The sequence below is a fragment of the Pseudomonas sp. R1-7 genome, assembly GCF_051132105.1.
GTDB lineage: Bacteria > Pseudomonadota > Gammaproteobacteria > Pseudomonadales > Pseudomonadaceae > Aquipseudomonas.
In genome coordinates, this window is sequence record NZ_CP071661.1 from 5,578,853 (window position 1) to 5,633,451 (window position 54,599).

A 54,599-nucleotide genomic window follows, 5' to 3' on the forward strand; every position below is an offset into this window, starting at 1 on the left:
TTCGCCGTTGCGCGCCCGAGGGAAACGGTTGTCGGGATCAGCCACCACGGCGAGCAGGCGCGCGGTCTGGTCGCCCAGTTGGACGTCAGCGACTTTCAGCGAAGCAGGCAGACCGGCCAAAGGTTCGGCGCCGCCACTCAAGGCCTCGAACCAACGCAGGCCTCTCAATGAATACGAAGTCATGGGCGTTCTCCCTGATACAGCTGGCGAACTGCTGCCGGTTCGATTTGCACCTCAGTGTCCAAGCGAGCCAGGCGTTGCAGGAACAGTTCGGCCTGGCCGCTGCGGTGTTCGGCGGGCACGCCTAGATGCAACAATTCGCCGATTTGTCGGCGGATCTGCTCGACGTCATCGGCGACGTAGCGGTCCACCAGCCCGGTCGCGTAGCGCTGCTCGCCACCGGTCAGGCTCCAGATGAATGGCCGGTCGCGGGAGTCGTATTCGTCGAGGCCGGCTTCCTGCTCGATCACTTGCGGACCGTTCAGGCCCAGCCGCGCTTCCTGGGTCACCAGCAGGTAACTGCACAACCCGGCGGCGATGGACATGCCACCAAAACAGCCGACGCTACCCGCAACTACGCCAACCACCGGCTGGTACTGACGCAAATCGACAATCGCCGAATGGATCTCGGCAATCGCCGCGAGGCCGAGGTTGGCCTCCTGCAACCGCACGCCGCCGGTTTCCAGCAGCAACACGGCGCGGGTTGGAATGCCTTTGCGGTTGTCTTCGGCGGCCAGTTCCAACGCGCCGGCGATTTTTGCCCCGCCGACTTCACCGAGGCTGCCACCCTGGAACGCACCTTCGATGGCAGCCACGACAACCGGCAAACCGTCGAGGTTGCCCTTGGCGATCACCACGCCGTCGTCGCTCTGCGGCACCACGCCCTGGCGCAACAGCCACGGCGACATGACTCGCTGGAACGGGTCGAGCAGTTCACGGAACGTTCCGTCGTCGAGCAAGGCCTTGGCCCGTTGCCGGGCGCCGAGTTCGACGAAGCTGTGCTTGTTGAGCAGCGCTGCGCTGTCAGTCATGGCCGATCTCCTCGAAGCCTTGTTCCAGGCGCAGGCGCACCACGCCGGGGGTGGCGCCGAAATCATGGATGTCGATGCTCATCGCGGGAGGCGTCTGGCCGTCGAACATGCGGGTGAACAAGTGCTGCCAGCGCTGTTCGCTGCCGTTGACCGAGGTCTGCACCTGGATGGTCAGCTTGCCCGCCAGGCCGGGTTCGATCAGCACTTCCAGGTCTCCCGAGCCGACGCAGCCCACCAGCGCCCGCCCCCGTGGCGGCTGCCCGGCGGGAAATTCAAAGGATAAGGTTTCCATCAGCAAGCTCCTGGGAAGAGGCCATCGCCGCGTTCGATGCGATCAAGGAACAGGCAGGCGGCGAGCAAGTCGGCGGCGCCGCCGGGCGAGGCGTTCAAGGCAATCAGTTGTTGGTCCAGCGCGTGCAGTTGGCGACGCCCGCCCAGGCTCGTACTGCCACCGGCGTCGAGCACCGCTTTGGCGCCGTGCTGCATGGCCTGCAAACCGGCTTCGCCAGCGCGGTAGAGCACGCAGGTGTCGGCCAGGGTGGTCATGATCGCCAGCAAGGCATCGAGTCGGGCGTTCTGTTCGCCCGCCCCCGCCGCGCGGCTGCGCTTGAGTTGCGGCAGGCCCAGGTCGGTCACGGCCGGGAACGCCAGCTGCGCTTCTTCCCGGGCTCCGCGCACGCCGTAGCGTTGGGCGACCTGGGCGCCATGGCTCAGGGGTTGTGGCGCATAACGGTCGTTGAGCAAGGCCAGGCGGGCGGCACGTAAAGTGACGGCGCCCGCGGCGTTGGCTTCAGGTTCCAGCGCCGCCGCCGCGACGAGCAAGCCCAGGGCCCAGATCGCGCCACGGTGGGTGTTCACGCCACCCGTGGTCACCAGCATGGCGGCTTCACCTTCACGACCGATGCGGCCGAGGGCTTCTCGCAGCGGCAGGCCGATCTCGCCACAGTCGAGTGCGGCTTCGGCCATCTCCTTGAAGGCTGGCCACAACGACAACGCCGAAGCGTGCATCAGGCCCAGATGCAAATCGGTATGGGCACCGCTGCCGCGCCGGTCCACCAGCGCCGGTTTGGGCGAAAGATCGGCCTCGTCGATCAACGCGTCCACCGCGAGGTCGGCCAGGCGTTCAGCGAGAGGTATTGGCTTGGGTTGCAGATTTAGGGCGCGCATTTACCAGCTCCTGAACTTGGCGGGCGGGTTGTAGAGGCCACCGGACCACTCCACCAGATCGGCCACGCTCTTGGCCGCGAGCAACTCGCGGGTGGCGTCGGTGCGGCGGATGCCGAGGTCTTCGGGCAAGGCGATCAGCCCTTCGCGGCGCATGCGCGCGGTGTCTTTCGGGTCATGGCGCAAGCCGATGGCTGTCACCCCGGCCACGGCGGCGATCATCGCCTGGCGCTCTTCGAGGGAGCGGGCCTTGTACAGGTAGGCGATGCCTTCTTCGGTAAGCAAATGGGTGACGTCGTCGCCGTAGATCATGATCGGCGCCAGGGGCATGCCGGCTTTCTTCGCCACATCTACCGCGTCGAGGGTATCAACGAAGGTCGGTTTGCCGCCTTCCTGGAACGTCTCGACCATCTGCACCACCAGCTTCTTGCCGCGCTCCAGCAACGGCGCCTCGCCATCGCCATGGCGCATGTCGAGCCAGGCCGGCGTGCCGTGACGGCGACCGCGCGGATCGTGGCCCATGTTCGGCGCACCACCGAAGCCGGCCAGGCGACCACGGGTCACGGTGGAGGAATGACCGTCGCCGTCCACTTGCAGGGTGGCGCCGATGAACAGGTCCACCGCGTACTGCCCGGCCAGTTGGCAGACCATGCGATTGGAGCGCAGCGAGCCGTCGTGGCCGGTAAAGAACACATCCGGCCGGGCGGCGATGTAGTTCTCCATGCCCAGCTCGGTGCCAAAGCAATGCACGCTTTCGACCCAGCCGCTTTCAATGGCCGGAATCAAGGTTGGGTGCGGATTGAGCGTCCAGTTGCGGCAGATCTTGCCCTTCAGGCCGAGGGATTCGCCGTAGGTCGGCAGGATCAACTCGATGGCGGCGGTGTTGAAACCGATGCCGTGATTGAGGGATTGGACGTTGTGCTTTTGGTAGATCCCGCGGATAGCCATCATCGCCATCAGCACATGCACAGGCTTGATGTGGCGCGGGTCGCGGGTGAACAGCGGCTCGATGTAGAACGGCTTGTCGGCCACCACCACGAAATCCACCCAGGACGCTGGGATATCGACTCGCGGCAAGTCGCTGACGTCATCCACCAACTGGTTGACCTGGACGATGACGATGCCGTCACTGAAGGCCGCCGGCTCGATCAGCGCTGGCGTGTCTTCGGTGCTGGGGCCGGTGTAGATATTGCCGGCACGGTCGGCCATGAAACCGGCCGAGAGCACGACGTTGGGGATCAGGTCCACCACCAGCCGGGCATAGAGCTCGATGTAAGTGTGGATCGCGCCGATTTCCAGCAGGCCGTCTTCGAGCAACTGGCTGATGCGCAAGCTCTGGGTGCCGGCGAAGGAAAAATCGAGCTTGCGGGCGATGCCGCGTTCGAACAGGTCCAGGTGCTCGGAACGACCGACGCTGGGCATGATCATGTGCAGGTCATGCAGCTTGCCCGGGTCGGCCTTGGCCAGGGAGCGCGAAAGGAAATCCGCCTGTTTCTGGTTATTGCCCTCCAGCACCACACGGTCGCCGGGCAGGATCAACGCCTCCAGCGCCGCGACGATCTTGTCGGTGGGCAGCACCACACCATCGGCCAGCCCCTTCACCAGCCCGAGACGCCGCTGCTTCTCGCTGCGCCGCCGCGTCCAGCGCGAGTCGGGGGATATTGTTGTTGTCATGACCACTCCACGGGTTCGCTGTCGTGGGGGTTACCTTAGGCGTGTTGCGGCGAGGGCATCAATCAAGCTCGATGGCGGATCGTTACGGTGGGAGTAATTGTTTGTGCTGCGCTTTGGCTCCACCCGTCCGATAGAAACATCGACCTGTCAACCTTGACAGTAGTCGAACGGTTTTTTTTAGCGCTCAATCTCGATTCCGGCAATTCGATATTGTTCCGATCCCTGCTCAGAAACGCCGCTTAGGAGAACAGCATGCCCTTCTATGAAGACTTCACCGATTTCAAAAATGGACAGCGGAACGGGTGGGAGAACGGCCCTCATCTACCCTATGGAGAAATACGATTGGAGAATGGGAGCTACTTCTGGAGCGGTGACCTAAAAGTCCCTTCCAAGCCGTCGATACCCATTCAACCTTCGCTAATAAAAACATTCCCTTTGTCAGAAGAGGAACAACTGGATCGTTACATCATTAGTTTTTTTTACCGCGTCCACAGGCTCCAAGCAGGTGAAGCGACCGAGCTACCAGTAGCTGTCTGCACGGACGGGTATGAACATCTGGGCGTCCTTGCTTGGCTAACCGAGAAAACTCCGATCGATCAATGGATACCCGTAAAAGACAAAAGTAGTTGGTTCAGATCTTCAACGGTTCTGTATATCGGGACTGGCCGCGGGCTGGTCAACAATCTACACAGAAAAATTGATATTACGAACATTTTGGTGACCCGGATCACTCCTGCACTTGAAATAGCAAGGCGATAGAGTTACGCGATTGCGCATACTGTTGTCACTCTACAAGTAATAGCACCAATCCAACTCCGAAAAGGGAACGACAGTCCCCTTTTAGCGTGTCATATAGAGCGCGCGCCAAGAGTGTTTCCAGCGCGAGTCGGGGGATATTGTTGTGGTCATGACCACTCCACGGGTTCGCTGTCGCGGGGGTTACCTTAGGCGTGTTGCGGCGAGGGCATCAATCACGCCCGATGGCGGATCGTTACGGTGGGAGTAATGGTTGAATGCCGAAGCGGCAAACTCAATATTCATGCGAATGACTAACGGCACGTAGCCGCTGATCAGATTGCGGCCGCAACCTGTCAACTCTGACAGTAGTCAAACAACCCTCCCCTGCGTTTACTAAAAACTAATCGCTGTTGCCCCTGTACGGCGTCACGCACCGGCAAGATCAAAAGCCCTATAAGCGGAGAAATAAAAGATGAAGAATCTGGATGAACTAACGACTTTCAAAGATGAAGAATCTGGATGAACTAACGACTTTCGAAGATGGAGAGAGGAACGGCTGGGAAAACGATGTGGGATCCCTAGATGGGATACTCGTTACTGAAGGGCAGAACACTTTCTGGTCCGGCAAATTGGAATGCCCACCCACGCATAGGTTTATGCCTTCTATCGCCAAGATGTTTACCCTTCCAGGCGGGGATCAGGACAGAGGAACTCTTCGCATAGAATTCAGGTACCGCGTGCACCCGCCAGAGCCAGGGGAAGCAACATCCCTTGCTATCGTAGTCACATCGAACATATCGCTGGCCTCCAGTAGCATTGCAATAGATTCGAACACTAAAGTCGACAAATGGCTCGCAGCTGGTGCGGGAGTTTCATACATAAGTAACAGGACCCATATCGTGTTCGGTACGGATCGCGGGGTGGGCAGCGGTGTATCCCGTAAAATAGACATTGATGACATCAGAGTTCTGCAGATTCCCAATTCATAGGACACCACGAACTGCCGCCCGACCTACGGATGTTTTTACCCTGTAGCGTCAACTCCCTCGCGATGGGGTTCAGGCGGCCGGTTCTAATCAGGTTGACCTAGTGAGCGGCCCCGGCAGCAGTTATGCCAGAGTTCAGGTTGCTATACCGATACCAGCCCCTCTAACGCCTACAAATGCGGCAATTTCGCCACATGCTACCCGACCTGCACTGCCCCCTGCTCCAGCCCGCACGCCGGCATGTCGGCGTAGTTCAATTGGCTGTCGAGCTTGCAGGTGCATGGAAGATGCACCACCAGCCGGACATCCAGTTCCAATCATACAAATCAAAAAATGTGGGAGCGAGCGTGCTCGCATAGGAGAACGGGTTGGATTGAAAGTTTGCGGCGAGCACCACGGGTCAACTCATGTCCATCAATTGCCGAACCCGATCAAGCAGTTCTGCAGCACTTTCAATCAGTTGGGTAAGCAGCGCATCATCTTCATCCATGTACCCCTCGTACTCGGCAAGGTTGCGCCGCTCATGACACAACGCGAATAGCCGGACCTGCATTTTACTGATGTCCGCCGTGTGAATCAGGCATTGGAAGACCAGATAGCGCTTGTCCGACCGACAACCGCTCAAGCGTAGCGCCGTGAGCGCCAAGGCATGGGCGGCGTTGTATGCCAGGTCGAACCGGCTGGCGAAAGAAAGGGAAGTTGTTTTGGCATCCTTCAAGCGATCCGTTGCCGAACACATCAGGCCTTCGCATTCCTGACAATCCGGTGGTTCGGCTTTCAGGCCGTCGCTACGTAACAGATTCTCCAGGTTTTCCTGCTTGCCCATCCTTGGTTTCCAAAGGGTCTTCCCCCAGCAAATTGATCTTGTCCTGTTGCGCTACACGCACCACGAAACTGTTGCCAGCGGCACGTTTCGTAGCCCAGTCCTGGGGGGTGTAGAGCGTTGGGTTTAGCGGGCGGCCCAATTGCTCTTCCAGAGGTAGAAGCCGCTCCATCACTTCACTGTAGTGCAGGCCTTCGCCGATCAGCATGAGATCTATGTCACTGGATGCGTTTGCCTGGCCCTTGGCGATAGAGCCATAAACGAACGCCCAGCGCAGTTGTTCTGAAAAAGGCTCCAATGCCTGGCGCAACGGTTCGGCGATACCGATGGTTTTGCGCACGATGCCTAGCAGCTCAGCGTAAATCGGGCAGTGTGGGTTGGCTTGATAATGGGTTTGATTGCCCAGACGAGTCATGGTGAGCACACCTGAGCGTTGCAGGCGCTCCAACTCTCGCATGAGGCTGCCTTTACCTATTTGGGCCCAGCGGGCAATTTCGTTGGCATAGAAGCTTTGGTCCGGCTTACCGAACAACAAGCCCAAGACCCGCTGCTGAGTGGCCGTGAACAGCGCGTCGCTGAGAGAAAGGTGGTTCATAGAGCGACCTGAAGTCCCAAAAAGGGAACGATAGGTCCCTTATTGGGACTTTGCAAACGTTACCGCCTCACCCGGTCCCATAAAGGGACTTAACAGACCCTTTATGGGACCTAGTTATCGAGCGCGACAGAGAAGGTGTTACTTGTGATAGCAGCGGCATACTCAATATTGATATCGCCTGACCCAGCGCTATCGCGAGCAAGCTTTGCTCCCACACATTGGAACTTAGTATGTCTCAGGTGTTGTAGGGTTGAATCAGGCCAGCCGCCATCACCAACTCCTCCAACGCCAACAGATCCGGCACTTTCGCCACGTGCTCCCCCACCTGCACCGCCGCCTGCTCCAGCCCGCACAGCGGCACATCGACGTAGCTCAACTGGCTATCGAGCTTGCAGGAACGGGGGATGCCTTGCACCAGCAGGGCAATGAAGCGCAGCTCCGGCCGGCCGCCCAGGGCGTTGAGCACGACGATGCGTACGCGCTCGCCCATCACGGTTTTCTGGCCGCAGGCCGACTCGAAGCTCAACAGCGGAATCTGCCGCTCGCGCCAGCTCACCCAGCCCAGGAACCACGGCGGGGTGTCCAGATCGAAGGCGCTGCTTTGGTAGTCGATCAGTTCGGCCACCGCCACGTTGGGCATGATCAAATGCCGGTCGGCCAAGGGCAGCAATAGCCCCGTGAGATGACTGGTGCGAAATTCATCCATGTTTTTTGCTCCAGTACGCGATGCTGTCGAGCAGCACCGATTCCTGGTACGGCTTGCCCAGGTAGTCGTTGACACCGATGGCCATGGCGCGGTCGCGGTGTTTCCGGCCGGTGCGGGAGGTGATCATGATGATCGGCAGGTGCGCCAGGCGCGGGTCGTTGCGCACGTGTGTCGCCACTTCGAAGCCATCCATGCGTGGCATTTCGATGTCCAGCAGCATCAGGTCCGGCGTGTGTTCGGTCAACAAAGCGATGGCATCCACGCCGTCCTTGGCGGTAAGGACGTGCATGCCATGACGCTCCAGCAAACGACTGGTGACCTTGCGCACCGTTACCGAGTCGTCCACCACCAGCACCAGCAACGGCCGTTGCGGTTGGCCCTCGCCTTCAGTCGACACCTGGCGGCGCGGGACCTGGTGGGGCAAGGCGCGGATCGGTGCGAGCAGGTCAAGAATCAACACCACCCGGCCGTCCCCCAGTATCGTCGCGCCGGACAGGCCTTGCACCGCCGAGAACTGCGGGCCAAGGCTCTTGACCACGATCTCGCGAGTACCGGTGGTGGCGTCGACTTGCACCGCGACATGCCGTTCGTTGCACTGCACCAGCAGCACCGGCAAAGGCTGGCTCTGCCCCAGCAACTTCGGGCGGGCGCCGGGTTTCCAAGGTACCGTCTATCGAAAAGGAGGGTACACCTGTCAAACCTGACAGTAGCCAAACAATTCTCTCGGACGCCAACTAAGCCGAGCTGCGGCACGTAATGTTCCGATTCCCGGACTGGGTCCACAGCATTAGTGACTGGAGGATTTAATATGAGCTTTCCTGATATGACCAACTTCAATTCCGGCAACTGGAACGGATGGACAAACAGCGATGGAACCACTGAAGGTCTTGCTAACGAAGGGGACAATTATTACTGGACCGGTAAATTTGAGATCCCAGAATCCGCTCCTTATATCGGAACGGTTCTTAAGAAGCGATTTACAATTCAGGACGACGAAAGAGATGATTTTTACGTGATAGAGTTCGGCTATCGAGTCCGAGACCTATTACCTAATGAAGCGCAACTGGTTGTATTTGTACTTGCTCGCGAAAGTGACTACGACCGTATAACCTTAGACTTTGATTTGGACAAAACAACTGCAGTAGATAGATGGTGGGGTGCGAGTACCCGAGCTAAGAAGTGGTTCTCTGGTTCTGATAGCCAGATTCGGCTTTGCGCGGCAAGTCACTCACTCGATGCGGGAAATTCTCGCTCAGTTGACATTGACAACATCAGTATTAAAAAAGTATCTGAGTCTATAATAATTTGAGAAAAATCTGGCTCGTAGTTTATCTACGAGCCAGATTTCACAAGTTATTAATAGGCCCACGGGCTAAATCCTGAGTTGCGTCTGCTTCAAAGTTTGAACAACCCTGCCGCCACCAGCTCTCAGTTGCCCTCAAGTGAGTCTCTTTCGCCACAGTTTCCCGACGGCCACTGCGGCCTTGGCGTAGAAATTTTGATTCGGCTTCCTGAACAACAAGCCCGGGACACGCTGCTGAGTGGTGGTGAACAAAAGCTTCCCAAAAAGCGAACGATAGGTGCCTTATTGGAACTTATCGTTCCCTTTATTGGACCTTTACATTGACCAACCCCGCCGCCATCACCAACTCCTCCAACGCCAACAGATCCGGCACTTTCGCCACGTGCTCCCCCACCTGCACCGCCGCCTGCTCCAGCCCGCACAGCGGCACATCGACGTAGCTCAACTGGCTATCGAGCTTGCAGGAACGGGGGATGCCTTGCACCAGCAGGGCAATGAAGCGCAGCTCCGGCCGGCCGCCCAGGGCGTTGAGCACGACGATGCGTACGCGCTCGCCCATCACGGTTTTCTGGCCGCAGGCCGACTCGAAGCTCAACAGCGGAATCTGCCGCTCGCGCCAGCTCACCCAGCCCAGGAACCACGGCGGGGTGTCCAGATCGAACGCGCTGCTTTGGTAGTCGATCAGTTCTGCCACCGCCACGTTGGGCAGAATCAAATGCCGGTCGGCCAAGGGCAGCAATAGCCCCGTGAGATGACTGGTGCGAAATTCATCCATGTTTTTTGCTCCAGTACGCGATGCTGTCGAGCAGTACCGATTCCTGGTACGGCTTGCCCAGGTAGTCGTTGACACCGATGGCCATGGCGCGGTCGCGGTGTTTCCGGCCGGTGCGGGAGGTGATCATGATGATCGGCAGGTGCGCCAGGCGCGGGTCGTTGCGCACGTGTGTCGCCACTTCGAAGCCATCCATGCGTGGCATTTCGATGTCCAGCAGCATCAGGTCCGGCGTGTGTTCGGTCAACAAAGCGATGGCATCCACGCCGTCCTTGGCGGTAAGGACGTGCATGCCATGACGCTCCAGCAAACGACTGGTGACCTTGCGCACCGTTACCGAGTCGTCCACCACCAGCACCAGCAACGGCCGTTGCGGTTGGCCCTCGCCTTCAGTCGACACCTGGCGGCGCGGGACCTGGTGGGGCAAGGCGCGGATCGGTGCGAGCAGGTCAAGAATCAACACCACCCGGCCGTCCCCCAGTATCGTCGCGCCGGACAGGCCTTGCACCGCCGAGAACTGCGGGCCAAGGCTCTTGACCACGATCTCGCGAGTACCGGTGGTGGCGTCGACTTGCACCGCGACATGCCGTTCGTTGCACTGCACCAGCAGCACCGGCAAAGGCTGGCTCTGCCCCAGCAACTTCGGGCGGGCGCCGGTTTTCAGCAGCTCGCCCAGGTAACACAGCTCGTAGCGTTGCCCGGCATACGTGTAGGTCGGCGGATCGAGCTGGTAATAGCCGTCCAGTTCGGCGGGCAATACCCGGACAATGCTCTCGATGGTGTTCAATGGAATCGCATACTGGTCTTCATGGCACTGGACCATCAACGCGCGGTTGACCGACACCGTGAACGGCAGGCGAATGCGGAAATGCACGCCCTGCCCCGGCGTCGAGTCGATGGACATGCTGCCCCCCAACTGCCGCACCTCTTCGTGGACCACGTCCATGCCGACGCCGCGCCCGGAAATCTGGGTGATCTTCTCAGCCGTGGAAAAGCCTGGCTGGAGAATGAATTGCAGTACGTCACGGTCGCTGATGTCGCTGTCGGGCGCCAGCAAGCCACGTTTGATCGCCTTGCTCCGCACGGCCCCAAGCGGCACGCCGGCACCGTCGTCACGGATGTCGAAAATGATGTCGCCTCCCTCGCGGGACAAGTCGAGGCTGATCCGCCCCTTGGCCGGTTTTCCGGCGGCGATACGCACGTCGGCAGCCTCCAGGCCGTGGTCCACGGCGTTGCGCAGCATGTGTTCCAAAGGCGCGGCCATGCGTTCGAGCACGTTGCGGTCCATCTCGCCCTCGGCATTGCCGACCACGAACTCGACGTCCTTGCCCAGCTCTTGGGCGACTTGCCGGACGATGCGCTTGAGCCGCGGCAGCATGCGTTCGAACGGCACCATGCGCGTGCGCATCAGGCCTTCCTGGAGTTCGGTATTGATGCGCCCCTGCTGCTGCAGCAGGTTTTCCGCGTCGTGGTTGCTGCGGTCGAGGGTTTCCTTGAGGTCGAGCAAGTCCGAAGCGGACTCGAACAGCGCCCGGGACAATTGCTGCAGTTGGGAGTGACGATCCATCTCCAGGGGATCGAACTCTTCGTAGCCCAGCCGCTCGGCCTCCACTTGCTGGCGGCTGAGAATCCGCCCCTGGGTTTCGGTGTCGAGGCGGCGCAGTTGGTCGCGCATGCGCTCGATGGTGGTTTCCATCTCGCCCAAGGCAATGCGCGCATCATTGACCTGTTGTTCGATACGGCCCCGGAAGATCGACGTTTCGCCGGCCAGGTTGACCAGGTCGTCGAGCAATTCGGCGGAGACCTTGACCGTGTCCGCGCCGTCGCCCGACACGGAGGGCTCGGGTCGCGTCGGCAGGGACGCCGGCGCCTGGACCGAAGCTGGCTCCAGCGCTGCAACAGGTTCAGGCGCGTCGCTCTCCTGTGGATGGCTCACCGCCTGGATCCGCGCGATCAACCGATCGCCCGGCGGGCACGGCTGACCGGCGCGGACTGCGTCGAGCATCTGCGCCAGTCGGTCGTGACTGCTTTGCAGCAGGACAAAGAGCTCGGGGCTCGGTTGCAGCAGCCCCGCCGACAGGCCTTCATAAAGATTCTCGAGCTCATGGGCGAGATCGCCGATGGGGGCAATTTCCACCATCCGCGCGCCGCCCTTGAGGGTATGCAGATCCCTCAGCAAGGTCTCCACGGCTTGGCGATTGGCCGGGTCTTCCTGCCAGCGCAGCAATGCGGCACCGGAGCTGTCGAGGATGTCGAAACCCTCCTCGAGAAAGATCTCCAGCAGCTCCGGGTCGTGCCCCGAGGCATCGCCCGTTGCAGTCGGTGTCTCGATGGCGCTCGGCCGGTCCTGGCGGAACCGGTGAATGGCGTCGATCAGCGCAACGGGATCACCCAATGGCTGGCCTTGCTGCAGTTGCCCGAGCAACAGATCCAGGCGCCCGTGGCAGCTTTCGAGCAGCTGCGCCAGTTCCTCGCTGTAGCTGTAGCGGCGGTCCACCAGCCCCTCGTAGAGGTTTTCCAGCTCTTGGGCCAAGTCACTGACCGCTCGGATGCCCGCCATGCGCGCGCCACCCTTGAGCGTATGCAAATCACGCTGCAGCGATGACAGCGGCGCGCCGTTGTCCGGATCGGCGAGCCAGCGCTGCAAGGCCTGGGCGGCGCTTTCCAGGATGTCCTGCGCCTCTTCGAGAAAAATCGAGGCGATGTCATCGTCGACCGAGGTATCGGTGGTCGCGCCGTGCTCCATTTCGGCGGTCGCATGGCTCAGCTCGCGGATACTCAGGGTGCGACTGCCATCGCTGCGAATCAGCCCCGTAGCGGCTGGGTCGAGGCTGTCCTCGAGCAGTTTGCGAAGGGCCTGCACCCGCTCGGGCCGCGAATGCACGTGCTGGCCGGCCGCCAACTCGTCGAGCATGTCGATCAACGCTTCGTGGGCGCGTTGAGCCTCCTGGAAAAAGGCGTCGCTGACTGCCAGGCTGCTTTCCTCGACCGCACCGTAAAGGTCCAGCAACGCTTCGCAGAGCTCGTCCACCGGGTGCAGATCAGCCAGGTGCGCACCTTCGCCCAGGGTGGTCAGTTCGTCGAGCAAGGCACTCAGTTCCTGGCCTTCGGCGGGGTGTCGCTGCCAACGTTGCAACAGGTTTTCCGCGTCCAGCAGGATGTCCATGCCTTGGGCGAGGAAGTTATTGATCAACTGCGGATCACGCTTGGTCCGCGCGCCTTGATCCGCCGCGCCAACCACAGCCTGCAAGCGCTCGACCAACAGCGTCCGGGCCCGCTGGACCAAGTCCTCGGCGCCGGCAATCGGCGCCAGCGGTTGGCTGTGTAACTGGCGCAGGCCGCGTCGCAGCAACCCCTCGCCCTCGAGCAGCAGCTCAATCTCATCCAGGTCCAATGCCAGCAGATGAGCCTTGTATTCCCGGGCCAGCTCGTCCAACGCCCCGGCGAGTTCGGCGATGGGCTGCACACCGGCCATCGATGCGCTGCCCTTGAGGGTGTGCAACGCCCGTTGCAGTTCGTCGCTGGCCTGTAACGGCAGCTGTTCGGCGGCGTGATCAAGGAAGCGATCGAGCGTGGCGAGATGCCCCTGGGCTTCGTTGTCGAAAATCTTCAACAGCAGCGGATCGAGAGCGGTCACGTCCTGCTCATCGTCATCCTCTTCATCGTGGCCCTTGGCAAGGGCATGGGCGCGAGCGGCCAGGCGATCGACGTCGTCGCGCTGGGATTGGCGATGATCGGCGAATTCGGTGATCAGCGCCGGCAGCAATTGCACGGTTTCTTCAATTAACCGAAGGACTGAAGCGCCCGGTTCGACACTGCGCTCCAGCACCCGATTGAGCAGGTTTTCCACCGCCCAGGCCAACTCCCCCAGGATCAACGCCCGCACCATCCGGCCGCTGCCCTTGAGGGTGTGGAAGGCCCGGCGCAGTTCCGTCAGGGCGCCGTGATCGTTGGGATGGGCAGCCCAGCGCGGCAGGTATTCATTCAGCACATCCAGTACTTCGGCGGTTTCCTCGAGGAACACTTCGCGCAGCTCATCGTCCACGGGGCTTTCATCCGCCGGGGGCGGTAGCAGGCTGGCCGGCATGGTCCTCGCCGGTGGGTTGACCGCCGAGACCGGGCTGGCCAGGACTTCGGCCAAGGATTGCACAGTCTGCGGATCGTCCAGCTCCTGCAAGTCCTGCATGACCTGCGCTTCATTGGGGCTGAGTACGTCGTCGAGCAATGGCACGCGGGCTTCGTCGGGGGAATACCCGAGGGCGCCCAGGCTTCGTTCGACCCCATCGAGCAGGCTCTCGGCAGGCTTGAGCGGGTCTTCGCTCAAGCGCTCCAGGTAATATTCCAGGCCGGTGATCACATCGGCCAGATGATCCAGTTCTTCCCAGCCCGGCCGGGCATGTTCGAGCAACAGATGCTCATGGATGAAACCGTGGCACGCCTCCACGAGGCTGGCGGCACGGGTCAACGGAATCATCGCCAGCGCACCGCGCACCTGGGTCAGCAGCGCCGGCAATGCCAGGAGTTGCTCGCTGTTCCAGTCCGCGTCGATGTAGTCGACGATCATGTCCTTGGCCTGTTGCAGGCAAGTATGGGCTTCCTTGATGACGATCTGGTGGATCTGGGTCAGGTCGGTGGTCGGCAGGCGGTTGTCTTCGCGGCTCTCGGGTTCGACGGTACCGACCATGCCGGCCAGGGTCGCCTCGACGTAGAGCAAGGCCCCGGCGACGTCCATCAGCGTTGCATCATCCGGCTCACGCTGGCCCTGGGCGATGCTCAGCACCACGGCCAGTTGGTCGATGATCACTTTGCGCGGCTGGCCGAAACCCAGCACCGCCAGGGTGTCGGCGATCTGTCGCAGGGGCGCCAGCAGACTGTCGAGCTCGGTGACGTGCTGTCGATCGCTGCGCACGAACAGGTCCAGGCGCTCCTTGACCCGCACCAGTTCCTCGCAGAGCGCGGCCAGCACCGAGCGCATGGCATCGCGGTCTGGCCCGGCCAGGCGGGCCCGTTCTTCGTCGACCATGGCGCTGTCGGGCAGCGCATCGTCCAGTGAGTAGCGTTCTTTCATGATCTGCATCTGCCCGCTGGGATGTTCGGCCTTGGCAATATAGAACAACAGGCTCTTGACCAAGTGTGACGGGGCCGGTTGATTGACGCCTGGCATGCCTTGCACCAGCAGGCGCTTGAGTTCCTTGTCGGCATCCTTGAACAGGCTGCGCAGCGCCGGGCTGTTGGCGATACGCCCCTCGCGCATGCCCTCGACCAACGCCGAAGCGACCTGCCACAACGCATTGAGCGGTGCCCCGGCGCACAGCGCCTCCAAACGGTGAAAGACCTTCGCCAGGTAGCCAAGGTGAGTGACGTCGTCCTGCTCACGAAGCAACCCTACCAAGGCGACTTGCAAAGTTTGGCGCAGCTTGCGCAGGGTGCCTGGCAAGTCGGCCGGTTCGAGCCGTTTCAAGGCGTCATCGCTGAGCGGCGCGCCATCCGGCAGTTGCGGACTGAACAGGCTGGTTTCCGACAACAGGCTTTCGCCCCGGGCACTGCGCAAGTCGTTGATCAACGGCAGCACCACCAACGGCAGGTCGCGGCGGGCGCCTTGCACACGCTCAAGATAGACCGGCAACTGGCCCAGGGCCTGACGCAACAGGCTGATGGCCTCGTCGCGATGGGCGATACGGTTGTCCTGCAGCGCGATGCACAGTTGCTCCATTTCTTCGGCGAGCAACGCCGCGCCATAGAACTCGACCATTTGCAGGCCACCATGGACCTGATGGATGCAGGCCAGGCATTGGGCAAGGGCATCCGACGCTTGCGGGTCGTCCTCCGGGCGATTGAGCGCCAGATGAGCCTGCTTCAGCGTTTCGGCAATCTCGCCCTTGACCCATTCCAGGGCCACGTAGTCGTGCCGATCACCCATAACCACTCCAAATCAACAGTCATATGCCGCAGAGCACATCAGCCCTTATCCCCATCCGCCACAGTTGCTGGCGGCAAGGTAAAACCCGACACCGAGCGGCGCAGCTGGCTGGCCATTTTCGCCAGGTTGCCGATGCTTTCGGCGGTGGCGGTAGAGCCGGAGGAAGTCTGCGAGGTGATCTGCTGGATCACGTTCATGGTCAGGGAAATCTGCCCTGCCGAGGTGGTCTGTTGCTGCGCAGCGTTGGAAATGCTCTGGATAAGCGCAGCCAGGGTCTTGGAAACACCTTCGATTTCTTCCAGGGCAACGCCGGCATCCTGGGCCAGCCGAGCACCGCGCACCACTTCGGTGGTGGTCTGCTCCATCGAGATCACCGCTTCGTTGGTATCGGCCTGGATCGCCCGCACCAGCGTCTCGATTTGCCGGGTCGCTGCCGAAGAACGCTCGGCCAACCGCTGCACTTCATCGGCCACCACCGCAAAGCCGCGCCCGGCATCGCCGGCCATCGACGCCTGGATCGCGGCGTTGAGGGCGAGGATGTTGGTCTGGTCGGCGATGTCGTCGATCAGGCTGACAATGTCGCCAATTTCCTGGGACGACTCGCCCAGGCGCTTGATGCGCTTGGCGGTGTCCTGGATCTGTTCGCGAATGTTGTCCATGCCATGAATGGTGTTGTGCACCACCTCGTTGCCCTTGTTGGCGATTTCCACGGAGCGCTCGGCCACCGCCGACGACTCGGCGGCATTGGCCGACACCTGGTCGATGGACTGGGCCATTTCATTGATTGAAGTCGATGCTTCGGAAATTTGCTGGGCCTGGTGTTCGGACGCCTGGGCCAGGTGCATCGCCGTGGCCTGGGTTTCCTGCACGGCGGCGGCGACCTGGCCGGCGGTGAGGTTGATCGTCGCCACCAGATCACGCAACTGATCCACCGAATAGTTGATGGAGTCGGCGATGGTCCCGGTGAAATCCTCGGTGACCGAGGCGGTGACGGTCAGGTCGCCATCGGCCAGGTCCTCGATTTCGTCCAGCAAGCGCATGATCGCGTTCTGGTTGCGCTCATTTTTTTCCGCCGTTTCTCTCAGTTGGCGGTTGGTTTCGCGAACCATGACCAGGCCGATGAGGATGATCGACATCAACGCCAGCAGGCCCAATACGTAGCCGCCGAAGGTGTTGACGGAACGCCCGCCCGCCAGGTTCTCGAACGCCGTGGCCAGGTGCGAGGCTTCATCGAGCAAGGTTTGCGACAGGTTGAAGATATTGCCCGCCGACTCACGGACCTTGAACAGCTCCGGCGAAGTTTCGAGAATTTCATCCACCGAGCCGGAGACAAACTCGAACAGCTCGCTGATGTCCGACAAGCGCGCCCGGGCGTCACGATCCTGGACCTGGGGAATCTTCAAGGTCGGGTCGCCTTGCAGCATGCCATTGAGCACCTGGCCAAAACGCGCAGCGTCACGGCCAAAGGTATCGGCGGCCTGGCTGGCATTCTCGTCGCCGGCCAATACGGTGTTCACCGCGCCGAGGATCCGCTCGGCCAGCAGCGACTGGCGCTGGGCCATGGCCACCTGAGCGGCCGGCGCGCCACGTTGCAGGAGGATCTCGACGACTTTTTCGTACTCGACCTGCAGCTGTGGCACGGTTTCGGCCAGGGTCGCCGCGACCTGATGCAACGACAGGACGGTTTGTTCGCTGGAGAGAATGGCATCGGTGTTCTTCAGCAGCCGCTCCCAGTCCAACTGCACGGCCCGCATCTGCGGGCGCAGGGTTGCAGGCGCCGGTGGCAGGCCGGTCACGGGGTCGCCCTGTTTAAGGTAGCCCCAGCGCTGGGCGAAGTCGTTGCGCGCATCACTCAGCAGCTTGAACGCAGCCGCCTTGCCGGCCGCCGCCTCGGTGGCGTTCTTGGCGATGCGCTGGGACAACACCCGCAGCTCGCCGGCATGGCCGATGTACTGCTTGTCATAGGTGGATTGGGTGTTGAGGTACGCAAAGTTGGCGAACAGCAGCATGATGAAGACAATCAGCGCGACGAACAGCACGATGATCTGCGAACGACTGCGCGACGCTTCCAGTGGCTTGCCTGTTTTTGCTTTGATCATCGGTACTCGCCTGTCCCCAAAACCCCAAAACACCGCCATTCAAATGTGGGAGCGAGCTTGCTCGCGATAGCGGCGGTACAGCTTGCATCAATGTTGACTGCACTGGCGCCATCGCGAGCAAGCTCGCTCCCACAAGGGCCACGCTGCGGCCTGTTAAACCGCCACGTCCATAAACCCCGGCGAGCGCGCCAGGGCAAACGGGCTGAACACCTGCCACTGCCGCTCACCGGAAAACCGGCCGTGGATGAACGCCGATTCTGGCCCCTCGAGGTGCGTCGAGGCCGATTCGAGGCTGTCCTGGGCGAAATGTTGCAGCCCGAGGACTTCATCCACCAGCAAACCGGCGAAGACTTCTTCAAGATCCACCACCAGCACCCGCCGCTGCTTGCGCACGCTGGACAGTTCGTGGCCGAAAAAACCGCACAGGTCCATCAGCGGCAACAAGCGCCCGCGCAGGTTAGCCACTCCGCGGACCCATGGCTTGACGCCGGGCAATGCCGTGTGGCGCGGCTCATGCAGCACTTCGCTGACTTCGCCCATCGGCGCCACGTACCAGTGTTCGCCCAGGCGAAAACCGATGCCGCTCCAACTGTCGCGATGGGCGGGCTGGGACGGCAGCTCCGCACCCAGCAGCCGACAGCGTCGATCGATCTGGAGCAATAGCTCGAATGCGGTCAGGGAGTGGCTCATGGCCGTGCGTTCAACCTGCCAGTACGTTATTCAAGGTCTTAATCAAGGTTTCTTCATCCACCGGCTTGGTCAGGTAGTCCTTCGCCCCCTGGCGCGTCCCCCAGACCTTGTCGGTTTCCTGATCCTTGGTGGTGATGATGATCACGGGAATGTGCCCGGTTTCAGGATCCTTGGTCAGCTGGCGCGTGGCCTGGAAACCGTTGAGGCCGGGCATGACGATGTCCATCAGTACCGCATCGGGTTTTTCCTGGCGGGCCAGTGCCACGCCATCGGCGCCATTCTCGGCCTTCAGGACCTGGTGGCCGTGCTTTTCCAGCATGCCCGTCAACTTGTACATTTCAGTCGGCGAATCATCGACGATCAGAACTCGTGCCATGGTGTTCCCCATTCTTCTGGACCTCGGGCCCGAGGCCGAGCGTCATTAATGTGCCTGGTGCGACTGGACAGCGGCAAAGCCCGGGACATGGGCCTGTATCGCGCCCAGCAGTTCTTCCTTGCTGAAAGGCTTGGTCAGGAATTGATCGGAGCCGACGATGCGCCCCTTGGCCTTGTCGAACAGCCCATCGCGGGACGACAGCATGATCACGGGCGTAGCCTTGAAGGCGCTGTTGTTCTTGATCAGGGCGCAGGTCTGGTAACCGTCCAGGCGCGGCATCATGATGTCGACAAAGATAATGCCTGGATGATAATCGACGATCTTGGCCAGGGCATCGAAGCCGTCGACCGCCGTTATCACCTCGCAACCGACGTTGCGCAGCAAGGTTTCGGCGGTGCGGCGAATGGTCTTCGAGTCATCGATGACCATGACCTTCAAGGCACTGGGTTGCTGCTGCGTAAGATGCTCTGCCATTGCCACTGCAAACCGGTTTTTAACGCATAAGTTTGATCGACGGCGCAAACCCTTGATGTTCAAGGCCCGCACGTCACATGGCAGCCTTTTTAGCACAGTCTCCAGCAACGATCTATCAGCCGCTCGGTACGGCGGTTTTTCCTTGACCGGCAATCTTCGGGGCGCCACTCTGACGCCACTTTTTCACGCCATTTTGTGCCCATCCAATTTTCGAGGAACCAAGCCATGAGCGTACGCGTCGGCATTGTCATGGACCCAATCGCCAGCATTTCCTATAAAAAGGATAGCTCGCTGGCCATGCTGCTGGCCGCTCAAAAGCGCGGCTGGGAGCTGTTCTACATGGAACAGCGCGACCTCTACCAGGCCGAAGGCCAGGCAAGGGCGCGGATGAAACCGCTGAAAGTCTTCGCCAACCCCGAGAAATGGTACGAACTGGGCCAGGAAAGCGATGCGCTGCTGAGCGACCTGGACGTGATCCTGATGCGCAAGGATCCGCCGTTCGACATGGAATTCGTGTACTCGACCTATCTGCTGGAGCAGGCGGAAAGCGCGGGCGTGCTGGTGGTCAACAAGCCGCAGAGCCTGCGCGACTGCAACGAAAAACTCTTCGCCACGCTGTTCCCGCAGTGCACGCCGCCGACCATCGTCAGCCGTCGCCCTGACGTGTTGCGCGAATTTGCCGACCATCATGGCGACGTCATCCTCAAGCCCCTGGACGGCATGGGCGGCTCGTCGATCTTCCGTCATACCGCCGGCCACCCGAACCTGTCGGTGATCCTGGAAACCCTGACCTTGCACGGCCAGCAGCAAATCATGATCCAGGGCTACCTGCCGGCCATCGTCGACGGCGACAAGCGCATCCTGATGATCGACGGCGAGCCCGTGGATTACTGCCTGGCGCGCATTCCGGCTGCTGGCGAAACCCGTGGCAACCTGGCGGCCGGTGGTCGCGGCGAAGCCCGTCCGCTGACCGACAAGGACCGCTGGATAGCCGCTCAGGTCGGCCCGACATTGCGGGAAAAAGGCCTGTTGTTTGTCGGCCTGGATGTAATTGGCGAGCACCTGACGGAAATCAACGTCACCAGCCCGACCTGCATCCGCGAGATCGACAATGCCTTCGGCACCGACATTGGCGGCATGCTCATGGATGCCATCGATCAGAAGCTCAAGGCACGTTGATCCAGATCCTGATGAAGGAAACCCACATTGCGTTATCATGCCCGGCCTGAAAAAACGTGATGTTGGTTTCCTTGTCATGACACTCCCGTCCGATCTGCCCCTAGAGCTCGCCCATCGTGGCGTGCGCCCGGCTGATCGTCTCGGCTTCACCCTGTTCCTGGCGGCGCTGATCCACCTGGCGGTGCTGCTGGGCGTCGGGTTTGCCACGGTCGAACCCAAGCAGATCAGCCGGACCCTGGAAATCACCCTGGCCACCTTCAAGAGCGAAACCAAGCCACAGAAGGCGGACTTCCTGGCCCAGGAAAACCAGCAGGGCAGCGGCACCCTGGAAAAGAAAGCGATTCCCAAGACCACCGAGATCGCGCCGTTCCAAGACAATAAAGTGCAAAAGGTAACCCCGCCGCCCGCCGCCAAGCCCGAGGTCCAGGAGACGGCGCCCAAGGCTGCTGTCACCACCGTGGCACCGAAACCGAAAAAGGCCCCGGTCAAGGAAGAGGTCAAGCCCGATCCGAAGCCCAAGGCGCCGGAACCGACGTTCGACAGCGCGCAGTTATCCAGCGACATCGCCAGCCTGGAGGCCGAACTGGCCCAGGAACAGCAGTTGTACGCCAAGCGTCCGCGCATCCACCGCCTGAGTGCCGCCTCGACCATGCGCGACAAGGGCGCTTGGTACAAGGACGAGTGGCGCAAGAAGGTCGAGCGCATCGGCAACCTGAACTACCCCGAAGAAGCCCGGCGCAAGCAGATCTACGGCAATCTGCGGCTAATGGTCTCGATCAACCGTGACGGCTCGCTGTATGAAGTGCTGGTGCTCGAATCCTCCGGCCAGCCGCTGCTGGACCAGGCGGCCCAGCGGATCGTGCGCCTGGCGGCACCGTTCGCACCGTTTACCGGGGACCTGTCGGACATCGACCGGCTGGAAATCATCCGCACCTGGAAGTTCGCCCGGGGTGATCGACTGTCCAGTAACTGAGCCCGATGAGCAAGGCATTGGGGCTGGCTCCCACAGGGAATTGGTGACAGCCTCAGGCATTTCCCAGCTTGTCAGTTCGGCCCTGCGCCGCCACACTAGCGCCTATGAAAAACGTCAGCCCCACTTACCTCAAGCATCACTTCCTGATCGCCATGCCGCACATGGCCGATCCGAACTTTGCCCATACCTTGACCTATATCGTCGAGCACACGGCCAATGGGGCCATGGGATTGGTGGTCAACCGCCCGCAGGAGCTGAACCTGGCGGACATCCTTGAGCAGTTGCGCCCCGACGTAGAACCGCCACTCCTGTGCCAGCACGTGCCGATTTTCATCGGCGGTCCGGTGCAGACCGATCGCGGTTTCGTACTCCATCCGTCGGGCCCCAAATACCAAGCCACTGTAGACCTGGACGGCTTGTCGCTGTCCACTTCCCAGGACGTGCTGTTCGCCATCGCCGACGGCGTCGGCCCGGCGAAAAGCCTGATCGCCCTCGGCTATGCCGGCTGGGAACCTGGGCAACTGGAAGCCGAACTGGCCGACAACGCCTGGCTGACCTGCCCGTTCGACGCCGACATCCTGTTCGACACCAGCAGCGAACTGCGACTTGAAGCGGCGGCCAGTCGATTGGGGGTCAATCTCAGCCTGCTCACCAGCCAGGCGGGACACGCCTGATGGCCCTGCGCCTGCTGCTGGGCTTCGATTACGGCACCAAACAGATCGGCGTAGCGGTCGGCCAGGTCATTACCGGCCAGGCCCGCGAGTTGTGCACCTTGAAGGCGCAGAATGGCGTCCCGGACTGGAACCAGGTCGAAGCGCTGATCAAGGAATGGAAACCCGACGCCGTGGTGGTCGGCCTGCCGCTGAATATGGACGGCACGCCCAGCGACATGTGCCTGCGCGCCGAAAAGTTCGCCCGCCGGCTCAATGGCCGCTACAACCTGCCCTTCTATACCCATGACGAGCGCCTGACCACCTTCGAGGCCAAGGGTGAGCGCCTGGTGCGCGGCGGGCAAAAAGGCAGTTACCGCGACAACCCGGTGGACGCCATCGCCGCCGCCCTGCTGCTGCAAGGCTGGCTCGACGCCAACGCCGCCCTGTTCGAAACCTGATTTTTTTGAAAGCGCCGCCAAGGCGCTTTCTTCTAGCGATAAACCGAGTCACGAGCACCGACCCGGAAACCTGAAGGAGCCAGCATGAGCCTGCCCAATCCTGCCGAACTGATCAGCCAGATGGCGATCCGTCTCACGGCGCACCTGGAACAACGCGGCATCAGCGAACCGCGCTACATCGGCATTCGCACCGGTGGCGTTTGGGTCGCCCAGGCCTTGCTCGATGAACTGGGCATCGATTCGCCGCTGGGCACCCTGGACGTGTCCTTCTACCGCGACGACTTCAGCCAGAACGGCCTGCATCCACAGGTGCGCCCTTCGGCCCTGCCGTTCGAGATCGAAGGCCAGCACCTGGTGCTGATCGACGACGTGCTGATGAGCGGCCGGACCATCCGCGCCGCCATGAACGAACTGTTCGACTACGGCCGCCCGGCCAGCGTGACGCTGGTGTGCCTGCTGGACCTGGACGCCGCCGAGCTGCCGATCCGCCCGAACGTGGTCGGCGCGACGCTGGCGCTGGCCGCCCACGAGCGAGTCAAGCTCTCCGGGCCTTCACCGCTGCAACTCGAACTGCAAGACCTTGCCCTTTAACTGCCCTTGTAAGAGTCCATCGCGATGACGCCTCTCGAAACCAAGCGCCCGCTGCAGCTCAACGATCAGGGCCAGCTGCGGCACTTCCTGTCCCTCGACGGCCTGCGCCGCGAGCTGCTGACAGAAATCCTCGACACCGCCGACTCGTTCCTCGAAGTCGGTGCCCGGGCGGTGAAGAAAGTCCCGTTGCTGCGCGGCAAGACCGTGTGCAACGTGTTCTTCGAAAACTCCACCCGTACCCGCACTACATTCGAACTGGCGGCCCAGCGGCTATCGGCGGACGTGATCACCCTCAACGTGTCCACGTCCTCGGCGAGCAAGGGTGAAACCCTGCTCGACACCCTGCGCAACCTCGAAGCCATGGCCGCCGACATGTTCGTCGTGCGCCACGGCGACTCCGGTGCGGCGCACTTCATTGCCGAACATGTCTGCCCCCAGGTGGCGATCATCAACGGCGGCGACGGCCGGCATGCGCACCCGACCCAGGGCATGCTCGACATGCTGACGATCCGTCGGCACAAGGGCAGCTTTGAAAACCTGTCGGTAGCGATCGTCGGTGACATCCTGCACTCGCGAGTGGCCCGCTCCAACATGCTGGCCCTCAAGACCCTCGGTTGCCCGGACATCCGCGTGATCGCGCCGAAGACCCTGCTGCCCATCGGCGTCGAGCAATACGGCGTGAAGGTCTACACCGACATGACCGAAGGCCTCAAGGATGTGGACGTGGTGATCATGCTGCGCCTGCAACGCGAGCGCATGACCGGCGGCCTGCTGCCCAGCGAAGGCGAGTTCTACCGCCTGTTCGGCCTGACCACGGCGCGACTCGCCGGGGCCAAGCCGGATGCCATCGTCATGCACCCGGGGCCGATCAACCGCGGCGTGGAGATCGAGTCGGCGGTGGCTGACGGGCCGCACTCGGTGATTCTCAACCAAGTGACCTACGGCATCGCCATCCGCATGGCCGTGTTGTCCATGGCCATGAGCGGGCAAACGGCCCAGCGCCAATTCGACCAGGAGAACGCCCAGTGAAGCTCAGCATTCTCGGCGCACGCGTGATCGATCCAGCCAGTGGCCTGGATCAAGTGACTGATATTCATATCGATGCCTGCAAGATCATCGCCCTTGGCGCCGCGCCGGCAGGTTTCGCGGCGGTCCAGACCCTCGACGCGAAAGGCCTGGTCGCCGCCCCCGGCCTGGTGGACCTGAACGTCGCCCTGCGCGAGCCGGGCTACAGCCGCAAAGGCAGTATCGTCAGCGAAACCCGCGCCGCCGCCGCCGGTGGCGTGACCAGCCTGTGCTGCCCGCCGCAGACCAAACCGGTGCTGGACACCTCGGCCGTGGCCGAACTGATCCTCGACCGCGCCCGCGAAGCCGGCAACACCAAGGTCTTCCCGATTGGCGCACTGAGCAAAGGCCTGGAAGGCGAACAACTGGCCGAGCTCATCGCCCTGCGTGACGCCGGCTGCGTGGCGTTCGGCAACGGCCTGAACAGTTTCCGCAACACCCGTACCCTGTGCCGCGCCCTGGAATATGCGGCGACCTTCGGCCTGACGGTGATCTTCAACTCCCAGGACCATGATCTGGCCGAAGGTGGCCTCGCTCATGAAGGCCCGACCGCCAGTTTCCTCGGCCTACCGGGCATTCCGGAAACCGCCGAGACCGTGGCCTTGGCCCGGGACCTGCTGTTGGTGGAACAAAGCGGCGTGCGCGCCCACTTCAGCCAACTGACCAGCGCTCGCGGCGCGGCGTTGATCGCCCAGGCCCAGGCCCGTGGCCTGCCGGTGACCGCCGATGTGGCGCTGTACCAGTTGATCCTGACCGATGAAGCGCTGATCGATTTCAACAGCGTCTATCACGTGCAGCCTCCGCTGCGCACCCGCGCCGACCGCGATGGTTTGCGCGAGGCGGTGAAATCCGGGGTGATCTCGGCCATCTCCAGCCATCACCAACCCCACGAGCGCGACGCCAAGCTCGCACCGTTCGGCGCCACCGAGCCGGGTATCAGCAGCGTCGAACTGCTGCTGCCGCTGGCCCTGACGCTGGTGGAAGACGGTTTGCTGGATTTGCCGACATTGCTGGCCCGCCTGAGCGCCGGCCCGGCCCAGGCATTGCAACTGCCGGCGGGGAAACTCGCGGTGGGCGCAGCGGCGGACCTGGTGCTGTTCGACCCAGCCGCGTCAACCGTGGCCGGCGAGGCCTGGCGTTCCAAGGGCGATAACTGCCCGTTCCTGGGACACAGTTTGCCGGGGGTGGTGCGCTATACCCTGATGGATGGGCGGATTACCCACCAGGCCTAAAAAATCGAGTCGCGTCTATCGCGAGCAAGCTCGCTCCCACAGGGATCTTCGGTGAACACAGGGTATGTGAACACCTCCGATCCAATGTCGGAGCGAGCTTGCTCGCGATGCAGGCGACTCGGTCTTAGTGAAAAGCCCCACGCTTCTGCGCATTACGAATCGACACCTGATCATTCAGCGTCCAGAAGTCATACAGCACGCCCAGGAAAAATACCCCGCCGGTCAGCAGGTACAGGATCCCGCTGAGCCATTTGCCCTGATACATCCGATGTACGCCAAGCACCCCGAGGAACGTGAGCAGGATCCACGCCACGCTGTACTCGATCGGCCCAGGGGTGAATCGCAGGTCCGCTTCGCGGTCCATGGCCGGGATCAGGAACAGGTCGATCAACCAACCGATGCCCAGCAGGCCGAAGGTGAAAAACCAGATCGTGCCGGTGACCGGCTTGCCGTAGTAGAAACGGTGAGCGCCGGTAAACCCGAAAATCCACAGCAGATACCCGATGACCTTGCTGTGGGTATCGCGAATTGCTTCCTGCTGATAGCTGTTCATGAGTGGTCTCTTTTGCCTTGATAGAAAAATTTGTTCGGACTTTTTGTGACTTTTTTGTGTCTCGCCGACAAGCGGTCCTGGGCGACCCGAGCCGGGGAAACGCCCGTAGTACGGGGCTTGTGTCTGACAATCGGGCCAAATTGTCGCAATTATGCGCAGGACACGCTGGGTTTCGGATCGACAAACGGCCTCGGAATGCGAAAAAAAGCTGTTATAAAGTTGCGCGCTAACCTTTATGAGCCCTGCCTAATGCGTCCATTTTTCAAGACATGGCTGACCCTTTGCCTATTATTGCCACTGGCCGCCCACGCCACCAATCGTGAGCAACGTCTTCCCAACATCAATGGCTACACCCCGAAATCCCATGTTTCTGCTCCGTCGAGCAAGAACAAGCAAGGCGTCCAGCGCGTGAGCACGGCTCACAGCCGGTTGGTGCCTCCCATGGCGACCAAGACCACCAGCAACGTGTTGAGCCGCGCCGTGAATGTCCTCGGTACACCTTACCGTTGGGGCGGCAGCAGCCCAAGTAAAGGTTTCGATTGCAGCGGCCTGGTGAAATACGCCTTCAACGACTCCACGTTCGACCTGCCGCGCACGTCCAATGCGATGGCGGCCGGCCACGGCGAGAAAGTCGAGCGCAAGGACTTGAAGCCCGGCGACCTGATTTTCTTCAAGCTCAAGAGCCGCCGGGTCAACCATGTGGCCATCTATCTGGGCAACGACCGCTTCATCCACGCACCGCGCCGTGGCAAATCGGTGACCATCGACACGCTGAACAAGCCGTATTGGAACACCCATTACGTGGTTGCCAAGCGGGTGCTGCCGAAAGAACCGGGTGCGATGCGAGTGGTTCAGCGCTGATCACTGGCTTCTGTGGCGAGGGGATTCATCCCCGCTGGGCTGCGGAGCAGCCCCAAAAATGGCTGGTCCAGATAAGGTGCAGGCCTGTGCATTTTGGGGGCGCTTCGCGCCCAGCGGGGATAAATCCCCTCGCCACAAAAAGCCCACAACCCTTTTCCTAGAAATTATCCGGCGTACGCGCCCGCTCCCGTGCGTGCTCGCGGCTGATCACTCCCTTGTTGACCAGTTCCTTCAGGCACATATCCAGCGTCTGCATCCCCAGCGAGCCACCGGTCTGGATCGACGAATACATCTGCGCGATCTTGTCTTCCCGGATGAGATTGCGGATGGCCGAGGTGCCGAGCATGATTTCGTGCGCCGCGACCCGGCCGCCGCCGATCTTCTTGACCAGCGTCTGGGAAATCACCGCCTGCAACGACTCCGACAACATCGAGCGAACCATGGACTTCTCGTCACCGGGGAACACGTCCACCACCCGGTCGATGGTCTTGGCTGCCGATGTGGTGTGCAGGGTCCCGAACACCAAGTGTCCGGTTTCAGCGGCGGTCAACGCCAAGCGAATGGTTTCCAGGTCGCGCATCTCGCCCACCAGGATCACGTCCGGATCTTCCCGCAGGGCCGAGCGCAGGGCCGTTGAGAAGCCCTGGGTGTCACGGTGCACCTCGCGTTGGTTGATCAGGCATTTACGCGGTTCATGGACGAACTCGATCGGGTCCTCGATGGTAAGGATGTGATGGTGCTTGTGGCTGTTCAGGTAATCGATCATCGCGGCCAGGGTGGTGGACTTGCCTGAACCGGTCGGCCCGGTCACCAGCACGAGTCCGCGTGGGGCCTCGGTGATCTTGCGAAACACCTCGCCCATCCCCAGGTCTTCCATGGTCAGGACTTTCGAAGGGATGGTCCGGAACACCGCTCCCGCGCCACGATTCTGGTTGAAGGCATTGACCCGAAACCGTGCCACGCCCGGCACGTCGAAGGAAAAGTCGGTTTCCAGAAACTTTTCGTAATCCACTCGCTGCCGGTCATTCATGATGTCGTAAATCAATTCATGGACCTGCTTGTGGTCCAACGCCGGCAGGTTGATCCGCCGCACATCGCCATCGACACGGATCATCGGCGGCAGTCCGGCAGACAAGTGCAAGTCCGACGCCCCTTGTTTGGCGCTGAACGCCAGCAGTTCAGTGATATCCATAGCGCTCCTCAATTCCAGTAGAATGCCGCGAACCTCAGACCCGCTGGCCTTTCTTTATGACCACGATAGCAGACAACATTGCTCAGGTTAGATCGCGCATCCATGCGGCGGAACAGGCCGCGCAGCGCACCGGACACAGCGTTCAACTGCTGGCCGTGAGCAAGACCAAGCCCGCCCAGGCCCTGCGCGAAGCCTATGCCGCCGGCCTGCGTGACTTCGGCGAGAACTACCTGCAGGAAGCCCTGGGCAAACAGGCTGAACTGACCGACCTGCCCTTGATCTGGCACTTCATCGGCCCCATTCAATCGAACAAGACGCGCGCTATCGCCGAACATTTCGACTGGGTGCATTCCGTGGATCGCTTGAAAATTGCACAGCGTTTGTCCGAGCAGCGGCCAGCCGAGCTGCCACCGTTGAACATCTGCATCCAGGTCAACGTCAGCGGCGAAGCCAGCAAATCCGGCTGCACGCCCGCAGACCTGCCCGCCCTGGCCAACGCCATCAGTGCCTTGCCGCGCCTCAAGTTGCGCGGGCTGATGGCCATTCCCGAACCGACCGACGATCGCGCCGAACAGGATGCTTCCTTTGCCGCCGTCCAGCGCCTGCAAGCCAGCCTGGACCTGCCCCTGGATACGTTATCGATGGGCATGAGCCATGACCTCGAATCCGCCATTGCCCAAGGCGCCACCTGGGTGCGCATCGGTACTGCGTTATTCGGGGCTCGGGACTATGGCCAATCGCCCAGCTGACTCACTCACTTTTTATAAGGACCCGTCATGAGCAACATGCGTATTGCCTTTATCGGCGCCGGCAACATGGCCGCCAGCCTGATCGGCGGCCTGCGGGCCAAGGGCCTGGACGCTGCGCAGATCCGCGCCAGCGATCCGGGTGAAGAGACCCGCAACCGGGTGAGCGCCGAGCACGGCATCGAGACTTTTGCCGACAATGCCAAGGCCATCGACGGCGTGGATGTCGTGGTGCTGGCGGTCAAGCCGCAAGCGATGAAAAGCGTGTGCGAAGCCCTTCGCCCGAATCTTCAGCCACATCAACTGATCGTGTCGATTGCCGCCGGGATTACCTGCGCGAGCATGGACAACTGGCTCGGTGCCCAGCCGATCGTACGCTGCATGCCCAATACCCCGGCGCTGCTGCGCCAGGGCGTCAGCGGCCTGTTCGCCACCGAACAAGTGACCGCCGCGCAACGCCAGCAGGCCGAACAATTGCTCTCGGCCGTAGGCCTGGCACTGTGGCTGGACACCGAGCAGCAACTGGACGCCGTCACCGCCGTCTCCGGCTCGGGCCCGGCGTATTTCTTCCTGCTGATCGAAGCCATGACCGCCGCCGGCGAAAAACTCGGCCTGTCACGGGAAACCGCTGCGCAACTGACCTTGCAAACCGCCCTCGGCGCCGCGCACATGGCGGTGTCCAGTGATGTCGATGCGGCGGAGCTGCGGCGCCGCGTGACCTCGCCGGCCGGCACCACGGAAGCGGCCATCAAATCATTCCAGGCTGGCGGCTTCGAAGCCCTCGTGGAAAAAGCACTCGGCGCCGCCGCGCACCGCTCGGCCGAAATGGCCGAACAACTGGGCCAATAAGGAGCCATTCATGATTGGATTGAACACTGCAGCGGTCTATGTCCTGCAAACCCTCGGCAGCCTGTACCTGCTGATCGTGCTGATGCGCTTCGTGCTGCAACTGGTGCGCGCCAACTTCTACAACCCGCTGTGCCAGTTCGTCGTCAAGGCTACCCAGCCATTGCTCAAGCCGTTGCGCCGGATCATTCCTAGCCTGTTCGGCCTGGACATGTCTTCACTGGTGCTGGCGATCCTGGTGCAGCTTGCGCTGATGGCCCTCACCCTGCTGCTGACCTACGGCACCACCGGCAATCCGCTGCAACTGCTGATCTGGTCGCTCATTGGCGTGACTGCGCTGTTCCTGAACATCTTTTTCTTCGCGATGATCATCAGCGTGATCCTGTCCTGGGTCGCACCGGGCAGCCACAACCCGGGCGCCGAGCTGGTGAACCAGATCTGCGAGCCGGCCCTCGCGCCGTTCCGCCGCATCGTGCCGAACCTGGGTGGCCTGGACATCTCGCCGATCCTGGCGTTCATGGTGCTCAAGCTGATCGACATGCTGGTGATCAACAACCTGGCGGCGATGACCATGATGCCGGAGATCCTGCGGGTGCTGATCTGATCCAGGCAACCTGATCCCCGTGGCAAAGGACCTGTCTGTGGCGAGGGGATTTATCCCCGCTGGGCCGCGAAGCGGCCCCAAAGCAGACAACTCGGTCAGCCTGATACTCCGCATACTCAGGTTTCAGGGCTGCTTCGCAGCCCAACGGGGATAAATCCCCTCGCCACGAATAAATGCTGTCGCATCGTTGGAATTCCCGGCTGCGCCTTTGCTTGCCGCTAACCCCAGCGGTCTTTAGACTTACGCCTCATTTCAACGAGAGCAGGGTCGATGCCAGCTGCCTTTCCCCCCGATTCCGTTGGTCTGGTGACGCCGCAAATGGCGCATTTCAGCGAGCCACTGGCCCTGGCCTGCGGCCGTTCGTTGCCAGCCTATGACCTGATCTACGAAACCTACGGCACCCTCAACGCCAAGGCGAGCAACGCCGTGCTGATTTGCCACGCCTTGTCGGGGCATCACCACGCCGCCGGCTACCACAGCGCCGACGACCGCAAGCCCGGCTGGTGGGACAGTTGCATCGGCCCGGGCAAGCCCATCGACACCAACCGTTTCTTCGTAGTCAGCCTGAACAACCTCGGCGGTTGCAACGGTTCCACTGGCCCGAGCAGTATCAACCCGGAGACCGGCAAGCCCTTCGGCGCCGATTTCCCGGTGTTGACCGTGGAAGACTGGGTCCACAGCCAGGCGCGCCTGGCCGACCGCCTTGGCATTGGCCAATGGGCGGCGGTGATCGGCGGCAGCCTAGGCGGCATGCAGGCCCTGCAATGGACAATCACCTACCCGGACCGCGTGCGCCATTGCCTGGCAATTGCCTCGGCGCCCAAGTTGTCGGCGCAGAACATCGCCTTCAACGAAGTGGCGCGCCAGGCGATCCTCACCGACCCCGAATTCCACGGCGGTTCGTTCCAGGAACACGGCGTGATCCCCAAGCGCGGGCTGATGCTGGCGCGGATGGTTGGGCATATCACCTATCTGTCCGACGACTCCATGGGTGAGAAATTCGGCCGTGGCCTCAAGAGCGAGAAGCTCAACTACGACTTCCACAGCGTGGAATTCCAGGTCGAAAGCTACCTGCGTTATCAGGGCGAGGAGTTCTCGGGACGTTTCGACGCCAACACCTACCTGCTGATGACCAAGGCGCTGGACTACTTCGACCCGGCGGCGAACTTCGACGATGACCTGGCGAAGACCTTCGCCAATGCCACCGCCAAGTTCTGCGTGATGTCGTTCACCACCGACTGGCGCTTCTCCCCGGCCCGTTCGCGGGAGCTGGTGGACGCGTTGATGGCCGCGCGCAAGGACGTCTGCTATCTGGAAATCGACGCCCCCCAGGGCCACGACGCCTTTTTGATTCCGATCCCGCGCTACCTGCAGGCGTTCGGCAACTACATGAACCGTATTACGCTGTGAGGACGCCATGAGAGCCGATCTGGACATCATCCAGGAATGGATCCCCGCCGGCAGCCGCGTGCTCGACCTGGGCTGCGGCAACGGCGAACTGCTGACCTGGCTGCGCGACAACAAGCAAGTGACGGGCTACGGGCTGGAAAACGACCCGGAAAACATCGCCGAATGCGTAGCCAAGGGCATCAACGTCATCGAGCAGGACCTGGACAAGGGCCTGGGCAATTTTGCCAGCAACAGCTTCGACATCGTGGTCATGACCCAGGCCCTGCAAGCCGTGCATTACCCGGACAAGATCCTCGACGAAATGCTGCGCGTCGGTCGCCAGTGCATCATCACCTTCCCCAACTTCGGCCACTGGCGCTGCCGCTGGTACCTGGCGAGCAAGGGGCGGATGCCGGTGTCGGAGTTCTTGCCCTACACCTGGTACAACACACCGAATATTCATTTCTGTACGTTCGAGGATTTCGAGGAGTTGTGCCGCGAACGCGAAGCCAAGGTCATTGATCGCCTGGCGGTGGACCAGCAGCACCGCCACGGGTGGGCCAGCAAGCTATGGCCTAATCTGTTAGGTGAAATAGGCATCTATCGGGTCAGCAGCCCGGGCCTCGCCGACCACCGGGTCGCCGTGTGAGCACCAGCCTTTTCAGGAGCACGACATGAAACGTCTAGCGTTGTTGTTAATCACCACTTGCCTGAGCGTCGGCGCCATGGCCGCCGATGTCATCAAGGCCGAGCGCAAGGAAGTGTTCGGTGACGTCACCGTGCACTACAACACCTTCAACTCCACCTTCCTGACACCGGAGATCGCCAAGGGCGCCGAACTGATCCGCAGCAAGAACCAGGGCGTGATCAATGTTTCGGTCATAAAGGCTGGCAAGCCTTTGATGGCCCAGGTCAGCGGCACGGTGAAGGACCTCACCAGCCACAGCGTCCCGCTGAAATTCAAGCAAGTCACCGAACAAGGCGCGATCTACTACATCGCCCAATACCCGGTGCCCCAGCAGGAAACCCGCACCTTCGAGATCAAGGTGCAGATTGGCGACAAGATCAACACCCTCAACTTCAACCAGGAACTGTTCCCCGGCGAATGATGAACTTCACCCAACTCGTACTGGCCAGCCACAACGCCGGCAAACTCAAGGAACTGCAGGCGATGCTCGGCGGATCGGTGCAACTGCGCTCGATCGGTGAATTCAGCCAGGTCGAGCCGGAAGAAACCGGTTTGTCGTTCGTCGAGAACGCTATCCTCAAGGCCCGCAATGCCGCACGCATCTCGGGCTTGCCGGCGCTGGCCGACGATTCCGGCCTGGCGGTGGATTTCCTAGGCGGCGCGCCAGGCATCTATTCGGCCCGTTACGCTGACGGCAAAGGTGACGCGGCGAACAACGCCAAGCTGCTCGATGCCCTCAAGGACGTGCCTGAAGCCGAGCGCGGCGCACAGTTCGTTTGCGTGCTGGCCCTGGTGCGTCATGCCGACGATCCGTTGCCGATCCTCTGCGAAGGCCTGTGGCACGGGCGCATTCTCACCGAGGCCAGCGGCGAGCACGGTTTTGGCTACGACCCGCTGTTCTGGGTGCCGGAGCGCAATTGCTCGAGCGCCGAGCTGGGGCCGGTGGAAAAGAACCAACTGAGCCACCGCGCCCGCGCCATGGCCTTGCTGCGTCAACGCCTGGGCCTGCAATGACCACCGACTCCCCCGCACCGCTGATCCACGGCGGTGTACAAATACCTCGGGCGCCGCTGCCGGTGCTGCCGCCCTTGGCGTTGTACGTTCACATTCCATGGTGCGTGCGCAAATGCCCGTATTGCGATTTCAACTCCCACACCGCCAGCCCGCAGTTGCCGGAAGAAGAGTATGTCGACGCCTTGCTGGCCGATCTCGACCAGGATCTGCACGCGGTTCATGGTCGTGAACTGAGTTCGATATTTTTCGGCGGCGGTACGCCAAGCCTGTTCAGCGCCCAGGCCTTGGGGCGGTTGCTTCAAGGTGTCGAGGCACGCATCCCCTTCGCGCCGGACATTGAAATCACTTTGGAAGCCAACCCCGGCACGTTCGAGCAAGAAAAGTTCGTCGCTTACCGGGCGCTGGGCATCAATCGCCTGTCCATTGGCATCCAGAGCTTTCAACAGGCCAAGCTTGAAGCGCTGGGCCGGATCCATAACGGTGACGAGGCGGTGCGCGCCGCCGGCATGGCCCGTCAGGCCGGGTTCGATAACTTCAATCTCGACTTGATGCATGGCCTGCCCGACCAGTCCCTCGAAGACGCGTTGGGTGATCTGCGCCAGGCTATCGCCCTCAAGCCCACCCATTTGTCCTGGTATCAGCTGACGCTGGAGCCGAACACAGTGTTCTGGAACCAGCCGCCGACCTTGCCGGAAGACGACACGCTGTGGGACATCCAGGAAGCCGGGCAAGCCCTGCTCGCCGAACACGGCTACGCCCAATACGAAGTCTCGGCCTACGCCCAGCCCGGTCGGGCGGCGCGGCACAACCTCAATTATTGGAGCTTTGGCGACTTCATCGGCATCGGCGCCGGGGCCCACGGCAAGCTCAGCCATCCAGACGGGCGCATCGTGCGCACCTGGAAGACCCGCTTGCCCAAGGATTATCTCAACCCCGCCAAGCGTTACCTGGCCGGCGAGAAAAACCTCGCCAATGAAGAACTGCCTTTCGAGTTCCTGATGAACGCGCTGCGACTCACCCAAGGTGTAGCGGCGCAGCTTTATCCGGAGCGCACTGGCCTGTCCTTGGAGAGCCTGGCCGAAGGCCGGCGCGAGGCCGAACAAAGTGGTTTGTTGCAGGTCGAACCGTCACGTCTGGCGGCGACCGAGCGCGGACGGCTGTTTCTCAACGACTTGCTGCAGACATTTCTGAGCTGATCAACACAAGGAAATCGAATGGATCTGGTACTCGACCTGCTCGCCACCGTGTCCCGCTGGAGCCGCAGCAACCTGTCGGAAATCTCCCTGGCATTGGTAGGCTGCTTGCTGGTGCTGTTTGGTGCCGATATCAAGGGCTGGGTCGAACAACGCCTGGGCAGCATCGCCGGCGCGTTGCGCGTCCCGCTGATTGCCCTGCTGTGCATGATCGGCAGCGGCGCCGCGCTGATCTACGCCACGCCGTGGATCGTCCGGGGCTTGAGCCAGTTCAACAACTACAGCCTGGCGCCGGTGTTGTTGGTGGTGCTGGTGTTGATAGGTGTAGTCGCGGATCGGCGCTGACCCGGTCACCTAAAACAACTGTGGGAGCGAGCTTGCTCGCGATGAGGCCATAACATCCAACATCAAGGTTGACTGTTATGCCGCTATCGCGAGCAAGCTCGCTCCCACAGGGGATCCCATTTCAGCAGGATCTTCGGGTGCTTACGCCAGCTTCTCGAACTTCAAATCCCAAACCCCATGCCCAAGCCGTTCGCCACGGCGTTCGAACTTGGTGATCGGCCGTTCGGCCGGGCGCGGTACGCAGCGACCATCTTCCGCCAGGTTGCGATAACCCGGGGCGACGTTCATCACTTCCAGCATGTATTCGGCATAGGGTTCCCAATCGGTGGCCATGTGCAGCACACCACCGACCTTCAACTTGCTACGCACCAGCTCGGCGAACGACGCCTGGACGATCCGGCGCTTGTGGTGGCGGCTTTTGTGCCAAGGATCCGGAAAGAACAGCATCAGCCGGTCGAGGCTGTTGTCAGCCACGCAGCGGTTGAGCACTTCGATGGCGTCGCAATCGTAGACCCGCAGGTTGGTCAGCCCTTGGGTCAGCACGCCATTGAGCAGCGCACCGACGCCGGGACGATGAACCTCCACGCCGATGAAATCCTGCTCCGGCGAAGCGGCGGCCATTTCCAGCAACGAGTGGCCCATGCCGAAGCCGATTTCCAGCGAGCGCGGCGCCGAGCGGCCGAAAACCTGGTCGAAGTCGACCGGTGCGTCCGCCAGGGGCAGGACATAAAGCGGGGCGCCCTGCTCCAGGCCGCGTTGCTGGCCTTCCGTCATGCGCCCGGCGCGCATCACGAAACTCTTGATGCGGCGGTGCTGGCGCTCTTCGCCTTCTTCCGGGAGGACAGGCGTGTCGTTCGATTCAGTCATCAATGGCTCTTACTTGATCAGACCATCCAGCGGCGAGGACGCGCTGGCGTAAAGTTTTTTCGGCATGCGACCGGCCAGGTACGCCAGGCGACCGGCGACGATGGCGTGTTTCATGGCTTCGGCCATCAGGATCGGCTGCTGGGCGTGGGCGATGGCCGAGTTCATCAGCACCGCTTCGCAACCCAGCTCCATGGCGATGGTGGCGTCGGAGGCGGTACCGACACCGGCATCCACCAATACCGGGATCTTGGCTTCTTCCAGGATGATCTGCAGGTTGTACGGGTTGCAGATCCCCAGGCCGGTGCCGATCAGGCCGGCCAGCGGCATGACCGCGATGCAGCCGATTTCCGCCAGTTGACGGGCGATGATCGGGTCATCGCTGGTGTAGACCATCACGTCGAAACCTTCCTTGACCAGGGTCTCGGCAGCCTTGAGGGTCTCGATCACGTTGGGGAACAGGGTTTTCTGGTCCGCCAGCACTTCCAGCTTCACCAGGTTGTGGCCGTCGAGCAGCTCACGGGCCAGGCGGCAGGTGCGCACGGCCTCGATGGCGTCAAAGCAACCGGCAGTGTTTGGCAGGATGGTGTAGCGATCCGGCGGCAGGATATCCAGCAGGTTAGGTTCGCCCGGGTTCTGGCCGATGTTGGTGCGGCGCACGGCGACGGTCACGATCTCGGCGCCCGAGGCCTCGATGGCCAGGCGGGTCTCTTCCATGTCGCGGTATTTGCCGGTGCCTACCAGCAAGCGCGACTGGTAGGTACGACCGGCCAGGACGAAGGGCTTGTCGCTACGAACGATGCTCATGGGAAATCCTCTGTAGGGGTGAGGTTCTTGCGAAAGGCTGCGAAACCGAGGCGCCTAGCCGCCGCCGATGGCGTGGACCACTTCGACGCTGTCGCCATCGTTCAACGTGGTGTCGGCATGCTGGCTGCGCGGGACGATATCCAGGTTGAGTTCCACTGCGACACGGCGTCCGGCGAGTTCCAGACGGGTCAGCAGGGTCGCAACGGTTTCGCCGTCGGGCAGTTCAAGGGGTTCGCCGTTCAATTGAATGCGCATGCCGGATGCCGCCATCATTTTTAGGGGCTGGCATTCTAGCCCGATCAGTCTGGGCGACCCAAGCCATTCGTCATGAAATGGACTCGCTGGTCAGCTCAGCCGCCAAGCGGCAAGGCCCAGGCACAACCAGCCAATCAGGAAGGCCACGCCGCCCAAGGGCGTGATCATGCCCAACTTGGTGATGCCTGTAAGGGTCAACAAATAAAGGCTGCCGGAGAACAGCAGGATGCCGACCACAAACGAAATACCGGCCCATGTGACGATACGGCCAGGGATGTGCGTAGCCAACAATGCGACGCCGAGCAGCGCCAGGGTGTGCACCAGCTGGTAGGTAACCCCGGTGTGGAAAATCGCCAGGTAATCGGCGCTCAGGCGGTTTTTCAGGCCATGGGCGGCAAATGCTCCCAGCGCGACGCCGGTGAAGCCAAAAAAAGCCGCCAGCATCAGAAAGCTACGCAACATGGGAACTCCAGTCAGACTCGGTGGGCAGGGTCTGTATAATGGCCCGCTCGACGGGTTCGGCCAAGCCATCTCTATGCTGCGTACATTGTTTCGACGATTCCTCAAAGCCCTGCTCTGGTTCGCCGTTGGCAGCGTTGTGCTGGTGCTGCTGTTTCGCGTGGTGCCGCCGCCGTTCACCGCGCTGATGATCGAGCGCAAGGTTGAGTCCTGGTTCGGCGGAGAGCCGATCGACCTGCAGCGTGACTGGCAGCCTTGGGACCAAATATCCAACAATCTCAAGATTGCGGTGATCGCCGGCGAAGACCAGAAATTCCCCGAGCACTGGGGCTTCGACATCGGCGCGATCCAGGCCGCATTCGCCCATAACGGGCGTGGCGGTTCGATTCGTGGCGCCAGCACCCTTAGCCAGCAAGTTTCAAAAAACCTTTTCCTGTGGTCGGGCCGCAGTTGGCTGCGCAAGGGGCTGGAAGCCTGGTTCACTGCACTGATCGAAGTGTTCTGGCCCAAGCAACGGATCCTCGAGGTGTACCTCAACAGTGTCGAGTGGGATGACGGGGTGTTCGGGGCCGAAGCGGCGGCGCGGCATCACTTTCGCGTCGGTGCCGACGGCTTGTCGCGGCAACAGGCCAGCCTGCTGGCGGCGGTATTGCCCAACCCGCGGAAATGGAGCGCCAGCCGGCCGAGCCCCTATGTGCTCAGGCGGGCAGGCTGGATTCGCCAGCAGATGAACCAATTGGGCGGCGACGGTTATCTGCTGGAGCTCGATCGGGCGCGACGGGCGCCTTGGGCGCAGTAACCCAGACACCGATACTCAACTGTGGGAGCGAGCTTGCTCGCGATGACAATCGAGCATTCAGCAGAGATATCGCCTGACCCACCGCTATCGCGAGCAAGCTCGCTCCCACAGGGCTGGAGTTGACCGCTTGCATCACACAAACAAAAACGCCCCGATCATCACTGATCGGGGCGTTTTTTTATCGCTGCAACCGCAGGTCAAGCCGCGATCGACACCTTGAGCTTGTTCATCGCGCTCTTCTCGAGCTGGCGAATCCGCTCTGCCGACACGTTGTACTTCTGCGCCAGGTCGTGCAGCGTGGCTTTCTCCTCGGCCAGCCAGCGCTGGTAGAGAATGTCACGGCTGCGCTCGTCCAGCACTTCCAGCGCTTCGTGCAGGTTGGTGTTGGAGTTGTCACTCCAATCAGCGTCCTCCAGTTGACGCGCCGGGTCATATCGGTGGTCTTCCAGGTAGTTGGCCGGCGATTGGAAAGCGCTGTCGTCGTCTGCTTCGGCGGCCGGATCGAAGGCCATGTCATGGCCCGTCAGGCGGCTTTCCATCTCGCGCACTTCCCGAGGCTCTACACCAAGGCTTTCAGCCACGCGATGGACTTCGTCGTTGCTCAGCCAGGCCAGGCGTTTCTTCTGGCTGCGCAAGTTGAAGAACAGCTTGCGCTGGGCCTTGGTGGTCGCGACTTTCACGATCCGCCAGTTGCGCAGGATGAATTCGTGGATTTCCGCCTTGATCCAGTGCACGGCAAACGACACCAGGCGCACACCCATTTCCGGGTTGAAACGCTTGACCGCCTTCATCAGGCCAACGTTGCCTTCCTGGATCAGGTCGGCCTGGGCCAGCCCGTAGCCTGAATAGCTGCGGGCAATGTGTACGACAAAACGCAGGTGGGCGAGCACCATCTGCCGAGCCGCCTCAAGATCCTGCTCATAATAGAGACTCTCGGCCAGTTCACGCTCCTGCTCGGGCGTCAGCAATGGAATGCTGTTCACCGTATGCACATAGGCCTCGAGGTTCGCACCCGGGACTAGAGCATAAGCAGGTTGCAAAGAAGTGGTCATACGAAAAAACCTCCGACTCACATAACTCGTGCAGTTCAGCACTGCGAAAATTGACCGGGAACCGTAGGACAAGTTCCCACAAAACCTGAAAGGTCAATACGCGCAAAAAAACACTATTTTGGAGCAAGCTCACGCAGGTGGCGTGCTACCGCAATCCATGCACCGATATAACCCAACAGCACCGCGCCAAGCAAGAGCGACAGACCGTCGGCGGCTGGCACACCGGCCAGCGAAAAATCACTGCCGTACAAACCGGCCAACCCCACTACCGCATCGTTCAGCCAGTCCAGGCCGAACGCCAATACGCCCCAGGACAGGATGCCGGCACCGAAGCCATACAGCGCCCCCATATAAAGGAAGGGCCTGCGCACATAACTGTCCGTACCGCCGACGAGTTTAATCACTTCTATCTCGGTGCGGCGGTTTTCAATATGAAGACGAATGGTATTGCCTATCACCAAAAGTAATGCGGAAACCAGCAGCACCGTCAGACCGAAGACAAAGCGGTCGCCGAGCTTGAGGATCGCCGCAAGACGCTCGACCCAGACTAGATCAAGTTGCGCTTGTTGTACCTTCGGCAATTCGGAAAGTCTTTGTCTTAATGCTTCAAGGGTCGGCTTGTCGACCTCATTCGGGGTGACCAGCACCACGCCCGGAAGAGGGTTCTCCGGCAGTTCCTTGAGGGCTTCGCCCAGGCCGGATTGCTGCTGGAACTCTTCAAGCGCTTGCTCGCGCCCCACGTATTCGGCATCGGCCACGCCCGGCATGGCCTTGATCTGCTCACGCAGTGCCTCGCCTTCGCCCGGCGTCGCATCCAGTTGCAAATAAAGGGAGATCTGCGCCGCTCGCTGCCAGGAGCCGCCCAAGCGCTCCACATTACTCAGCAAGAGCGACAGGCCCATGGGCAGGCTCAAGGCCACCGCCATGACCAGGCAAGTAAAGAAGCTGCCGATCGGCTGCTTGCCCAGGCGTCGCAGGCTGTCGAGCAGGCTGGCGCGATGGCTCTCGATCCAGGCGTGCAACAGCGTGGTGAAATCCGGGCCGTCGTCATCGTCGCGCTTTTTCTTTTGCGGCTGCGGGTCGGAACCCTTCGGGGCCACGCGTTCGGCCACTTTCGGGCTGCGGGTAGCACTCATGCGCCAGCCTCCCCGTCGCCAATCAATCGGCCGCGTTGCAACGTGAGCATGCGATGGCGCATGCGTGCGATGAGCGCTAGGTCATGGCTGGCGATCAGCACGCTGGTGCCCAAGCGGTTGATGTCTTCGAATACACCCATGATTTCCGCCGCCAGGCGCGGGTCGAGGTTACCGGTGGGTTCATCCGCCAGCAGCAAGGCCGGACGATGGACGATGGCGCGGGCAATACCGACGCGCTGTTGCTGGCCGGTGGACAGGTCGCCCGGGTACAGGTCGGTCTTGTCCGATAGGGCCACGCGCTCCAGCGCCGAATCCACGCGCTTGTTGATTTCGGCCTTGGACAATCCAAGGATCTGCAACGGTAGCGCCACGTTGTTGAACACCGTGCGATCGAACAGCAACTGGTGATTCTGGAATACCACGCCAATCTGGCGCCGCAGATAGGGGATCTGGGCGTTGCTGATGGTGCTCAGGTCCTGGCCCGCCAGCAACAGTTTGCCGGTGGTGGGCCGCTCCATCGCCAAGAGCAGGCGCAGCAAGGTACTTTTACCGGCACCGGAATGGCCGGTGACAAACAGAAATTCGCCACGACGGACCCGAAAGCTCAGCTCATGCAAGCCGACGTGACCGTTCGGATAGCGTTTACCGACCTGTTCGAAACGAATCATGAATGCTCCCGCTCGGCAAACAATGCCTGGACAAACGGCTCGGCTTCGAAGGTGCGCAAGTCATCGATGCCTTCACCCACGCCGATGTAGCGAATCGGCAGGCCAAACTGCTTGGCGAGGGCAAAGATCACCCCGCCCTTGGCGGTACCGTCAAGCTTGGTCAGGGCCAGCCCGGTCAGTTCGACGGTCTGGTTGAACTGCTTGGCCTGGTTGATAGCGTTCTGGCCGGTACCGGCGTCCAGCACCAGTAGTACTTCATGGGGCGCGTCGGCATCGAGCTTGCCGATCACCCGGCGAACCTTCTTCAACTCTTCCATCAGGTTGTCTTTGGTGTGCAGGCGACCGGCCGTGTCGGCGATCAGCACATCGATGCCACGGGCCTTGGCAGCCTGCACGGCGTCGAAGATCACCGAAGCGGAGTCGGCGCCGGTGTGCTGGGCAATCACCGGGATCTTGTTGCGTTCGCCCCACACTTGCAGCTGTTCGACCGCGGCGGCGCGGAAGGTGTCGCCCGCAGCGAGCATGACTTTCTTGCCTTCGAGCTGCAGCTTCTTGGCCAACTTGCCGATGGTGGTGGTCTTGCCGGCACCATTGACGCCAACGACCAGGATGACGAACGGCTTGTTCTGCGAGGCAACCACCAGCGGTTTTTCCACCGGCTTGAGCAGGTTGGTCAGTTCGCCCTGCAGGGATTTGTACAGCGCATCGGCATCGGTCAGCTGTTTGCGAGCGACCTTCTGGGTCAGGCTCTGGATGATCACCGAGGTGGCCTCGACGCCGACATCGGCGGTCAGCAGGCGGGTTTCGATGTCTTCGAGCAATTCGTCATCAATGACCTTCTTGCCCAGGAACAGGCTGGCCATGCCTTCGCCAATGCTGGCGCTGGTCTTGGACAGGCCCTGCTTGAGGCGGGCGAAGAAGCCGACCTTGTTCTCTTCGGCAGGACGCGGCGGTTCGGCCGGTGCCGGAGCCTCTGTCGGAGCAGCCTCTGGCTCTGGCTCGGAAACAGGCTCAGGAGCCGGCGGCACGACCACGGCGGTCGGTAGTTCCTCCGGTTGCGGCGGGGCAGGAATTGGCGGGGTGACGTGGGGCGCCTGGGCGTCCTCGACCAATGCGACCGGCTCTTCCGCCACGGGCAGGGTCAGCCAGGGTGTCTGCCCGGCTGGCGGGGTCAGGGGTTGCTCAAGCACCGGCTCAAGCACTGGCTCGGCTTCAGGCTCGGCCGGTTGCAACACCGGCTCGGCAATTGGCAAGACAATGGGCGCGGCCTCTTCGACCACCGGTTCTTCGGCAGGCCCAGGCTGAGGTTGAGGCTGTTCGACTACGGTTTCCTGCGGCTTCTTGCGCAGCCATCCGAACAGGCTTTTTTTCTCGCCAGCCGCAGCTGGGGTCTTCTTGTCGTCGTTGGAACCAAACATGGAGGACGGCTATCTCACGGTAGCGACGCGCCTGGAGGGCGCCTCGGTGATAAATATTCGATGCTGAACAGACTGCGTTTCATCAAGCTTGTTCACGCGCAACAGATTCTCGAAATGTCGCCAGGACACCTCATGGTCGATTTTTTCGAAGGACTGGTACGGCATCGTCGGCGAAAACGCAGGGATAGAGGAGAAATCCCGACGTTTCTGCACGGAACCCAGACAACCTTAGGCCGATAAAAGACCCGATAGGCGTGGCCGCCAGTAAAACGGACCGTTATCCTAGCACCTCCTCGCCTGCTGAGGCTAAGACCCGGCAGGCAGCCCGACAGGTTTAAACACGAATGAATGCTCTTGCCCGCCGCGCCGCAGGCCTGCTGCTCAGCACGGTTTGTCTGCCCTTCTCAGCCTTGGCTGCCGATCCACAACCTACCCATGAATTCACCCTCGACAACGGCCTGAAGGTCGTCGTGCGCGAAGACCACCGCGCACCGGTGGTGGTCTCCCAAGTCTGGTACAAGGTCGGTTCCAGCTACGAAACGCCGGGCCAGACCGGTTTGTCCCATGCCCTGGAACATATGATGTTCAAGGGCAGCGATAAAATCGGCCCCGGGGAAGCGTCGCTGATCCTGCGCGACCTGGGTGCCGAAGAGAACGCCTTCACCAGCGATGACTTTACCGCCTATTACCAGGTACTGGCCCGGGACCGCCTGGGCGTGGCCTTCGAGCTCGAAGCCGACCGCATGGCCAGCCTGCGCTTGCCGCCGGAGGAGTTCAGTCGCGAGATCGAGGTGATCAAGGAAGAGCGCCGCATGCGCACCGACGACAAGCCGATGTCGAAGGCCTTCGAGCGCTTCAAGGCCATGGCCTACCCGGCCAGCGGTTACCACACGCCGACCATCGGCTGGATGGCCGACCTGGACCGCATGACCGTCGGCGAGCTGCGTCATTGGTACGAATCCTGGTACGCCCCCAACAATGCGACCCTGGTCGTCGTCGGCGACGTGACGCCGGACGAGGTGAAGACCCTGGCCCAGCGCTACTTTGGCCCGATCGCCCGGCGCGACGTGCCGGCGGCGAAAATCCCGCTGGAGCTGGCCGAGCCCGGCGAACGCAAGATCACCCTGCATGTACGGACCCAGTTGCCGAGCGTCATGCTGGCATTCAACGTACCGAGCATCGCCACCGCGACGGACAAGGCCTCGGTCAACGCCCTCCGCTTGATCTCTGCCCTGCTGGACGGCGGCTACAGCGGCAGGATCCCGACCCAGCTGGAACGTGGCGAAGAGCTGGTCTCGGGCGGATCGTCGAACTACGACGCGTTCACCCGTGGCGATACATTGTTCACCCTGTCGGCAACGCCTAACACCCAGAAAAACAAGACCCTCGCCCAGGCTGAAGCCGGGCTGTGGCGCTTGTTGGAAGCGCTGAAGACGACCGCCCCGACCGCCGAGGAGCTGGAACGCGTCCGCGCCCAGGTGATCGCCGGCCTGGTGTATGAGCGCGACTCCATTACCAGCCAGGCCACCGCGATCGGCCAACTGGAAACCGTCGGCTTGTCCTGGAAACTGATGGACACCGAGCTCGCCGAACTGCAAAGCGTGACCCCGCAGGATATCCAAAAGGCAGCCCAGCTGTATTTCACCCGCCCGCGCTTGAGCGTCGCGCATGTCCTGCCTGAGGAGAAAGCTCAATGAGTGAGCGCAAATCATCGCGCTTGGCGCTGATCGGCCTGGCGCTGGTCGCCTTGGTCGCCGCGCTGGCCTTTTACCTGTCGCCTTCGAACAGTTCCAACGCCAGCCAGGCGCTGGACAAGGCCAAGTCAGGCAACAAACTGCAATCGCTGGCCGAACTGGACGATAAGGCGCCAAGCCGTCGCCAGCTCGATGTGCAAACCTGGAAAACCGCCGACGGCGCCAAGGTCCTGTTTGTCGAAGCCCGGGAATTGCCGATGTTCGACCTGCGCCTGACCTTCGCCGCCGGCAGCAGCCAGGACGGCGATGCCCCAGGCCTTGCCCTGCTGACCAATGCCATGCTCAACGAAGGCGTGGCCGGCAAGGACGTCAGCGCCATTGCCCAAGGTTTCGAGGGCCTCGGCGCGGACTTCGGCAACGGCGCCTACCGGGACATGGCCGTGGCCTCGTTGCGCAGCCTCAGCGCGACGGACAAACGTGAGCCGGCACTGATGCTGTTCGCCGAAGTCGTCGGCAAGCCGATCTTCCCCGCCGACTCGTTCGCCCGCATCAAGAACCAGATGCTCGCCGGTTTCGAGTACCAGAAACAGAACCCCGGCAAACTGGCGGGCCTGGAGCTGATGAAGCGCCTGTATGGCGATCATCCGTACGCCCACTCCAGCGATGGCACCGAACAGAGCATTCCTCAGATAACCCTGGCCCAGGCCAAGGCCTTCCATGCCAAGGCCTATGCTGCCGGTAACGCCGTGATCGCCTTGGTGGGGGACTTGTCCCGTGCCGAAGCCGAAGCGATTGCCAGCCAGGTGTCCGCCGCACTGCCCAAAGGCCCGGCACTGGCGAAAACTCCGCCACCCGTGGAGCCTGAGGCGAGCATCGGCCACATCGAATTCCCGTCCAAGCAGACCAACCTGATGCTCGCGCAGCTGGGCATCGACCGTGACGATCCGGATTATGCCGCCGTGTCCCTGGGCAACCAGATCCTGGGCGGTGGTGGTTTCGGTACGCGGCTGATGACCGAGGTCCGGGAAAAGCGCGGCCTGACCTATGGCGTATATTCCGGCTTCACGGCGATGCAGGCTCGCGGTCCGTTCATGATCAGTCTGCAGACCCGGGCCGAGATGAGTGAAGGCACGCTCAAGCTGGTGCAGGACGTCTTTGCCGATTACCTCAAGAACGGGCCGACCCAGAAAGAACTCGATGACGCCAAGCGCGAATTGGCCGGGAGTTTCCCGCTGTCCACCGCCAGTAACGCCGACATCGTTGGCCAGCTTGGCGCCATGGGCTTCTATGATTTGCCGCTGAGCTACCTGGAAGATTTCATGCGCCAGTCACAGGAACTGACGGTCGAGCAGGTCAAGGCGGCTTTGAACAAACACCTGAGCACCGACAAGATGGTCATCGTCACCGCTGGCCCGACCGTCCCGCAAAAACCGTTGCCGGCGCCCACTGACAAACCTGCCGAGCAGCCGCTCGGGGTCCCGGAGCACTAATGGCCCGTTCATCGAGTTCCACCCGCAAACCCACGCACAACGGTGTGAACCAACTTCGCATCATTGGCGGTGAATGGCGCAGCCGACGCTTGAGCTTCCCGGACGCCCCAGGCCTGCGGCCGACGCCGGACCGGGTGCGCGAGACCCTGTTCAACTGGCTCGCGCCCTACGTCGCGGGCGCCAAGGTGCTCGACCCGTTTGCCGGTAGCGGCGCGCTGTTTCTCGAAGCGCTGTCCCGTGGTGCCGTCATGGGCCAGGCGCTGGACGCCAGTAGCCTGGCGGTTTCCAGCCTGAAGGAACACCTCGGCACCTTGCGTTGCACCGTCGGCCAGGTGCAGACGGCCGACGCGCTGCGTTACCTCGACAGCCAACCGGCGACCCGCTTCGACCTCGTTTTCCTCGACCCGCCGTTCAATCAGAACCTGCTGCCGACAGTCTGCGCCTTGCTCGAGGAACGTCAGTGGCTGGCCGAGGATGCCTGGGTCTACACTGAAAGCGAGACCGCCCCGTCCACCCTGGGACTGCCGAGCAATTGGCGCCTGCATCGCGAGCAGAAATCCGGACAGGTGCATTACGCGTTGTGGCAGCGTTCACCAAAGGACATTGGCTGAACGGCTGGCCGTGCATCGAGAAATAGTCAGAATGTCCGCCGCATCCGAACGTTTCGTCCCTGCCCCGGGCCTTGGCAACCCGCACCTGCAAACATTGTGGGGGCCGCTATGGCGAAAGTCGTATCCCATCAACCGTGAACGGGAGCGGCTGTGGCTGGAAGATGGCGACTTCCTCGATCTCGACTGGCATGGCCCCCATAGTGCCGACGCGCCGTTGGTGCTAGTGCTTCACGGGCTGACCGGTTCTTCCAACTCGCCCTACGTGACGGGCTTGCAACAGGCACTCGACGACCAAGGCTGGGCCAGCGTCGCGCTGAACTGGCGCGGTTGCTCGGGGGAGCCGAACCTGCTGCCTCGCAGCTATCATTCAGGCGTCAGCGAAGACCTCGCCGCCACCTTGACCCACCTGCGGAGCCGACGCCCATTGGCCCCCCTGTTTGCAGTGGGCTATTCCCTCGGCGGCAACGTCTTGCTCAAGCACTTGGGCGAGACCGGCAACGACAGCCAACTGCAGGGCGCGGTAGCCGTTTCAGTGCCGTTTCGCCTGGACCAGTGCGCCGACCGTATCGGACAGGGGTTCTCCCGGTTCTACCAAGCGCATTTCATGCGCGAGATGGTGGCCTACGTACGCAACAAACAACGCCAGTTCCAGCATGACGGACGCCACGAAGGGCTTGCGGCCCTGGCCGCGCTGGGCTCGCTGGACAACATGCGCACGTTCTGGGATTTCGATGGGCGGGTCACTGCGCCGCTGCACGGATTCTCGGACGCGGCGGACTATTATCGACGCGCCTCCAGCCGCTATTTCATGGCGGGGGTCAAAACGCCGACCTTGCTTATCCAGGCAGCCGACGATCCGTTCGTATTTCCCCACAGCTTGCCCGAGCCCGATGAGCTATCTGCGTCGACCCGGCTCGAACTGCATACCCGAGGCGGACACGTCGGGTTCGTCGACGGGACGTTGCGGCGCCCCGGCTATTATCTGGAAAGGCGCATCCCCAAATGGCTGGCGAGCCTGGGACACGGTTGAGCATTACTCGCCCTTCGCCACGCCCCGCTGTGGATCAGTGATCCACTCACTCCACGAACCGGCATACAGCTTGCCCAACGGATACCCTGCCAGGCATAACGCGAACAGGTTATGGCATGCCGTTACGCCGGAGCCGCAATAGGCCACCAAGCCGGTCGGCGAGCGATCACCGAGTTTCCCGGCAAAGCGCTGCTTGAGCTCGTCGGCCGGCAGGAAATGTCCATCGGCGCCCAGGTTGTCGGTGAACGCCGCGCATTGCGCGCCCGGAATATGCCCGGCCACGGGATCGATCGGCTCGACCTCTCCCTTGAATCGCGGCAATGCCCGCGCGTCCAGCAATGTCATTTCCGGTTGGCCGAGGCGTTGCTGCAGCGCTTGCGCGTCCACCAGCAAATCCGCGTCCGGCGAACCATTGAAGGTGCCGGGTGCGATGGCAGGCGGATCGAGACTCAGGGGCAAACCCGCCGCGTGCCAGGCCTTGAGCCCGCCGTCGAGGAGGTGGACGCCATCACGCTTGCCCAGCCAGGCCAGCAACCACCAGGCGCGAGCGGCGTAGGCACCGGGGCCATCGTCATACAGCACGATGTCACTGTCATTATTGATCCCCCAGGCCCGCAGGCGCGCAATCAACGCGTCAGGCTCAGGCAGAGGATGGCGTCCGGTCACGCCCTTGACGACCGAGCCGCTCAAATCGCGCTCAAGGTCGGCGTGGGACGCACCGGCAATATGACCCTCGGCGTAGCTGCGCTGGCCGTAGTCCGGATCTTCGAGGGCAAAACGACAATCAAGAATCACCAGCCCGGGCTGTGATCGCCTCTGTTCAAGGGCTTGGGGGCTGATGAGTTGCGCGATGGGCATGGCGAGCTCCTGTGGCTGAATCAAGCAGGTCCGATCCTTACTGCCCTTCTTCCAGGGTCTGGGCCAGGGGGACGTAGAATTCTTTGAACAACGCATCCACCGCCTCACGGGCCTGGTCGGTCACGAAACCCGCTTCGAGCACCAGGACCTGGTACACGCCACGCTTGATGGCCTGTTCGCTCAGGTGGTTGGAATTTTCCCGGGTCGTACACAGGAACCGCACCCAGGACGTGAGGATGATCCATGCGTTAAGGGTCAGTGATTCGATCTGCACGCGGTCCATTTTCAAGATGCCGGCAGCGACGAACCCCTCGTAGATCGCGGTGCCATGAATCAGACAGCGCTGGGAAAATCGTCGGTAACGAGCCGCTAGTTCCGGGTCGCTGTCGAGCAGGTGCTCCAGGTCCCGATGCAGGAACCGGTAGCGCCACATCGCCGATAGCAGCTCCTGCAGGTAAAAGCGCTTGTCATCCACCGTGGACAGACGGCCCTGGGGCGGACGCAAGAAGCTGTCCACCAGGTTTTCATACTCACTGAACAGCACGGCGATGATCGCCTGCTTGTTGGGGAAGTGGTAATAGAGGTTGCCCGGGGACATCTCCATATGGGCGGCAATATGGTTGGTACTGACGCTGCGCTCGCCCTGCCGGTTGAACAGCTCGAGGCTGTTCTGCACGATGCGCTCGCTGGTTTTCATTCGTGGGGCCATGGCTTGGGCTTTACTGAAAAAGTGATCGAAGGGCATCTTACGACCTATCGGTCACAGGATAAAACCCAAGCGATTTACAGAGGCTCATTTGACTTTTTAGAGCATAAGCTCTAGAAAGCACCGACTCCAATAAAAATCCGGTGCCTGCCATGCCCGCTGACGTTGCTTACCTGCACGAGTCCCAACAGCACCTGGACGAACTCCAGGCGCTCTTCATCGCCCAGCGCCAGGCCTACGCGGCTCACCCGATGCCACCGGCAGAGCAGCGACGGCAATGGCTCAAGGCATTGGGCGAATTGTTGAGCACTGAACGGCAGGCCCTGATCGATGCCATCAGCGAGGATTTCAGCCACCGCAGCGCGGACGAAACCTTGCTGGCCGAGCTGATGCCGAGCCTGCACGGTATCCACTACGCCAGCCGGCACCTCAAAGGCTGGATGAAGCCCTCCCGGCGCAAGGTTGGCGTGGCCTTCCAGCCAGCGTCGGCCAAGGTGGTCTACCAGCCGCTGGGAGTGGTCGGGGTCATCGTGCCCTGGAACTATCCGCTTTTCCTGGCCATCGGCCCCCTGGTCGGGGCGTTGTCGGCGGGCAACCGGGTGATGCTCAAACTCAGCGAATCGACCCCCGCCACTGGTTCATTGCTCAAGCAATTGCTGGCCCGGATATTTCCCCAGGACCTGGTGTCCGTCGTGCTTGGCGAAGCGGACGTTGGCATCGCGTTCTCCAGGCTGCCGTTCGATCATCTGCTGTTCACCGGCGCAACCAGCGTAGGCAAGCACGTGATGCGTGCCGCCGCGGAAAACCTGACACCGGTTACCCTCGAACTGGGCGGAAAATCCCCCGCCATCGTTTCCGGTGACGTCCCGCTTGAACACGCCGCCGAGCGCATCGCCTTCGGCAAGACGCTCAACGCCGGGCAAACCTGTGTCGCACCGGATTATGTGCTGGTGCCGCAAAACCGTGTCGGGGCTTTCGTCGAGGCGTATCGCGAGGCCGTGCGCGGGTTCTATCCGACACTGATCGACAACCCGGACTACACCGCCGTCATCAACGAACGACAACTGGCGCGGCTCAACGGCTACATCGGCGACGCAACCAGCAAGGGGGCGTTGTTGATCGAGTTGTTCGAGCAAAGCCAGGGCCGTCGCATGGCCCACAGCCTTCTGCTGAACGTCACGGATGAAATGACGGTCATGCAGGACGAAATTTTCGGGCCGCTGCTGCCTATCGTCCCCTACGAAACGCTCGACCAGGCCTTTGCCTACATCAATCAGCGACCTCGTCCGCTGGCGCTTTACTATTTCGGCTACAACAAGACGGAACAGAATCGCGTGCTCAACGAAACCCATTCCGGCGGCGTCTGCCTCAACGACACACTGTTGCACGTGGCTCAGGACGATATGCCGTTCGGCGGCATTGGTGCTTCGGGGATGGGGCATTATCACGGGCATGAGGGTTTCCTGACCTTCAGCAAAGCCAAGGGCGTGCTGGTCAAGCAGCGGTTCAACGCGGCGAAACTGATCTACCCGCCTTATGGAAAGCCGTTGCAGAAACTGATCCAGAAGCTGTTTATCCGCTAACCAGCGTCTTCCCGGGTAATAACAATAATGAACCCAAGCCTGACCGATACGCCCGCCCTGTCCCGACGCGGCTTGCTGCAACTCAGCTTCGGCGCCAGCGCCTTCCTGATCACCGTCGGATTGGGCGCCAGCCTGAGCGGCTGCTCCTCCAGCGAACCGGCCCGCGGGCTGGCAGCATTGCGCGACAGCGACCTGCCATTCCTGCGCGCGGTGATCCCCGTCATGCTCGACGGCGTCACGACAGCTGGAACACTGCTCGCCGCCACCGAAGCCACGCTGCAGAGCCTGGATCGAGGGCTGGCGCACCTGTCGCCGTCCATGCTCAAGCTCACGCGCCAGTTGTTCGATGTGCTGACGCTGGGCGTTACCCGTGGGCCGCTGACCGGAATCTGGGGCGCGTGGGAAAACGCCAGCGCCGAAGACATCCGACAGTTCCTGAGCCGGTGGGAAAATAGCTCGCTGAGCTTGTTGCGCCAAGGCCACGGCTCATTGCTGCAAATGGTGATGATGGCGTGGTACAGCCGGCCGGAGTCCTGGGCTCATTGCGGATATCCAGGGCCCCCCACAGTTTGAAACCCGGCTCGCTTCCACAGTGATCCTCATCGCAATTCATAACAACAAGAGAGTCCTGGCATGCCCGTACCCGACCCGTTCCGCGAAGGCCTCGCCCGTGGCTGGACCACCTACAACGGCGCGCAACTGACCCAGGACCTCGTGTTGGAGCCGGACGTGGCGATCATCGGCAGCGGCGCCGGCGGCGGCACCACGGCAGAAATTCTCAGTGCTGCCGGCTACAAGGTATTGCTCATCGAGGAAGGACCGCTCAAGACCAGCCACGACTTCACGCTGCGCGAGGACCAGGCCTACACCAGCCTGTACCAGGAAGGCCTCGGGCGCATGAGCAAGGACGGCGCCATCACCATTCTCCAGGGACGCGCTGTCGGTGGCACGACGTTGATCAACTGGACTTCAAGCTTCCGCACGCCGCCGCAGACCCTCGAACATTGGGCGACTGAGCACAACGTCAAGGGCCACAGCCCCGCCGAGATGGCGCCCTGGTTCGCACGCATGGAACAACGCCTCGGGGTGGCGTCCTGGATGATTCCACCCAACGCCAACAACGACGTGGTCCGCAAAGGCTGCGAACAACTGGGCTACGCCTGGCACGTCATCCCCCGCAACGTACGAGGCTGTTGGAACCTGGGTTATTGCGGCATGGGCTGCCCGACCAACGCCAAGCAGTCGATGCTCGTCACCACCATACCCGCCACCTTGGACAAGGGCGGCGCGTTGCTTTACCTGGCGCGGGCCGAACGCCTGGTCATCAAGGATGACAAGGTCATCGGCTTGGATTGCCTGGCCATGGATGAGCAATGTGTGGCACCCACCGGGCGGCGCATCAAGATCAAGGCGCGGCACTATGTATTGGCTGGCGGCGGCATCAACAGCCCGGCCCTGCTGCTGCGCTCCGCAGCACCGGACCCGCACCAACGCTTGGGCAAGCGCACGTTCCTGCACTTGGTAAACATGTCGGCCGGCCAGTTCGACGAAGTGATCAACCCATTCTACGGCGCACCGCAGTCGATTTACTCGGACCATTTCCAATGGCAGGACGGTGTCACCGGCAAGATGTCCTACAAGCTGGAGGTGCCGCCGTTGCATCCGGCACTAGCCGCCACGCTGTTGGGTGGCTTCGGCCCAGAGAACGCCATGCACATGGCACAGCTGCCCCATACCCATGCCATGCTGGCGTTGCTGCGCGACGGTTTTCACCCCGATAGCCCGGGCGGCAACGTTGAGTTGCGCAGCGATGGCACGCCAGTGCTCGACTATCAGGTTTCGCCCTACGCCTGGGATGGCCTGCGCCGGGCCTTCCACAGCATGGCCGAGATTCAGTTCGCCGGCGGCGCCCGGGCCGTCATGCCGATGCACAGCGATGCCCGTTATGTGCGAACCCTGGCCGAGGCCCGCGCAATGATCGACGGGCTTGAGCTTGCCCTCTACCGCACACGCCTGGGCAGCGCCCATGTCATGGGCGGCTGTGCCATGGGTGAAGACCCGAAGACTGCGGTGGCCGATAGCCTCGGCCGCCATCATCAACTGGGCAATCTTTCCATCCACGACGGTTCGCTGTTCCCTACCAGCATCGGCGCGAACCCGCAGTTGTCGGTGTATGGATTGACGGCACAATTGGCGACATCCCTGGCCAAACGCCTGGGAAAACCTTGAAAATATGGATTATTCGCAGCGTCTATAGTGCGCTCCTGACCAACAGTCGACTTGGCCGACCGAGAAGGCTGCGATACCATCCGACTCCCCAACGGACTCCCGCCAGGACGACGCGATGAACCGAGTGTTGTACCCAGGTACCTTCGACCCTATTACCAAGGGCCATGGCGATCTGGTCGAACGCGCTTCGCGCTTGTTCGATCATGTGATCATCGCCGTCGCTGCCAGCCCAAAGAAAAACCCACTGTTCCCGCTGGAACAACGGGTGGAATTGGCTCGTGAAGTCACCAAGCACCTGCCCAACGTGGAAGTGGTCGGCTTTTCGACACTCTTGGCGCACTTCGCCAAGGAAAAAAATGCCAACGTGTTCCTGCGCGGCCTGCGCGCGGTCTCGGATTTCGAATACGAGTTCCAGCTGGCGAACATGAACCGCCAATTGGCGCCGGACGTCGAAAGCCTCTTCCTGACGCCGTCGGAACGCTACTCCTTCATTTCCTCGACCCTGGTGCGCGAAATTGCGGCGTTGGGCGGCGATATTACCAAGTTCGTCCACCCGGCCGTCGCCGATGCGCTGACCCTGCGCTTCAAGAAGTAACCGGCTGTGCCGCGGGGCAGCCCCGCAGCACAGCACAGTCCATCGCGCCCGCGTGCACTGTGCGCGCGATTGCGGCACAATTGCGCCTATTCGTTTTCAACTGCCCGGGCCCAACGCCCCGGCCGGAGTCTGCATGTCCCTTATCATCACCGACGACTGCATCAACTGCGACGTCTGCGAACCCGAGTGCCCGAACGAGGCCATTTCCCAAGGCGAAGAGATCTACGTCATCGACCCGAACCTGTGCACCCAGTGCGTCGGCCATTACGACGAACCCCAGTGCCAGCAAGTCTGCCCGGTGGATTGCATCCCGCTCGACGAGGCTCATCCGGAGACTGAAGAACAATTGATGGCGAAATATCGAAAGATCACTGGCAAGGCTTGAGTTTTTGGCCGGCCCTGCTGGCCCCATCGCGAGCTTGCTCGCGATGAGGCCCTCAGCCATCACCAAGATGTAACTGCTGATCTTTATTGTCGCCGTTCAAACCCCTCCCCAATGCACCCCAGGCAGCGCACGAACGTGGCCTTCGCCGGGTCCACCACCAGCGCCTTCCCGGCATCGCCAACACCGCCACCCAGCGCGGTAAAGGGCAACGATACGACAAACGCCCCGGCACCGATCACGGTGGCTGCGAGCAGCAAAGGCCGCGCAATCAGCAAGTCGCCGAGCATGGCGTAGGCAGGTGGGTTCTGGATGGTGTAGCGCGGATCACCGCTCTCGGTGTTTGCCGCGGCAGGCAAACTGGCACCCAGCAAGAGCGCCAGGACGAAAGGTCGAAGCAGATTCATGAGGCCATCCTTCGGCTAAATCAGTTGATTACTGACTATAGACCGTAGGACAAATCACCTTTGGCAGCGTGGACACCAGACGCTGGCGCGCTGCCCCAGGCGGATCTCCCGCAATCCCGTGCCGCAGATCTTGCAGGTCTGCCCGCCTCGTCCATAGACGAACAGTTCCTGCTGGAAATAACCAGGCTGGCCGTCTCCGCCGATGAAATCGCGCAGCGTGGTTCCGCCGCGCTCAATGGCATGGGCGAGGATGCGCTTGATCTCGATCGCCAGTTTCAGATAGCGCGCCCGGGAGATGCCTCCCGCTTCGCGACGCGGGTCGATCCCGGCGGCGAACAGCGCTTCGGTCGCATAAATATTACCCACGCCGACAACGACCGCGTTATCCATGATGAACGGCTTGACAGCCATGGAACGGCCCCGCGAAAGCTGGAAAAGTCGCTCGCCATCGAACAGATCGGTCAGCGGCTCCGGCCCAAGGCGGATCAGCAACTCATGGTTGAGCGGATCGAGGCTCCAGAGCATCGCTCCAAAACGGCGAGGGTCGGTGTAGCGCAGGGCCAGGCCGGACTCCAATTCGATATCCACGTGTTCATGCTTGGCCGCGGGAATGCCGATTTCAA

At 61.7% G+C, this 54,599-nt stretch carries 58 protein-coding genes and 1 pseudogene (2 of these 59 running past the window's edge); 30 read left to right on the plus strand and 29 right to left on the minus strand.

From position 1 onward, the window contains the following. The 5 genes in view from mdcE to mdcA are tightly spaced (each overlapping or abutting the next) and all read right to left on the minus strand, a layout consistent with a single transcriptional unit that may run on beyond the window. Positions 1–183 carry the 5' end (the start) of a biotin-independent malonate decarboxylase subunit gamma gene (gene mdcE, locus J3P79_RS25175; RefSeq protein WP_045157195.1) on the minus strand. It extends 621 nt beyond the left edge of the window, so the window shows 183 of its 804 coding nt (coding positions 1–183); its start codon is at positions 181–183; its stop codon lies beyond the left edge, outside the window. Continuing rightward, the gene (locus J3P79_RS25180) at positions 180–1,031 is read right to left on the minus strand and encodes a biotin-independent malonate decarboxylase subunit beta (protein WP_045157196.1); all 852 of its coding nucleotides are present in this window, start codon (positions 1,029–1,031) and stop codon (positions 180–182) included. Before J3P79_RS25180 ends, mdcE begins: the two co-directional genes overlap by 4 nt. Continuing rightward, the gene (locus tag J3P79_RS25185; RefSeq protein ID WP_039590517.1) at positions 1,024–1,323 is read right to left on the minus strand and encodes a malonate decarboxylase subunit delta; all 300 of its coding nucleotides are present in this window, start codon (positions 1,321–1,323) and stop codon (positions 1,024–1,026) included. Before J3P79_RS25185 ends, J3P79_RS25180 begins: the two co-directional genes overlap by 8 nt. Further along, entirely contained in the window at positions 1,323–2,198 is an 876-nt protein-coding gene (locus tag J3P79_RS25190; protein WP_434606518.1) for a triphosphoribosyl-dephospho-CoA synthase, read from the minus strand. Before J3P79_RS25190 ends, J3P79_RS25185 begins: the two co-directional genes overlap by 1 nt. Then, the gene (mdcA, locus tag J3P79_RS25195; protein WP_434606520.1) at positions 2,199–3,869 is read right to left on the minus strand and encodes a malonate decarboxylase subunit alpha; all 1,671 of its coding nucleotides are present in this window, start codon (positions 3,867–3,869) and stop codon (positions 2,199–2,201) included. Between the two features lie 252 nt (positions 3,870–4,121). On the opposite strand from mdcA, the gene J3P79_RS25200 reads away from it, so the two are divergent. Continuing rightward, entirely contained in the window at positions 4,122–4,628 is a 507-nt protein-coding gene (locus tag J3P79_RS25200) for a hypothetical protein (protein ID WP_434606522.1), read from the plus strand. Positions 4,629–5,113: 485 nt separating this feature from the next. Next, complete coding sequence (locus J3P79_RS25205; RefSeq protein ID WP_434606525.1) at positions 5,114–5,596, plus strand: hypothetical protein; 483 nt, start codon at positions 5,114–5,116, stop codon at positions 5,594–5,596. Positions 5,597–5,993: 397 nt separating this feature from the next. On the opposite strand, the gene J3P79_RS25210 is transcribed toward J3P79_RS25205, so the two are convergent. The 4 genes and pseudogenes from J3P79_RS25210 to J3P79_RS25225 form a co-directional block, all read right to left on the minus strand. Continuing rightward, positions 5,994–6,419 carry a hypothetical protein gene (locus tag J3P79_RS25210; RefSeq protein ID WP_434606526.1) on the minus strand — a complete coding sequence of 142 codons (426 nt, stop codon included), beginning with the start codon at positions 6,417–6,419 and terminating at the stop codon, positions 5,994–5,996. Beyond that, positions 6,382–7,011: a nucleotidyltransferase domain-containing protein gene (locus tag J3P79_RS25215; RefSeq protein ID WP_434606529.1), complete on the minus strand. Its 630-nt coding sequence runs from the start codon at positions 7,009–7,011 to the stop codon at positions 6,382–6,384. The genes J3P79_RS25210 and J3P79_RS25215 overlap by 38 nt, the downstream gene beginning before the upstream one ends. A gap of 235 nt (positions 7,012–7,246) precedes the next feature. Next, a complete protein-coding gene (locus J3P79_RS25220) occupies positions 7,247–7,717 on the minus strand; it encodes a chemotaxis protein CheW (RefSeq protein WP_434606531.1) in 471 nt (156 codons plus the stop codon). Then, positions 7,710–8,375: pseudogene (locus J3P79_RS25225) on the minus strand (response regulator); the annotation flags it as partial. The pseudogene J3P79_RS25225 and the gene J3P79_RS25220, both read right to left, overlap by 8 nt. 150 nt (positions 8,376–8,525) lie before the next feature. Here J3P79_RS25225 and J3P79_RS25230 point away from each other — a divergent pair. Beyond that, positions 8,526–9,026 carry a hypothetical protein gene (locus J3P79_RS25230; RefSeq protein ID WP_434606533.1) on the plus strand — a complete coding sequence of 167 codons (501 nt, stop codon included), beginning with the start codon at positions 8,526–8,528 and terminating at the stop codon, positions 9,024–9,026. A gap of 298 nt (positions 9,027–9,324) precedes the next feature. On the opposite strand, the gene J3P79_RS25235 is transcribed toward J3P79_RS25230, so the two are convergent. The 6 genes from J3P79_RS25235 to pilG all read right to left on the minus strand — a co-directional run bounded on the left by J3P79_RS25235 (position 9,325) and on the right by pilG (position 19,351). Continuing rightward, positions 9,325–9,795, minus strand: coding sequence for a chemotaxis protein CheW (locus tag J3P79_RS25235; RefSeq protein ID WP_434606535.1), 471 nt, complete (start codon positions 9,793–9,795; stop codon positions 9,325–9,327). Then, the gene (locus J3P79_RS25240) at positions 9,788–15,712 is read right to left on the minus strand and encodes an Hpt domain-containing protein (RefSeq protein WP_434606536.1); all 5,925 of its coding nucleotides are present in this window, start codon (positions 15,710–15,712) and stop codon (positions 9,788–9,790) included. The genes J3P79_RS25235 and J3P79_RS25240 overlap by 8 nt, the downstream gene beginning before the upstream one ends. A 38-nt stretch (positions 15,713–15,750) precedes the next feature. Then, positions 15,751–17,811 (minus strand): methyl-accepting chemotaxis protein, encoded by a 2,061-nt coding sequence (locus tag J3P79_RS25245; RefSeq protein ID WP_434606537.1) that lies wholly within the window; start codon positions 17,809–17,811, stop codon positions 15,751–15,753. Positions 17,812–17,964: 153 nt separating this feature from the next. Next, entirely contained in the window at positions 17,965–18,501 is a 537-nt protein-coding gene (locus tag J3P79_RS25250) for a chemotaxis protein CheW (protein WP_434606538.1), read from the minus strand. 10 nt (positions 18,502–18,511) lie between these two features. Then, positions 18,512–18,877 (minus strand): twitching motility response regulator PilH, encoded by a 366-nt coding sequence (gene pilH / locus J3P79_RS25255; RefSeq protein ID WP_434606541.1) that lies wholly within the window; start codon positions 18,875–18,877, stop codon positions 18,512–18,514. Between the two features lie 45 nt (positions 18,878–18,922). Beyond that, on the minus strand, positions 18,923–19,351 hold the full coding sequence (pilG, locus tag J3P79_RS25260) for a twitching motility response regulator PilG (protein WP_434606543.1): 429 nt from the start codon (positions 19,349–19,351) through the stop codon (positions 18,923–18,925). Positions 19,352–19,576: 225 nt separating this feature from the next. On the opposite strand from pilG, the gene gshB reads away from it, so the two are divergent. From gshB to J3P79_RS25295, 7 genes are all read left to right on the plus strand, one after another. Further along, positions 19,577–20,530 (plus strand): glutathione synthase, encoded by a 954-nt coding sequence (gene gshB, locus J3P79_RS25265; protein ID WP_434606545.1) that lies wholly within the window; start codon positions 19,577–19,579, stop codon positions 20,528–20,530. A 76-nt stretch (positions 20,531–20,606) separates the two neighbouring features. After that, positions 20,607–21,503 carry a TonB family protein gene (locus tag J3P79_RS25270; protein ID WP_434606548.1) on the plus strand — a complete coding sequence of 299 codons (897 nt, stop codon included), beginning with the start codon at positions 20,607–20,609 and terminating at the stop codon, positions 21,501–21,503. 104 nt (positions 21,504–21,607) lie between these two features. Continuing rightward, complete coding sequence (locus tag J3P79_RS25275; protein WP_039590499.1) at positions 21,608–22,177, plus strand: YqgE/AlgH family protein; 570 nt, start codon at positions 21,608–21,610, stop codon at positions 22,175–22,177. Further along, on the plus strand, positions 22,177–22,614 hold the full coding sequence (gene ruvX, locus J3P79_RS25280; protein ID WP_003177497.1) for a Holliday junction resolvase RuvX: 438 nt from the start codon (positions 22,177–22,179) through the stop codon (positions 22,612–22,614). Before J3P79_RS25275 ends, ruvX begins: the two co-directional genes overlap by 1 nt. 84 nt (positions 22,615–22,698) lie before the next feature. Next, on the plus strand, positions 22,699–23,205 hold the full coding sequence (gene pyrR, locus J3P79_RS25285) for a bifunctional pyr operon transcriptional regulator/uracil phosphoribosyltransferase PyrR (RefSeq protein WP_434606551.1): 507 nt from the start codon (positions 22,699–22,701) through the stop codon (positions 23,203–23,205). Between the two features lie 24 nt (positions 23,206–23,229). Then, positions 23,230–24,234: an aspartate carbamoyltransferase catalytic subunit gene (locus J3P79_RS25290; RefSeq protein ID WP_003177495.1), complete on the plus strand. Its 1,005-nt coding sequence runs from the start codon at positions 23,230–23,232 to the stop codon at positions 24,232–24,234. After that, positions 24,231–25,502 (plus strand): dihydroorotase, encoded by a 1,272-nt coding sequence (locus tag J3P79_RS25295; RefSeq protein WP_434606552.1) that lies wholly within the window; start codon positions 24,231–24,233, stop codon positions 25,500–25,502. The genes J3P79_RS25290 and J3P79_RS25295 overlap by 4 nt, the downstream gene beginning before the upstream one ends. Positions 25,503–25,626: 124 nt before the next feature. Here the strand turns inward: J3P79_RS25295 and J3P79_RS25300 are convergent, their stop codons facing one another. Continuing rightward, positions 25,627–26,055 carry an NINE protein gene (locus tag J3P79_RS25300; protein ID WP_045157206.1) on the minus strand — a complete coding sequence of 143 codons (429 nt, stop codon included), beginning with the start codon at positions 26,053–26,055 and terminating at the stop codon, positions 25,627–25,629. Positions 26,056–26,304: 249 nt separating this feature from the next. Here J3P79_RS25300 and J3P79_RS25305 point away from each other — a divergent pair, with 249 nt between their 5' ends. After that, positions 26,305–26,916, plus strand: a complete 612-nt coding sequence (locus tag J3P79_RS25305; RefSeq protein WP_039590490.1) for a C40 family peptidase — start codon at positions 26,305–26,307, stop codon at positions 26,914–26,916. A 157-nt stretch (positions 26,917–27,073) separates the two neighbouring features. Here the strand turns inward: J3P79_RS25305 and J3P79_RS25310 are convergent, their stop codons facing one another. Beyond that, a complete protein-coding gene (locus tag J3P79_RS25310) occupies positions 27,074–28,108 on the minus strand; it encodes a type IV pilus twitching motility protein PilT (protein ID WP_434606553.1) in 1,035 nt (344 codons plus the stop codon). A 56-nt stretch (positions 28,109–28,164) separates the two neighbouring features. Here J3P79_RS25310 and J3P79_RS25315 point away from each other — a divergent pair, with 56 nt between their 5' ends. The 9 genes from J3P79_RS25315 (at position 28,165) to J3P79_RS25355 (ending at position 34,933) form a co-directional block, all read left to right on the plus strand. Then, positions 28,165–28,857 carry a YggS family pyridoxal phosphate-dependent enzyme gene (locus tag J3P79_RS25315; protein WP_434606554.1) on the plus strand — a complete coding sequence of 231 codons (693 nt, stop codon included), beginning with the start codon at positions 28,165–28,167 and terminating at the stop codon, positions 28,855–28,857. A 27-nt stretch (positions 28,858–28,884) separates the two neighbouring features. After that, positions 28,885–29,703 carry a pyrroline-5-carboxylate reductase gene (gene proC, locus J3P79_RS25320; protein WP_434606555.1) on the plus strand — a complete coding sequence of 273 codons (819 nt, stop codon included), beginning with the start codon at positions 28,885–28,887 and terminating at the stop codon, positions 29,701–29,703. A gap of 10 nt (positions 29,704–29,713) precedes the next feature. Next, positions 29,714–30,304: a YggT family protein gene (locus J3P79_RS25325; protein WP_434606557.1), complete on the plus strand. Its 591-nt coding sequence runs from the start codon at positions 29,714–29,716 to the stop codon at positions 30,302–30,304. A 270-nt stretch (positions 30,305–30,574) separates the two neighbouring features. Then, positions 30,575–31,714, plus strand: a complete 1,140-nt coding sequence (metX, locus tag J3P79_RS25330) for a homoserine O-succinyltransferase MetX (protein WP_434606559.1) — start codon at positions 30,575–30,577, stop codon at positions 31,712–31,714. 7 nt (positions 31,715–31,721) lie between these two features. Next, entirely contained in the window at positions 31,722–32,342 is a 621-nt protein-coding gene (gene metW / locus J3P79_RS25335; RefSeq protein ID WP_434606561.1) for a methionine biosynthesis protein MetW, read from the plus strand. A 25-nt stretch (positions 32,343–32,367) separates the two neighbouring features. Beyond that, positions 32,368–32,802, plus strand: a complete 435-nt coding sequence (locus J3P79_RS25340) for a DUF4426 domain-containing protein (RefSeq protein WP_434606562.1) — start codon at positions 32,368–32,370, stop codon at positions 32,800–32,802. Beyond that, complete coding sequence (gene rdgB / locus J3P79_RS25345) at positions 32,799–33,395, plus strand: RdgB/HAM1 family non-canonical purine NTP pyrophosphatase (protein WP_434606564.1); 597 nt, start codon at positions 32,799–32,801, stop codon at positions 33,393–33,395. The genes J3P79_RS25340 and rdgB overlap by 4 nt, the downstream gene beginning before the upstream one ends. Beyond that, positions 33,392–34,591 (plus strand): radical SAM family heme chaperone HemW, encoded by a 1,200-nt coding sequence (gene hemW / locus J3P79_RS25350; RefSeq protein WP_434606566.1) that lies wholly within the window; start codon positions 33,392–33,394, stop codon positions 34,589–34,591. The genes rdgB and hemW overlap by 4 nt, the downstream gene beginning before the upstream one ends. An 18-nt stretch (positions 34,592–34,609) precedes the next feature. Beyond that, complete coding sequence (locus J3P79_RS25355) at positions 34,610–34,933, plus strand: DUF3392 domain-containing protein (RefSeq protein ID WP_014340681.1); 324 nt, start codon at positions 34,610–34,612, stop codon at positions 34,931–34,933. A gap of 141 nt (positions 34,934–35,074) precedes the next feature. On the opposite strand, the gene trmB is transcribed toward J3P79_RS25355, so the two are convergent. From trmB to J3P79_RS25375, 4 genes are all read right to left on the minus strand, one after another. Continuing rightward, positions 35,075–35,800 (minus strand): tRNA (guanosine(46)-N7)-methyltransferase TrmB, encoded by a 726-nt coding sequence (gene trmB / locus J3P79_RS25360; RefSeq protein WP_434606568.1) that lies wholly within the window; start codon positions 35,798–35,800, stop codon positions 35,075–35,077. A gap of 9 nt (positions 35,801–35,809) precedes the next feature. After that, a complete protein-coding gene (locus J3P79_RS25365; protein ID WP_003177480.1) occupies positions 35,810–36,604 on the minus strand; it encodes a thiazole synthase in 795 nt (264 codons plus the stop codon). 54 nt (positions 36,605–36,658) lie between these two features. After that, positions 36,659–36,859 carry a sulfur carrier protein ThiS gene (thiS, locus tag J3P79_RS25370; RefSeq protein ID WP_434606570.1) on the minus strand — a complete coding sequence of 67 codons (201 nt, stop codon included), beginning with the start codon at positions 36,857–36,859 and terminating at the stop codon, positions 36,659–36,661. A 90-nt stretch (positions 36,860–36,949) separates the two neighbouring features. Then, on the minus strand, positions 36,950–37,321 hold the full coding sequence (locus tag J3P79_RS25375; protein WP_434606572.1) for a DUF423 domain-containing protein: 372 nt from the start codon (positions 37,319–37,321) through the stop codon (positions 36,950–36,952). Positions 37,322–37,394: 73 nt separating this feature from the next. Between J3P79_RS25375 and mtgA the strand changes: the two genes are divergently transcribed. Next, a complete protein-coding gene (gene mtgA, locus J3P79_RS25380) occupies positions 37,395–38,117 on the plus strand; it encodes a monofunctional biosynthetic peptidoglycan transglycosylase (protein ID WP_434606574.1) in 723 nt (240 codons plus the stop codon). Between the two features lie 197 nt (positions 38,118–38,314). Here the strand turns inward: mtgA and rpoH are convergent, their stop codons facing one another. From rpoH to ftsY, 4 genes are all read right to left on the minus strand, one after another. Continuing rightward, a complete protein-coding gene (rpoH, locus tag J3P79_RS25385) occupies positions 38,315–39,169 on the minus strand; it encodes an RNA polymerase sigma factor RpoH (protein WP_039590460.1) in 855 nt (284 codons plus the stop codon). A 113-nt stretch (positions 39,170–39,282) separates the two neighbouring features. Further along, a complete protein-coding gene (gene ftsX / locus J3P79_RS25390; RefSeq protein WP_434606578.1) occupies positions 39,283–40,305 on the minus strand; it encodes a permease-like cell division protein FtsX in 1,023 nt (340 codons plus the stop codon). Further along, complete coding sequence (gene ftsE, locus J3P79_RS25395; RefSeq protein WP_434606581.1) at positions 40,302–40,973, minus strand: cell division ATP-binding protein FtsE; 672 nt, start codon at positions 40,971–40,973, stop codon at positions 40,302–40,304. The genes ftsX and ftsE overlap by 4 nt, the downstream gene beginning before the upstream one ends. Continuing rightward, on the minus strand, positions 40,970–42,391 hold the full coding sequence (ftsY, locus tag J3P79_RS25400) for a signal recognition particle-docking protein FtsY (RefSeq protein WP_434606584.1): 1,422 nt from the start codon (positions 42,389–42,391) through the stop codon (positions 40,970–40,972). Before ftsY ends, ftsE begins: the two co-directional genes overlap by 4 nt. A gap of 344 nt (positions 42,392–42,735) precedes the next feature. Here ftsY and J3P79_RS25405 point away from each other — a divergent pair, with 344 nt between their 5' ends. Genes J3P79_RS25405 through J3P79_RS25420 form a run of 4 tightly spaced genes read left to right on the plus strand, consistent with a single transcriptional unit; the run spans position 42,736 to position 47,216 of the window. Next, positions 42,736–44,088: a M16 family metallopeptidase gene (locus J3P79_RS25405; RefSeq protein WP_045157214.1), complete on the plus strand. Its 1,353-nt coding sequence runs from the start codon at positions 42,736–42,738 to the stop codon at positions 44,086–44,088. Then, positions 44,085–45,575 (plus strand): M16 family metallopeptidase, encoded by a 1,491-nt coding sequence (locus J3P79_RS25410; RefSeq protein WP_434606586.1) that lies wholly within the window; start codon positions 44,085–44,087, stop codon positions 45,573–45,575. The genes J3P79_RS25405 and J3P79_RS25410 overlap by 4 nt, the downstream gene beginning before the upstream one ends. Continuing rightward, entirely contained in the window at positions 45,575–46,186 is a 612-nt protein-coding gene (gene rsmD / locus J3P79_RS25415; protein ID WP_434606588.1) for a 16S rRNA (guanine(966)-N(2))-methyltransferase RsmD, read from the plus strand. Before J3P79_RS25410 ends, rsmD begins: the two co-directional genes overlap by 1 nt. A gap of 31 nt (positions 46,187–46,217) precedes the next feature. Continuing rightward, the gene (locus tag J3P79_RS25420) at positions 46,218–47,216 is read left to right on the plus strand and encodes a hydrolase (RefSeq protein ID WP_434606591.1); all 999 of its coding nucleotides are present in this window, start codon (positions 46,218–46,220) and stop codon (positions 47,214–47,216) included. 3 nt (positions 47,217–47,219) lie between these two features. On the opposite strand, the gene J3P79_RS25425 is transcribed toward J3P79_RS25420, so the two are convergent. Together J3P79_RS25425 and J3P79_RS25430 are read right to left on the minus strand one after the other, a co-directional pair. Beyond that, entirely contained in the window at positions 47,220–48,074 is an 855-nt protein-coding gene (locus J3P79_RS25425; protein ID WP_434606594.1) for a sulfurtransferase, read from the minus strand. A gap of 37 nt (positions 48,075–48,111) precedes the next feature. After that, positions 48,112–48,783, minus strand: a complete 672-nt coding sequence (locus J3P79_RS25430) for a TetR/AcrR family transcriptional regulator (RefSeq protein ID WP_039590862.1) — start codon at positions 48,781–48,783, stop codon at positions 48,112–48,114. Between the two features lie 149 nt (positions 48,784–48,932). Between J3P79_RS25430 and J3P79_RS25435 the strand changes: the two genes are divergently transcribed. The 5 genes from J3P79_RS25435 (at position 48,933) to J3P79_RS25455 (ending at position 53,572) form a co-directional block, all read left to right on the plus strand. Next, positions 48,933–50,363, plus strand: a complete 1,431-nt coding sequence (locus tag J3P79_RS25435) for a coniferyl aldehyde dehydrogenase (RefSeq protein WP_434606596.1) — start codon at positions 48,933–48,935, stop codon at positions 50,361–50,363. Between the two features lie 27 nt (positions 50,364–50,390). Further along, positions 50,391–50,936, plus strand: a complete 546-nt coding sequence (locus J3P79_RS25440; RefSeq protein ID WP_434606599.1) for a twin-arginine translocation pathway signal protein — start codon at positions 50,391–50,393, stop codon at positions 50,934–50,936. 60 nt (positions 50,937–50,996) lie between these two features. Beyond that, positions 50,997–52,592 (plus strand): GMC family oxidoreductase N-terminal domain-containing protein, encoded by a 1,596-nt coding sequence (locus J3P79_RS25445; protein ID WP_434606600.1) that lies wholly within the window; start codon positions 50,997–50,999, stop codon positions 52,590–52,592. A gap of 115 nt (positions 52,593–52,707) precedes the next feature. Further along, on the plus strand, positions 52,708–53,187 hold the full coding sequence (gene coaD / locus J3P79_RS25450; RefSeq protein WP_007897855.1) for a pantetheine-phosphate adenylyltransferase: 480 nt from the start codon (positions 52,708–52,710) through the stop codon (positions 53,185–53,187). Positions 53,188–53,320: 133 nt separating this feature from the next. After that, positions 53,321–53,572 carry a YfhL family 4Fe-4S dicluster ferredoxin gene (locus tag J3P79_RS25455; RefSeq protein WP_003206534.1) on the plus strand — a complete coding sequence of 84 codons (252 nt, stop codon included), beginning with the start codon at positions 53,321–53,323 and terminating at the stop codon, positions 53,570–53,572. An 83-nt stretch (positions 53,573–53,655) separates the two neighbouring features. Here J3P79_RS25455 and J3P79_RS25460 read toward each other — a convergent pair whose 3' ends face one another. Continuing rightward, the gene (locus J3P79_RS25460) at positions 53,656–53,976 is read right to left on the minus strand and encodes a multidrug transporter (RefSeq protein ID WP_434606602.1); all 321 of its coding nucleotides are present in this window, start codon (positions 53,974–53,976) and stop codon (positions 53,656–53,658) included. Between the two features lie 54 nt (positions 53,977–54,030). Further along, on the minus strand, positions 54,031–54,599 hold the 3' portion of the coding sequence (gene mutM / locus J3P79_RS25465; protein ID WP_434606604.1) for a bifunctional DNA-formamidopyrimidine glycosylase/DNA-(apurinic or apyrimidinic site) lyase. It continues 244 nt past the right edge of the window; 569 of the gene's 813 nt are visible here — the last part of the coding sequence; the start codon falls outside the window, past its right edge; its stop codon occupies positions 54,031–54,033.

Excerpts from the sequence above, each read along its gene's own strand:
- J3P79_RS25180 (WP_045157196.1), bottom strand. The coding sequence starts at position 1,031 with ATGACTGACAGCGCAGCGCTGCTCAACAAGCACAGCTTCGTCGAACTC.
- J3P79_RS25185 (WP_039590517.1), bottom strand. The coding sequence starts at position 1,323 with ATGGAAACCTTATCCTTTGAATTTCCCGCCGGGCAGCCGCCACGGGGG.
- J3P79_RS25190 (WP_434606518.1), bottom strand. The coding sequence starts at position 2,198 with ATGCGCGCCCTAAATCTGCAACCCAAGCCAATACCTCTCGCTGAACGC.
- mdcA (WP_434606520.1), bottom strand. The coding sequence starts at position 3,869 with ATGACAACAACAATATCCCCCGACTCGCGCTGGACGCGGCGGCGCAGC.
- J3P79_RS25200 (WP_434606522.1), top strand. The coding sequence starts at position 4,122 with ATGCCCTTCTATGAAGACTTCACCGATTTCAAAAATGGACAGCGGAAC.
- J3P79_RS25205 (WP_434606525.1), top strand. The coding sequence starts at position 5,114 with ATGAAGAATCTGGATGAACTAACGACTTTCGAAGATGGAGAGAGGAAC.
- J3P79_RS25210 (WP_434606526.1), bottom strand. The coding sequence starts at position 6,419 with ATGGGCAAGCAGGAAAACCTGGAGAATCTGTTACGTAGCGACGGCCTG.
- J3P79_RS25215 (WP_434606529.1), bottom strand. The coding sequence starts at position 7,011 with ATGAACCACCTTTCTCTCAGCGACGCGCTGTTCACGGCCACTCAGCAG.
- J3P79_RS25220 (WP_434606531.1), bottom strand. The coding sequence starts at position 7,717 with ATGGATGAATTTCGCACCAGTCATCTCACGGGGCTATTGCTGCCCTTG.
- J3P79_RS25230 (WP_434606533.1), top strand. The coding sequence starts at position 8,526 with ATGAGCTTTCCTGATATGACCAACTTCAATTCCGGCAACTGGAACGGA.
- J3P79_RS25235 (WP_434606535.1), bottom strand. The coding sequence starts at position 9,795 with ATGGATGAATTTCGCACCAGTCATCTCACGGGGCTATTGCTGCCCTTG.
- J3P79_RS25240 (WP_434606536.1), bottom strand. The coding sequence starts at position 15,712 with ATGGGTGATCGGCACGACTACGTGGCCCTGGAATGGGTCAAGGGCGAG.
- J3P79_RS25245 (WP_434606537.1), bottom strand. The coding sequence starts at position 17,811 with ATGATCAAAGCAAAAACAGGCAAGCCACTGGAAGCGTCGCGCAGTCGT.
- J3P79_RS25250 (WP_434606538.1), bottom strand. The coding sequence starts at position 18,501 with ATGAGCCACTCCCTGACCGCATTCGAGCTATTGCTCCAGATCGATCGA.
- pilH (WP_434606541.1), bottom strand. The coding sequence starts at position 18,877 with ATGGCACGAGTTCTGATCGTCGATGATTCGCCGACTGAAATGTACAAG.
- pilG (WP_434606543.1), bottom strand. The coding sequence starts at position 19,351 with ATGGCAGAGCATCTTACGCAGCAGCAACCCAGTGCCTTGAAGGTCATG.
- gshB (WP_434606545.1), top strand. The coding sequence starts at position 19,577 with ATGAGCGTACGCGTCGGCATTGTCATGGACCCAATCGCCAGCATTTCC.
- J3P79_RS25270 (WP_434606548.1), top strand. The coding sequence starts at position 20,607 with ATGACACTCCCGTCCGATCTGCCCCTAGAGCTCGCCCATCGTGGCGTG.
- J3P79_RS25275 (WP_039590499.1), top strand. The coding sequence starts at position 21,608 with ATGAAAAACGTCAGCCCCACTTACCTCAAGCATCACTTCCTGATCGCC.
- ruvX (WP_003177497.1), top strand. The coding sequence starts at position 22,177 with ATGGCCCTGCGCCTGCTGCTGGGCTTCGATTACGGCACCAAACAGATC.
- pyrR (WP_434606551.1), top strand. The coding sequence starts at position 22,699 with ATGAGCCTGCCCAATCCTGCCGAACTGATCAGCCAGATGGCGATCCGT.
- J3P79_RS25290 (WP_003177495.1), top strand. The coding sequence starts at position 23,230 with ATGACGCCTCTCGAAACCAAGCGCCCGCTGCAGCTCAACGATCAGGGC.
- J3P79_RS25300 (WP_045157206.1), bottom strand. The coding sequence starts at position 26,055 with ATGAACAGCTATCAGCAGGAAGCAATTCGCGATACCCACAGCAAGGTC.
- J3P79_RS25305 (WP_039590490.1), top strand. The coding sequence starts at position 26,305 with ATGCGTCCATTTTTCAAGACATGGCTGACCCTTTGCCTATTATTGCCA.
- J3P79_RS25310 (WP_434606553.1), bottom strand. The coding sequence starts at position 28,108 with ATGGATATCACTGAACTGCTGGCGTTCAGCGCCAAACAAGGGGCGTCG.
- J3P79_RS25315 (WP_434606554.1), top strand. The coding sequence starts at position 28,165 with ATGACCACGATAGCAGACAACATTGCTCAGGTTAGATCGCGCATCCAT.
- proC (WP_434606555.1), top strand. The coding sequence starts at position 28,885 with ATGAGCAACATGCGTATTGCCTTTATCGGCGCCGGCAACATGGCCGCC.
- J3P79_RS25325 (WP_434606557.1), top strand. The coding sequence starts at position 29,714 with ATGATTGGATTGAACACTGCAGCGGTCTATGTCCTGCAAACCCTCGGC.
- metX (WP_434606559.1), top strand. The coding sequence starts at position 30,575 with ATGCCAGCTGCCTTTCCCCCCGATTCCGTTGGTCTGGTGACGCCGCAA.
- metW (WP_434606561.1), top strand. The coding sequence starts at position 31,722 with ATGAGAGCCGATCTGGACATCATCCAGGAATGGATCCCCGCCGGCAGC.
- J3P79_RS25340 (WP_434606562.1), top strand. The coding sequence starts at position 32,368 with ATGAAACGTCTAGCGTTGTTGTTAATCACCACTTGCCTGAGCGTCGGC.
- rdgB (WP_434606564.1), top strand. The coding sequence starts at position 32,799 with ATGATGAACTTCACCCAACTCGTACTGGCCAGCCACAACGCCGGCAAA.
- hemW (WP_434606566.1), top strand. The coding sequence starts at position 33,392 with ATGACCACCGACTCCCCCGCACCGCTGATCCACGGCGGTGTACAAATA.
- J3P79_RS25355 (WP_014340681.1), top strand. The coding sequence starts at position 34,610 with ATGGATCTGGTACTCGACCTGCTCGCCACCGTGTCCCGCTGGAGCCGC.
- trmB (WP_434606568.1), bottom strand. The coding sequence starts at position 35,800 with ATGACTGAATCGAACGACACGCCTGTCCTCCCGGAAGAAGGCGAAGAG.
- J3P79_RS25365 (WP_003177480.1), bottom strand. The coding sequence starts at position 36,604 with ATGAGCATCGTTCGTAGCGACAAGCCCTTCGTCCTGGCCGGTCGTACC.
- thiS (WP_434606570.1), bottom strand. The coding sequence starts at position 36,859 with ATGCGCATTCAATTGAACGGCGAACCCCTTGAACTGCCCGACGGCGAA.
- J3P79_RS25375 (WP_434606572.1), bottom strand. The coding sequence starts at position 37,321 with ATGTTGCGTAGCTTTCTGATGCTGGCGGCTTTTTTTGGCTTCACCGGC.
- mtgA (WP_434606574.1), top strand. The coding sequence starts at position 37,395 with ATGCTGCGTACATTGTTTCGACGATTCCTCAAAGCCCTGCTCTGGTTC.
- rpoH (WP_039590460.1), bottom strand. The coding sequence starts at position 39,169 with ATGACCACTTCTTTGCAACCTGCTTATGCTCTAGTCCCGGGTGCGAAC.
- ftsX (WP_434606578.1), bottom strand. The coding sequence starts at position 40,305 with ATGAGTGCTACCCGCAGCCCGAAAGTGGCCGAACGCGTGGCCCCGAAG.
- ftsE (WP_434606581.1), bottom strand. The coding sequence starts at position 40,973 with ATGATTCGTTTCGAACAGGTCGGTAAACGCTATCCGAACGGTCACGTC.
- ftsY (WP_434606584.1), bottom strand. The coding sequence starts at position 42,391 with ATGTTTGGTTCCAACGACGACAAGAAGACCCCAGCTGCGGCTGGCGAG.
- J3P79_RS25405 (WP_045157214.1), top strand. The coding sequence starts at position 42,736 with ATGAATGCTCTTGCCCGCCGCGCCGCAGGCCTGCTGCTCAGCACGGTT.
- J3P79_RS25410 (WP_434606586.1), top strand. The coding sequence starts at position 44,085 with ATGAGTGAGCGCAAATCATCGCGCTTGGCGCTGATCGGCCTGGCGCTG.
- rsmD (WP_434606588.1), top strand. The coding sequence starts at position 45,575 with ATGGCCCGTTCATCGAGTTCCACCCGCAAACCCACGCACAACGGTGTG.
- J3P79_RS25420 (WP_434606591.1), top strand. The coding sequence starts at position 46,218 with ATGTCCGCCGCATCCGAACGTTTCGTCCCTGCCCCGGGCCTTGGCAAC.
- J3P79_RS25425 (WP_434606594.1), bottom strand. The coding sequence starts at position 48,074 with ATGCCCATCGCGCAACTCATCAGCCCCCAAGCCCTTGAACAGAGGCGA.
- J3P79_RS25430 (WP_039590862.1), bottom strand. The coding sequence starts at position 48,783 with ATGGCCCCACGAATGAAAACCAGCGAGCGCATCGTGCAGAACAGCCTC.
- J3P79_RS25435 (WP_434606596.1), top strand. The coding sequence starts at position 48,933 with ATGCCCGCTGACGTTGCTTACCTGCACGAGTCCCAACAGCACCTGGAC.
- J3P79_RS25440 (WP_434606599.1), top strand. The coding sequence starts at position 50,391 with ATGAACCCAAGCCTGACCGATACGCCCGCCCTGTCCCGACGCGGCTTG.
- J3P79_RS25445 (WP_434606600.1), top strand. The coding sequence starts at position 50,997 with ATGCCCGTACCCGACCCGTTCCGCGAAGGCCTCGCCCGTGGCTGGACC.
- coaD (WP_007897855.1), top strand. The coding sequence starts at position 52,708 with ATGAACCGAGTGTTGTACCCAGGTACCTTCGACCCTATTACCAAGGGC.
- J3P79_RS25455 (WP_003206534.1), top strand. The coding sequence starts at position 53,321 with ATGTCCCTTATCATCACCGACGACTGCATCAACTGCGACGTCTGCGAA.
- J3P79_RS25460 (WP_434606602.1), bottom strand. The coding sequence starts at position 53,976 with ATGAATCTGCTTCGACCTTTCGTCCTGGCGCTCTTGCTGGGTGCCAGT.